Genomic DNA, 57,500 nt, shown 5'->3' on the forward strand with positions numbered 1-57,500 from the left:
GGTTTGACGTCCCGGTGGACGACGCCCGCGGCATGCGCGGCGGCCAGCGCGTCTGCCACGTCGGCGGCGACGGCGACGGCCGCCTCGGGCGCGAGCCGGCGTTCACGTTCGAGCCGGGAGCGCAGGTCGGTGCCGCGTACGAGATCCATCACCAGGGCGAGGTCGGTGCCGTCCACCACGAGGTCGCGGATGCCGACGATGTGCGGGTGGTCGAGCGAGAGCAGCGCCGTACGCTCCTGCACGAAGCGGCCCACGAGGTCCTGGTCGGAGGCCAGATCCTCGCGCAGCAGCTTGATGGCGACCGGGCCGTCGGGCCCCTCGCCGAGCCACACCGTGCCCGCGGATCCCCGCCCGAGCACCTGGTGGGCGGTGTAGCGGCTGCCGATCTTCCTGGCCAAGGCTTGCTCCGACTCCTCCGACGGTCCGTCGCGTTGGCGACAAAGCTACGCGGGTCGGGGGCCGTTCGGGGTACGGGTGGCCGGTGAGTAGGCGTTCCGTACCAGAAATCACCCTCTGGAAGTCGATAAATCCCTACAGTCGGCATCCGGGTGGGTGCGAGAGGGTGAGCGAGTGCGCGCTCGGGGGTGAGCGAGCGCGCTCGAGGGTGAGCGAGATACCCGGAAGGTGCGCGGGTCAGCCGTTGGAGCCGCCGCCACCGGAGTCACCGGTGACGGAGGAGATCTTGTCCCAGGCGGAGTTCGCCCAACTCGACGTCGCGTCCCACAGGTTGCGGGTGCTGTTCACCCAGTCGGGCAGCGGCGTGGTGTACCAGACGATCACGAAGATCACGACGATCACCAGGATGACCACCAGGCAGCCCTTCAGGCAGCCGAGGCCGGGGATCTTGACCGGGTTGGCGCTGCGGCGGCGCGGCTCGCGCGGTTCGCGTGCCTCGCGCGGCCGTTCGGGCGCGGGCGGCGCGTAGCGCTGGGGCTGCGGCTCGTAGCGCTGCGGCGCCTGCTGGCGCTGCTGCGGTTGCCGGCCCTGCTGCGGCTGCTGGGGCGGCGGCGCCTGGTAGCGCGGTTCCTGCTGCCGCCGGCCCTGCTGCGGTTGCTGCTGCGGCTGTTGTTGTTGCTGCTGCTGCGGGTAGCCGTAACCCTGCTGCCCGTACGGCTGTTGGCGGCCGTACTGCTGCTGCTGAGGGGGCTGCGGGGCCGGTGGCTGGCGGTGCGGGCGGTGCCGGAGCGGGTCCTGCTCCGGCGGCAGATACCGCACCTCCGTCTGGTCGTTGCGGTGCCTGGCCGCGCTGAGCTGCGACTCCCACGGGTGCGGCCCCTGCGCCTGCGGCGGCCCCTCCCCCGGCACCGGCGGCAGCAGCCGCGTGCCGTCGGGGGCCTGCGCCGCGCCCGAATTCAGCACGCCGGTGGTGGCGTTGGGGTCGTAGGCGGGCGCGCCGCCCTGCCCCGACGGCAGCACCTCGGTCGGATCGGCGTCCCCGACGGCGGGACGCTGCGCGCTGCCGGGCACCAGCGTCGGCGTCTCGTCAGGGGCCAGCAGCCCGGCCACGCCGAGCGCCGCCTCGGCCTGCGCCGGGCTCGCGTGCACGCCGATGCCGGCCGCGACCACCCGCAGCGCGCGGGCCAGGCTCTCCGCGCTCGGCCGCTGGTCGGGCTCCTTGCGCAGGCAGCGCTCGATCACCGTCCACAGCGGCTCCGGCACGGTGGTGGGGCGGCGCGGCTCCTGGTTGAGATGGGCCTGCAGCACCTCGATGGCGCTGTCGCCGCGGAAGGGCGGGCGGCCGGTGACCAGTTCGTACATCAGGATGCCGGCGCCGTAGACGTCTACGGCCGAGGTCTGCGGCCGGCCCTGCGCGGACTCCGGCGCCACGTAGGCGGGCGTGCCGACGAATTCATGGGTACGGGTCAGGCCCGGCGAGTCCGCCAGCCGCGCGATGCCGAAGTCGGTCAGCATCGGGTGCATCCGCTCGTTGCCGTCCTCGTCGGTGAGGGTGGCGATCAGCACGTTGGCGGGCTTGAGGTCGCGGTGCACGACGCCGTCGGCGTGGCTGGCGGCGAGCGCGTCGGCGATGGCGGCGGTGAGCAGGGCGGCGCCGACCGGGGAGAAGGGGCCGTTGTCGCGGAGGTAGCGGTGCAGGTCGGGGCCGTCGATCAGGTCCATGACGAGCGCGAGCAGGTCGCCCTCGACCACCAGGTCCCGGACCCGGACGATGTGCGGGTGCCGCAGCCGTACCAGGACCGAGCGCTCCCGCAGGAAGCGCATCACCACGTCGGGGTCGCCGGCCAGCTCTTCCTTCAGCACCTTGACGGCGACGGCGGTGCCCTGCTCGTCGCGCACCTGGCCGCGCCAGACGGTGCCCGTGGCGCCGCGTCCCAGCGGTTCGTCCAGGAGGTACTTGCTGCCTACCGGCCGCACGTCATGCGCTCCCTGCTCCGTAGTGGCTCTCGGTCATTCGTTCCCCGCGTCCGAGGGGCCAAGCGTAGTGCCGCCGGGCCGGGGCGGGACGCGACGCGGCTCGGGCGGCCGGCCGCGCGCACCGGATTCCCGGGTAGGACGCCTGGGAGGTGCGGGTGGTTGCCTGCGGGTGGGCCGGCGGCCGGCTCGGCCGGTGGTCGGGCGGACAGTCGGGCTGGTGGTCGGGCGGACGGTCGGGCCGGTGTCGGGGACGGTCGGGGGATCGGTTCCGGCCGCTCGGTGGTCTGTTTACGGCCCGTTCGAGCAGCGTTTCGGACGAGTTTCGGTCTGTTTGGAACTCTTTACGGCAGATTACGCCAATGGCGGCGGAGGAACGTTCACCCAAGATCACCGGAGACGGGTCCGGCCACGGGCTGTCAGTGGCGGGTGGGATGATGCATGCGTACGGTCTGGGGGGCAACTGGGGCCGTGCGGCTCGGGATTGCGCGAGCTCGTTCGACGTGCCGCGCGTGCTCGGTGTAGGTGTTGCCCGGTGTGCTTGGTGTACGTGTTTGTAGGTGTCGACGCGCCCGCGCGCGGTAGGGGTAGGGACTCCCGCCGCCTGCCCGGGCCCGGGCAGAAGGGACCGCGGACGAGATGCAGATCCGGCTGACCGTCCTCGGGCCGCGCAGCGGCCGGGCGGCACGCGGTTTCGACGTGCTCATCACGGCGCCCGCGGGCACCGCGCTCGGGGCGGTGGCCGGCGCGCTGGCCTCCGCAGCGGGTTCCGGGCAGCCCGGCGGCAGGTCGTCCGCCGCGTCCGTGGTGCTCTACGCGGGGCCGCAGCGCCTCGCGCCGACCGCCGTGCTCGGGGTGCCGCCGCTGGTCGACGGGGCCCTGGTGTCGTTGCAGGGGCCGCCCGACCAGCACGGGGACCACGGGCAGTACGGCACGTACGGGCAGTACGGGCTGCCGACCGCGGAGGTCGCCAGGCTCCGGGTGGTCGGCGGCCCCGACGCGGGCGGGGTGCATCTGCTGCCGGGCGGGCAGGCCAGGATCGGCCGCTCGTCCGAGGCGGATGTGCCGCTCGACGATCCGGATGTGTCGCGGCTGCACTGCGAGGTCGCCGTCGGCGCGGACGGCGAGGTCACGGTGATGGATCTCGGCTCCACGAACGGTACGAGTGTGGCGGGGCGGCCGGTCGGGCCCCGGCCCGCGCCGCTGCCGCCGGGGGCGCTGCTGCGCATCGGAGAGTCGACGCTCCGCCTGGACGGGGCCCACGCACCGGCGCCCGCGCCGCTGCCGTCGGTCCCCGATTCGGACGGCCACCTGCGCGTCGCCCTCCGCGAGGAGCAGCCCCCGGCGTCCCCGACCGCGCCGCTCCCCCGCCCGCGCGGAGCGGACCCGTACGACCAGCACGCAACCCCCGAGGCGTCCCCGGCCCCCTACGACCAGCACGCCCCGACCCCGACGATCCCGCCCCAGCCCCACACTGGCCCCCGCGATCTGCCCCCCACGCACGGCGGGACGACGGCGCTAGGCGAGCCCCAGCCACGCCCGACGAACCACCCCGCAACGAAACACCCGCAGCCCGGCACCTACGCCGAGCCCGGCGAGGCGGGCCCCACGGACACGGCCCGGCCCCCCGCCAACGCCCACTCCCGCCCGGGCAACGCCCCGGAGCGCGAACCCGGGGACCACTCCCCGGCCGAAGCAGGCTCCCCCGAGCGGACCCCCGGCGCCCCAACCGGTCCCAGCCAAGCTCACCCCCAGCCCCCAACCGGGCCGCCCGCCGAACCGGGCCACGCCGCCTCCGGCGACTACGCCCAGCCAGGCACGGCAGACCGAACTGGCACCGAAGGCAGCCAGTACGCCTTGCCGGCGAGCGGGCCCACGCAGCCAGGCCACGCGGCCGGTACGGACGCCACCCACGGCGGTAACGCGGGCAGTTACGCCCAGCCGGCGGGCGGGCAGCGGCACCCCGGCGACCCGAGCGGGTATGAGCAGGCGCGCGGGGGCGCGGTGAGCCCCCAGGGTGGCGGGCAGGGCGCCGCGAGTGGGCATCCGCAGCCGGGGGCGGGCAGCGGCGATGGCGATCCGGGGCAGCCGCGCGGGGAAGCGCGGGAGAGTGCGCGGCGGGCTACTGGGGAGCGGCGGGGGCTGGGGAAAGCGGCGGGTGGGGATGTCGAGCGGGGTGGGCTTGTCGGGTCGATAGGGGCCTGGGCGCGGCGGCGGCTGAGTGGGGGCGGCGGTGTCGGCGGGGGCGGGAGCTCGCAGGGCGGGGGCGTGGGGGACGTCGGGGAGGCGGAGTCGTTGCGGGAGCGGTGGCCCGATCCCGCCGCCGTGCTGCTGACCGCGCTCGGGCCCGGCCGGCGGCTGTGGGAGCGCGGGCCGGGGCACCCGGACGTGCTGACCGTGCGGCTCGGCACCGCCGACCTGCCCTCGCGGGACGGTTCGCGGCTGCTGGACGCCGTGCCGTTCACCGTCGATCTGCGCGCCCCCGGCACCTCCGCGCTCACTCTCGCGGGCCCGCGCCCGCGGCTGGCCGGCCTTGCCCGCGCCGTGCTGGCGCAGCTCGCCGCGCTGCACTCCCCCGCCACCCTGGAGGTCGTGCTGCTCAGCGCGGACCGCGCCCGCGCGGCGGACCGCCGCGCCGAGGAGTGGTCCTGGCTGAACTGGCTGCCGCATCTGCGCCCCGGCCACGGCCAGGACTGCCGGCTGCTGCTGGCGTTCGACCGCGATCAGGCGGAGGCCCGTACCGCCGAGCTCGTACGGCGCCTGGAGGCCGGTCCGCTCGGCGCGGGCTGGGCCACGGCGCCGGCCGAAGCGGTGGCCGCTGCGGCGGCCGGCCACGAGGGGCCGTTCACCGTCCTGGTGGCCGACGGCGACCCCGGCTCGGCCGGGCTGCGCGAGACGGTGGCCAGGATCGCGCTGGCCGGGCCGTCGGTCGGCGTGCACGTGCTGTGTCTGGCCGAGGCGGGCGAGCGGCCGGTGATAGAGGACGGGGTGACGGCCTGGCTGTCCGGTGACGTGGCGACGACGCTGCGGATCGAGTCCGCGCGCGGCACGTCAGACGCGGGCGCGGGCGTGGAAGCGCCCGACGACATCGTGCTGGACGCCGTCTCCGCCGCGTGGGCCGAGCACTTCGCCCGCGCGCTCGCCCCGCTGCGGGAGGCCGACGCAGAGTCGTCCGGCGCGCGGTGGCGGCACGCGCTGCCGGGCAGCGTCCGGCTGCTCGAAGAGTTGGATCTCGCGCTCGCGACGCCCGCGAAGGTCGCCGCGCGCTGGGCGGACGCGCCGGCGGCGGCCCCGTCGGCCACCGTCGTGCTGGGCACGGGAGCGGCCGGCCGGGTCGTGGTCGACCTGGTGACGGAGGGCCCGCACACGCTGATCGGCGGCGCGGCGGGCGCCGGCAAGACGGAGCTGCTGCGGTCGGTCGCGGCGGCGCTCGCGGCCGGCGAACGCCCCGACCGGCTGGCCCTGGTGCTGGTGGACGGCGCCGGGCAGGAGCGCGGCGAGGGGCTGCTGACGTCGGCGGACCTGCCGCACGTCGAGACGCACCTGGTGGCCTCCGACCCGGTGCGGATGCGGGAGTTCGCGCAGGGCCTCACCGCCGAGCTGAAGCGGCGTGACGAGGTGCTGGGCGGGCAGCCGTTCGGCGCGTGGCACGCGCTGCGGGCGGCGGCGCCGGCCGCGCCCGTGGTTCCGGCCGCGTCGTCCGCTCCGACGGTGCCGGCGCAGGGCGGCCCCGGCGGGCGTACGGCCCGGGCGGCGGCCCCCGGCACGGCCACCGCCGAGAGCGGCCAGGACCAGGACCCGGCGCTGCCCCGGCTGGTCGTGGTGGTCGACGACTTCGACGAGCTCGTCGCGCCCGGGCTCGGCAGCTCTGGCCGGCCGGCCGCCGGCAGCGTCGTACGGGCGCTGGAAGCGGTGGCCCGGGAGGGCGAACGGCTCGGCGTCCACCTGGTGGCCACCACGGGCCGGCCCGAGCGGACGGCCGGGACGGAGCTGGACGAGCGGGCGGCGCTGCGGATCGCGCTGCGGATGGCCGATCCGGAGTCGGCGGCGCTCGTCGTGCACGTGGAGGACCCGGCGGGGCTTGACGACGCGGTGCCCGGACGGGGCTACGTGCGGCGGCCCGGCGGCGGGGTGACCGCCTTCCAGGCCGGCCGGGTGAGCGGCCGGATCCCCCGGACGGCGACGCTGCGGCCCACGGTGGTGGCGGTGGAGTGGGAGCGGATGGGAGATCCGCCGGCCCGCCGCCAGGTCCGCGAGCTCGGCAACGGCCCGACGGACCTGGCCCTGCTGGCCAGCGCGCTGCAACGGGCGGCGGCCCCGCCGGCGGCGGCGCTCGACGTCTCCGACCCGCCCCGCCCCTGAGCGCTCGGGCACCGTGTCCCGTCTCCCGATTCGGTCACACCAGCCGGTCGGGGAGCGGGGCCAGCGTGTAGTTGTTCCAGACGTACGCGTCCATCTGGTGCTGGTCGCCGGAGAGGTTGACGACCCGGTCGACCTTGCCCTCGGCGTTGAAGTGCCAGACCAGGGCCCAGGTGGTGTTGACCTTGCCCTCTCCCTGCGTGGTCCAGCCGCGGTGGATGTCCACGACGTACTCCTCGTTCGCCTCCAGGAACAGCGGCTCGGCCTGGAAGCCGGCCTTGCCGAGCTGGGCGAAGAAGGCCGCGACCTCCTCCACGCCGTGTTTGGTCCCCGACAGCGCGTGGTGGCCGGGGATGGTCCACTCGACGTCGTCGGTCAGTACCGCCCGCATGCCGTCCAGGTCGTAGCCGGCATAGGCAGCGAAGAACCTGTCGATGGCGTCGGTCTTCGAGGTCTTGTCACTCATGGTGTCCGCTTCTTTCCGTGGTCTCTTACCGGGGTAGTGGGTCAGGGGTCAGGGGGTCAGGGGGTCACCTCTGCTTGGGGAACGCGGCGCTGAGCGCGGCGCTGCGGGTGAGGACGGCGACGCCGACCAGGGCGAGCGCGGACAGGCCCTGGAGGACGGCGTACCAGGCCGGGCAGAGGCCCGGGATCAGGTCGACGCCGATCAGGGTGATCGGTGAGACGGCGGTCAGGGTGCGCAGCCGGTCGAAGTCCCGCGCCGAGCCCTGCGAGGCGCGGGCGGCCATCCGGCGCAGCAGCGGGGCCGCCGCCAGCAGGATCGCGCCGCGGACCCACATGAACGGGGTCGCGGTGTGGCCGGCCAGCGCTGTCACGGCCACCGTCGCGAGCGCGATGGCGCTGACGGCGCCGAACAGCCGGATGTATGTGTCCACCGTCTCGAATGCCTCGGTCCGCGCGGAGTCGTCGAGCGGGGTGGTGCGGGCGGTGCGGGTGCCGGCCGTGGTGTTCGCCATGGTGTTCTCCTCCGTCGTCGTGGTGGAAAAAACGCTACGGAGCGCCTGGTCAGCGCGACATGGGTCTGGCCTCAGGGCCGGGTGGGGCTGGACCCACCGCCGGACGGGGCCCGGCTCCGTATCCGCCGTCCCGCGGGGTGGGTACGTTCGCGGTCACCGGCCGGGACAAGTCCGCCGGCTGCATAATGATCACCAGGGTGAGGGGGACGGCGTGATGAAAACGGCTTCGGGGGGCATTCCGCTTCGCTGCTGCCGGGCGATCGGCGCCGGCCTGTACCGGTCCCTGGTGCTGACCGCGCTCACCTGCCTGATGCCGCTGGTCGCCGTCCCGGTCGGGTACTGGGGCGCCACGCTGGCGTACTCCTGGTCCGACGGATCGACCGCCCCGGCGGCCCTCCGGGTGCTGGCGGCGATCGGCGAGACCCTGATGGTGGTCCTGTGGGTCGCGGTGGGCCTGTGGAGCGTGCATCCGTTCACCAGCAGGGCGCTGGCCGGGGCCGCGCGGCGCCGGGCGGCGGCGTGGCTCGGGCTGCGGATCGAGGTCGCCTACCGCCCGGTCCCGCCGGTCACCAGGATGGCCACCGGCCAGTGGTGGGACGGCCACGAGTTCCACGGGTCCGAGCGGGAGGCGCGGCGCCGGGCCAAGGTGCAGGCCAGGTTCCACGACCCGCAGCTGCACTGGGACGGGCTGTGGTGCCTGGCGGCCTCGGTCACGGTGCTGCCGGTCGCGGCCGCGCCCCTGCTGGCGCTGGGCTGCGGCGGCTACCTGGCGCTGACGCCCGGCCGCACCGGCTACGGCGTCGCGCTGCTGGTGGCCGGCCTGGCCGCCGCGCCCTTCGGCTGGCGGATCCTCGCGCCGTTCGCCCGCCGTCTCCTCGGCCCGGTGCCCAGTACCCGGCTCGGACGGCGGGTGGCCGAGCTGGAGTCGATCAGGGCCGACCTGACCCACACCCAGGCCGCCGAACTGGAGCGCATCGAACGCGGCCTGCACGACGGGGCGCAGGCCCGGCTGGTGGCCATGGGCATGTCCATGGGCGCTGCGGAGCAGCTCGTGGACACCGACCCCGAGGCCGCCAAGGCGATCATCGCCCAGGCCAGGGCCTCGTCCGCGACCGCGCTGGCCGAACTGCGCTCGCTGGTGCGCGGCATCAATCCGCCCGTACTCACCGAACGCGGCCTGGTCGACGCCATACGGGCGCTGGCCCTGGACTCCTCGGTGGAGGTCGATGTGGTCGCCCGGGTGCCGGCGCGGGCGGAACGCCCGGTGGAGGCGGCCGTGTACTTCGCCGTCGCCGAACTGCTGGCGAACGTGGCCAAGCACTCCCGCGCGCGGCGGGCCGACGTCGTACTGGACTACGCGGCGGGCACCCTGACCGCCACCGTGGGCGACGACGGGGTCGGCGGGGCGAGCACCCCTTCCGGCTCAGGACTGAGCGGCCTGGAGCGCCGCATGACAGCGTTCGGCGGCCGGCTGGAGATCTCCAGCCCCGCCGGCGGACCCACTCGGATCACTGTGGCGGTGCCGTGCGAATTGTCATAGCAGAGGACCTCTTCCTGCTCAGGGACGGGCTGGTGCGCCTGGTCGAGGCGTTCGGCCACACCGTCGTCGCGGCCGTCGAGTCGGGACCGGCCGCGCTGGAGGCGATGACCAGCCTCAAGCCGGACGTGGCCGTCGTGGACGTCCGGCTGCCGCCGACGTTCTCCGACGAGGGGCTCCAGGCCGCGCTGGCCGCCCGCCGGGCCGTGCCCGGGCTGCCGGTGCTGATCCTCTCCCAGCACGTGGAGCAGCTCTACGCGCGCGAACTGCTCGCCGACGGGCAGGGCGGCATCGGCTACCAGCTCAAGGACCGGGTGCTGGACGCCGGCCAGTTCATGGACGCGCTCCAGCGGGTCGCCGGCGGCGGCACCGCCCTCGACCCCACCGTCATCGCCAAGCTGCTGGGCCGGCCGAAGCGGGCCGACCCGCTGGCCACCCTCACCGAGCGGGAGCGCTCGGTCCTGGAGCTGATGGCCGAGGGGCTCTCCAACGGGGCCGTCGCGAGCCGGCTCTTCCTCAGCGAAGGCTCCGTCAGCAAGTACACCACCACTATCTTCGCCAAGCTCGGCCTCGCCGAGGACACCGACACCAACCGCCGGGTCCGGGCCGTGCTGACCTATCTCGGCGCCGACGGCCCCGGCGACTGACGCACCCCGGCCGTCGCGGCATATCGGTCACGGTGCGCGCCGGGTGCCAAAAAGTATGAATACGCGACGTGTGGGGACGTTCTAGACTGACGCCCCCACAGCCGCACCGAACGGACACGCCCTCCATGACCGTCACCCCCACCGAAGTCCCGGCGAGCGGGGCCGGGTTGCCCGCGCCCACTGAGCTTGCCGAGGTCAAGGGCTGGTTCTTCGCCATCGACCAGGTGATGTTCGACTGGTTCCTGAGCCGGCAGCAGCGGCTCGGGGAGGCCGGTGACCTGCTGGAAGTCGGCGCCTACATGGGGAAGAGCGCGATCTTCCTCGGCAGCTACCTGCGGGAGGGCGACACCTTCACGGTGTGCGACCTGTTCGACACCCCGGCACAGGACGACGCGAACTCCGCGGAGATGCGGTACTCGTATGCCTCGCTGACCCGTCACTCGTTCGAGGCCAATTACCTGTCCTTCCACGACGAGTTGCCGCGGGTGCTCCAGGGGCTGTCGTCGATGGTGCGGGGCGAGGTCGCGCCGGGCAGCTGCCGGTTCGCACATGTCGACGCCTCGCATCTGTACGAGCACGTGCGGGCCGACATCGAGGGGGCCGCCGAACTGCTGCACCCGCAGGGCGTCGTCGCGCTGGACGACTACCGCTCCGAGCACACACCGGGGGTGGCCGCGGCGACCTGGGAGGCGGTCGTCAACCACGGACTGAAGCCGGTCTGCGTCAGCGGCACCAAGTTCTACGGCACCTGGGGTGACGCCGACCCGCTCCGCGAGGAGCTGATCGCGTTCCTCGACGGGCGGACGGACGTCTGGCACGAGGTGCAGTCGGTGGCCGGCCATCCGCTGGTGCGGGTGAAGGGGATGGACGCGGTGCTGCCGCCGCAGCCGCCGTCCCGGCACCGGAAGCCGCCGGAGCCGGAGCCGCAACCCGCGCCCGAACCGGTCGCGACGCCCGCCGCGCAGCCGGAGGGCCGGCACAAGGCGCCGGGCCGCACCGGGATCAGCCTGCTGCTGGTCAACGTGCTGCCGCCGTTCATCACCAAGGCGGTGATCCGATTCCGGAACGCCCGGCGGCGGCGCAACCCGCCCCAGCACCGGGTCGAGGCCCCGTAGCCGCCGGCAGCGGCGCCACCTGCGGGGAAGCCGGCGCCGCGGGGCGTAACCCGCGGCGCGGCCAGACGTTCCAGGGGATATACGGGCACAGTTCGGAAATGCCGCGGCCGACTGCCGCCCGTACGGCCCCCGTTCCCGTGTCGAACCTGGATGTGCTGTGCCCCGCTTCAGCGTCATCGTGCCCGTGTACAAGGTGCAGGCGTATCTGCACGACTGCCTGGAATCCGTACTGGCCCAGTCCTTCGGCGACTTCGAGCTGATCGTCGTCGACGACCGCTCGCCGGACGGCTGCGGCGAGATCGCCGACGCCTTCGCGGCCGCGGACCGCCGGGTCAGCGTGCTGCACCTGCCGGAGAACGTCGGCCTCGGCCGGGCCCGCAACGCCGGTCTGGCGCAGGCCGGCGGCGACTACGTGCTGTTCCTTGACGGCGACGACACCTTCGCGCCCGGCGCGCTGCTCGCGGTGGCCGGCCGGCTCGCCGAGACCGCGGAGCCGGACGTGCTGATCTTCGACTACGACCGGACGTTCTGGAGCGGCGAGGCCAAGCGCAACCAGCTCGCCGCGCTGCTGGCCGACGACCGGCCGGCGGACGGCCGACCGGCGGACGGCGGACCGGCGGGCCGACCGGCCGTGTTCACCCTCGACCAGCGGCCGGAGCTGCTCCAACTGCTCATGGTGGCCTGGAACAAGGCCTACCGCCGCGACTTCGTGGACAAGCTGGGGCTGGCCTTCCCCGCGGGCTACTACGAGGACACCCCGTGGACGTATCCGGCGCTGATGTCGGCCGGCACGATCGCGCTGCTGGACCGGGTGTGCGTGCACTACCGGCAGCGCCGCACCGGCAGCATCCTGCGCACCACCAGCCGGCGGCACTTCGACATCTTCCGGCAGTACGACCTGGTGTTCGCGTTCCTCGACAGCCACCCGGAGCTGGAGCACTGGCGCCCGGCGCTCTTCCGCCGGATGGCGGACCACCTGACCGCGGTCTTCAACCACCCCGACCGGCTGCCGCGTTCGTCGCGGCCCGACTACTTCAGGCGCTGCCGGGAGCAGTACCGCAGGCTGCGGCCGAGGGGCGCGGGCGGGCTGCCCGGCGGGCGGCGCGGGGTGCGGTACGTGTTGGTGTCGCTGGGCGCCCGGCGGACGTTCACGGCGCTGGGCGCGGCGCACCGGCTGCGGCTGCGCGGCACCGAGCGGGCCGGGGCCGGCTACCGGGGGCTGCGGGCCGCCGCGCTGCAGGTGCACTACCGGCTCCAGCGGCGCCGCCCGCTCGACCCGGACCTGGCGGTCTTCTCCGCGTACTGGAACCGGGGTTACTCCTGCAACCCGGCGGCGATCGAGGAGCGGCTGCGGGAGCTGGCGCCGCACATGCGGACCGCCTGGGTGACCACGGACGACCACGCGCACACCCTGCCGGCCGGTGTGGCCCGGCTGGAGCCGGGCTCGGCCGGGTACTGGACGGCGCTGGCCCGCGCCTCCTACCTGGTCAGCAACGTCAACCTGCCCCGCGGGTACGTCAAACGGGCCGGCCAGGTCAACGTCCAGACCCACCACGGCACTCCGCTCAAGCACATGGGCATCGACCTGCGCGACCACCCGGCCGCCGCCCGCAACACCGACTTCGCGCGGCTGCTGACGCACGCCGACCGCTGGGACTTCAGCCTGTCGGCGAGCCGGCACTCCACCCTGGTGTGGGAGCGGGCCTACCCGGCGGCGTTCACCTCGCTGGAGTACGGGCAGCCGCGCACCGACGTCTTCCACCGGACGTCCGCGGACCAGGTGTCGGCGATCCGCGACCGGCTCGGGGTGCCGCGCACCGGCACGGTGCTGCTCTACGCGCCGACCCACCGCGACTACCGGCGCGGCTTCCGGCCGATGCTGGACCTGCTGCGGCTGGCCGGCGAACTCGGCCCGGACGTCACGCTGCTGGTGCGCACGCACTACCTCTACCCGCCGGTCGGCCATCCCGCGCACCCGCGGATCGTGGACGTGACCGGGCACCGGTCGGTGGAGGAACTGTGCCTGGCCTCCGACGGGTTGATCACCGACTACTCGTCGCTGATGTTCGACTACGCGGGCCTGGACCGGCCGATCGTGGTGCACGCCGAGGACTGGGAGACCTACCGGGCCTCTCGGGGCACGTACTTCGACATCACCACCCGGCCGCCGGGCCTGGTCGCCCGCAGCCAGGAGGAGTTGACCGACATCCTGGCCACCGGGTCCTGGTGCGGGCCGCGTTCGGCGGAGCTGCGGGCCGCGTTCCGCAAGCGGTTCTGCGCGTACGACGACGGGCACGCGGCCGAGCGGGTGGTGCGCCGGATCTTCCTGCGCGAGGACGGCGGCCTGCCCGCCGTCGTCCCGCTCGACGCGCGCCGCCCGGCCCCCGCCCCGACGCTGCTCCGCCGGGCGCCGGCCGGGCAGCAGACGGCGCCGGGGCCGGCGACGTCGCGGTAGCGGGCGGGGCCGCGGGTTCCCGCCGGGCGGCCCCTCAACCCCCGTCCCCGTCAGGCCCGTTCACGCCGACGGCAGCGCCGCCGCCTGCTCCGGGGACGGTGCGGGGGCCGGCGCCGGGCGGCGGTCGGTGAGCGGGCGGTATGGCAGCAGCCCCGGCTCGCCGAGGAAGACCCGGCGCACCACCCGCTCGGCGGCCAGCCCGTCGTCGTAGGAGCAGAACCGGGCGCGGAACGCCGTCCGCAGCTCGGCGGCCTCCGGGCCGTGCCACGCGCCGCCGGTGAACGCCTCGGCCACCCCGGCCTCGTCGTGCGCGATCACCCCGGGGGTCTCGCCGGGCCGCCCGGACAGCAGGTCGAAGTAGACGCCGCGGGCGGCCCGGTAGGCCTCCCAGTCGGCGGCGTGCACCACGATCGGCCGGTCCAGGTTGGCGTAGTCGAACATCAGCGAGGAGAAGTCGCAGAGCAACGCGTCGGAGGCCAGGGCCAGTTCCTCCACCGACGGGTGCTTGGAGACGTCCTTGACGGTGCCGGCCGCGTGCAGCGCCTCCAGCACCGGGTTGTCGCCGTAGAAGTAGTGCGCCCGCACCAGCAGGGTGTATCCGGGGCCGAGCCGCCGCGCCAGCCGCTCCAGGTCCAGCGGCAGCACGAACTCGCGCTGGTAGTCGCGGTGGGTGGGCGCGTAGAGGATCGCGGTGGTGCCGGCCGGCAGGCCGAGCCGCTCGCGGGCCCTGCGCACCTCGTCGGGCCCGGCGGTGTAGAAGACGTCGTTGCGCGGGTAGCCGCTGGGCAGGGTCTGGTAGCCGCTGGGGTAGACCCGCTCCCAGACCTCGGCGGAGTGCTGGTTGGCGGCGAGCGAGTAGTCCCACTGGTCGGCGTGGCCGAGCAGCCGGGCGAAGCTCATGCCCTTGCCGACCGCGGGCCGGGCGCGCAGGTCCATGCCCATGTGCTTGAGCGGGGTGCCGTGGTGGGTCTGGAGGTAGACCTGCTCGGGGCGCTTGGCGACGTTGCCGGTGAAGTTGGCGTTGTTCACCAGGTACTTGGCGCGGGCCAGCACGTCCCAGTAACGCCGGGAGTTGACCACCACGTGGTCGACGCCGGCCGGCACCCGCTCGCGGTCCTTCTTGTTGACCACCCACACCCCGTGCAGCTGCGGGGCGTATTCGCGCGCCTTGTAGTAGACGGCGGCCGGGTTGCAGGACACCCCGCGGTTCCAGTAGGCCGCGTAGAGCACCAGGTGGGGGTCGACGGGGCGGCGCAGCCGCAGCTGGTAGTAGCGCTGGAAGGCGCCGCGGGCCAGCGCGTGCCTGCGCGCCCTGGCCTTCTTGGCCAGGCCCCTGCGCCAGTCCTGGCTGCCGAGCAGCGCGCGGAAGCGGCCGTACGAGCCGGTGCCGGCCGCGCGCAGCCAGCGTCCCTCGCGGCCCTCGGGCTCGGTCCAGCCGGCCGGGCGGTGGCCGGTGAGCAGCCGGCCGGCCCTGCGGACGAACTCCGGCCGCGCGTCCGGGTTCAGCCGGTCCTCGCAGACGGTCATCAGCAGGGCGGCCATCTGCCCGTACAGCGCGGCCTGTTGGGCCTTCCTGGTCTTCTCGGGGACCGCGGAGGCGGCGCCGGCCAGCTCGAACAGGGCCTCGTACCGGTCGAGTACGGCCAGGTGGTGCGGGCCGCGCACGCTGTCCACGTTGCCGCTGCCCGGGCGCCGCTTGCGCCACGTCACGCACACCCGGTCCAGGCAGGCGACGCGTTCGGCGGTGAGCAGCGCGGTGTCGGCGGCGGCCAGGTCGGCGTAGGGGGCGTCGCCGAACCGGAAGCCGGCCGCCGTGCCGCCGGGTCCCGCGTCCCCGGGCCGGGCGCCGCCGCCGTCAGGCCCGCCGTTCCAGAACTCCCGCCGGAAGACCCGGTTCCACACCGCGGCCCGGCCGCCCAGGCACTGCGGCCGGTCGGCCGCGGTGAACACCTCGTCCCCCGCCGCCGCTTCGGCGAGGAAGTCGCCGAAGTCGTCGTTCTGCAGGTTGTCCCAGACGGTGAGCCGCTGGTGGCCGAACAGCAGCACGTCGGGGTCGCCGGTGCGGCCGAGCCGGGCGTCGATCGCGGCCAGCGCGCCGGGCCGCAGCAGGTCGTCGGCGTCGAGGAAGAACAGGTAGTCGCCGCCGGCCATGGCCGCCCCCGCGTCCCTGGCAGGTCCCGTGCCGCCGGTGCGCTCCAGCCTGACCGGCACCAACCGGGTGTCGGCGGCGGCGAACTCCCCGATGATCGCGCCGCACGCGTCGGGCGAGGCGTCGTCCACCGCGATCACCTCGAAGTCCCCGTAGGACTGCGCGAGCACGGACTCCAGGCAGGACCGCAGGAAGCCCTGTGCTCGGTGGACGGGGACGATGAGGCTGAAGCGGGGCATGGCCATCCTGGTACACATCGGTGGTTTCCGGCGGGGGATGACCTCTGAGCGTAATCGCCCCGGTACTCCCTGTCGAAAAAGCGGGCCGTTTCGCCCGTTCGGCTCACATACGGTGACCGCCGCGGCCGGGCGGAGTTGAGCACTCGGCATGGTCTGCCTGCCGCCGCCGTCCCGAAAGGAGCGTTGTCCGTCATGACGCCCCGTCTGACCGTCGTCGTCCCCGTCTACAACGTCGAGCAGTATCTGGAGGAGTGCCTGCGGTCGATCGCCGCGCAGACCTTTCCCGAGCTGGATGTGGTGATGGTCGACGACGGGTCGACGGACGGAGGTCCGGCCCTCGCGCAGGCGTTCGCCGACCGCGACCCGCGCTTCCGGCTGGTCAGGCAGGACAACGGCGGCCTCGGCCACGCCCGCAACACCGGCGCCCGGCACGCCGATCCGGACTCCTCCTACCTGACCTTCGTCGACAGCGACGACGTGCTGCCGCCGCGGGCCTACGAGCACCTGGTCGGGCTGCTCGACCGGTCCGGCTCGGACTTCGCCACCGGCAACGTCTACCGGCTGACCGCGCAGGGCCGCAGCCAGGCCTGGCAGCACCGCGGGATGACGAGGACGGTCTCCCGCACCCACATCACCCGCGACCTCGGGCTGCTGTCGGACCGGGTCGCGTGGAACAAGGTCTTCCGCCGCGACTTCTGGGACAAGCACCGACTCGCCTTCCCCGAGGGCGTGTTGTACGAGGACACGCCGGTGACGATCCCGGCGCACTTCCTGGCCGACGCGGTGGACGTGACCCACCACCACGTCTACTACTGGCGGATCAGGGAGGGCTCGATCACCCGGCGGCGCACCGACGTCAAGGGCGTACGGGACCGGATCGCCGCGGTGGACGGGGTGTCCCGGTTCCTCGCCGACCCGGCCAACACCCGCTGGAGCGGCCACAAGCGGGACTACGACCGCTCGGTGCTCACCGACGACCTGCTGTACTTCATCGAGGCGCTGCCGATGGCAGGACCCGAGTACCACCGGGTGTTCCTGGCCGGGGTGCAGGACTACCTCAGCCGGGTCGACCCGACGCTGTACCCGCAGCTGCCGGTCGAGCTGCGGATGCGCTGGCAGCTGATCAGGGACGGCCGGATGGACGACCTGCTGACCCTACTCGGCCACGAACGGCACGGCGGCCGTACGGTGTTCGACCTCGCCGGGCCGCCGCTGCGCAAGCGGGCGGTGGTGGCCGGGCCGGACGGCCGCCCGGTGCCGATGCCGCGGGCCGCCGCCGCGGTCGGTCCCAAGGACCTGCCGGTCACCGCCCGGCTGCGCGATGTGCGCTGGCAGGACGGCAAGTTGGTGCTCAAGGGCTACGCGTACATCCGCAACGTCGACGCGCGCAGCCGCCGTTCGTCGCTGAAGTCGGCGGTGGCGATGTCCGGCCGCCGCAAACTGCTGCTGCCGGTACGGACGGTGGCCGCGCCCGAGGTGACCGACACCGGGCAGCAGGAGCGGCACTGCTACGACTGGTCCGGGTTCGAGATCACCGTCGATCCCGACCGGCTGCGCAAGGACGGCGGTTGGAAGTCCGGCCAGTGGCGGATCGGCATCGTGGTGGCCGGCGGCTCGATCGTCCGCCCCGCCGCGATCCGCGCGGACGACGCGGGCGCCGGCTCCTCCCCCGTCCCGTACCGGCTGGACGACGACACCCGCCTGGTGCCCTGGTACAAGGACGGCCGGCTCCAGCTCTCGGTGGAACGGGTCACCCGCCGGCTGACCGGCCACTCGCCCGCCTCCGGCGCGGAGGCCGGTGCGGCCGGCCGCCCGGCGGCCGACGGCACGCGGGGCGGCGACGGCACCACCACCCCAGCCGGCAGCACCCCGACCGCCGACACGCCAGGCTCGCCGCACGGCACCACCACCCCGGCCGGCAGCACCCCGACCGCCGACACGCCAGGCTCGCCGCACGGCACCACCACCCCAGCCGGCAGCACCCCGACCGGCGACGGCGACGACCGCGCCGCCACGCCGCTCGCCGCGTCACGCAGCGCCGCAGGCGCCGTCGTGCTCGAACTCGCGCTGCGCGACCGCACGCTGCCTGACTCGCTGCGGCTGGTGCAGCAGTCCACCGGCGCCGTCTTCGACCATCCGCTGGTCGCCGCGGCCGGCGGGCGGGGGGCGGACGGCTGGATGCGGGCCACCGCCACCGTGGGGCTCGGCGAACTGGCCGGGGCGCGGCCCGCGATGGACGGCGTGCCCAAGGAGGTCGCGCCGGAGACCACCGCGAGCTGGACCGCCGAGGTGGTCTTCGCCGACGGCGGCACCGCCCGGATCGCGCTCGACCGCGAACTGCCCGCGGGACGCTACCCGTTGGCCCCCGACGAGCGGCTGGCCGGCACCCCGCGCGAACTGGCCGTCGACGCCACCGCCGCCGGCAACCTCGTGCTGCGCGACCGCATCCCGCACGCCACCGCCGACACCGTCGCCCGCACCCCGGGCGGCCGGCTGCGGATCGAGGGCGACTTCCCGTCCGACCCGGCGGTGGCGGGAGCGGACCGGCCGCGGCTGATGCTGCGGCACGGCACGTACGGCGCCGAGCGGCCCGGCGAGCTCACCGTGGACGGAGGGCGCTTCACCGCCGACATGGACGTCACCGGCCTGCCGCACGCCGGCCGGTGGTACCTGCACCTGCGGGCCGGCGGCCGGGACACCCCGGTCAGGATCGCGCTCGGCGCGATGGCCGGCCTGCCGCTGGACCTGTCGGCGGGGCCCGGCGGCGAGGCCGCCGACGCCGGCCGCCCGCTGAGCCTGGACCGCCGCTTCCACGACCACCTGTTCGTTGCCGCCGGCTCCACCGTGCCCGCCGCCGACCGCGGCCCGTACCGGCAACGGCTGCTGCGCGAGCGCCGCTACCCGGTGCTGCTGCGCAGGCCGCTCACCGACACCGTCCTGTACAGCAGCTTCGACGGCCGCGGCTGTGGCGACTCGCCGCGCGCGGTGCACGACGAACTGGTGCGGCGCGGGGTCGTGCTGAACCACCTGTGGGTGGTGCGGGACGAGACGGCGGACGTGCCGGCCACCGCCAGGTCCGTCCGGTACGGCAGCGACGCCTGGTACGAGGCGCTGGCCCGCTCCCGGCACGTGGTGACCAACACCCACCTGCCGGCCTGGTTCCAGCGGCGGTCCGGCCAGCACGTCGTGCAGACCTGGCACGGCACCCCGGTCAAGCGGATCGGCCTGGACCTGGCCGGCACGCTGTGCGCCGACCTCACCCACATGTGGCCGCAGCCGAGGCGCGGCGCGCAGTGGAGCGTTCTGCTGTCGCCGAACGCGCAGAGCACCGCGGCGCTGCGCCGCGCCCTGCACTTCGACGGCGAGACCGCCGAGACCGGGCTGCCGCGCACCGACCTGCTGTGCGGCGAGGACCGCGACAAGATCGCCGAGGAGGTACGGGCCAGGCTCGGCATCCCGGCCGGGCGGACCGTCGCGCTGTACGTGCCGACCGTGCGCGACGACCAGGCGTACGACGCCGAGCACCACCGCCTGCACCTGCCCGTCGACCTGGCCGCGCTGGAGACGGCGCTGGGCGGCACCCACGTCCTGCTGGTGCGGGCGCACCCGCTGGTCGCCGACACCGTGCCGGCCGGCGGCTTCGTGCGTGACGTGTCGGGCCACCCCGACCTGGCCGAGTTGCTGCTCGCCGCCGACGTGCTGGTCACCGACTACTCCTCGGTGCTGGTGGACTACGCGGTCACCGGCCGCCCGATCCTGCTGCACACCCCTGACCTGGCCCACTACCGCGACACGCTGCGCGGCTTCGCCTTCGACTACGAGGCGCAGGCGCCGGGACCGCTGCTGCACGGCACGGACGAGCTGATCGAGGCGCTGCGCGACCCGGCCGCGGCCGCCGCGCCCCGGGCCGCGGCCTACGACGCCTTCCGCGCGGCCTTCTGCCATCTGGACGACGGAGGGGCCGCCGCCCGCGTGGCGGACCTGCTGCTGCGCGGCCCCCGCGTGTGATGGCAGCAGCGGTTCCGGGCGGCGCGCTCACCCGGCGCCGCAGGACCGGCACCACACGCAGGGTCCGCGGCACCCGGGGCGTCCCGCGTCCCGGGCGCCGCGGGACGTCAGGAAAGGGTCTGCATCGCCGTGCACTTGACCGTGGTCACCTCGCTCACCGCGCTCGCCCTGCTGGGCTGCATCCTGGAGCTGCTGCGGCGCCACCAGCTCAAGGAGAAGTACGCGGCGCTGTGGCTGGCGGTGGGTTCCGCGGTGGTGCCGCTCGGTCTCTTCCCGCAGATGCTGGACTCGGTGGCAGGGCGGATCGGCATCGCCTCGGGAGTCAGCCTGGTGCTGTTCGCGGGCATCGTGCTGCTGCTCGTGGTCTGCATCCACCTGAGCTGGGAGTCCAGCCGGCTGGAGGAGGAGACCCGCACCCTGGCGGAGGAGATCGCGCTGATCAGGGCGGCGATGGAGGAGCAGGCGCAGAGCGCCCCGGACGCGGGCAGGCAGCCGGTGGTCACGACGAGCGGCGGCCCGCGGTGAGCGCCGCCGACCGCCCCGCGGAACTCGGGCCGCCCGGCGGCCCGCCCGGCTCTCCCGGCCCTCCCGCGCTTCCCGTCACGGGCACCCCCGCCGACCTGGGCGCCGAGCCGCCGCCGCTGCGCACCGATCTGGGCATCGGCCTGAGCACCAGCCTGAACGCCAGCCTCAGCAAGAGCCTGGACAAGCGCCCGCGTCCGGCCGCGGGCGTCGGCAGCCGCCGGGTGCTCGTCATCCTGCCGGCCTGGAACGAGGCGGACGGCCTGGCCGCCGTCCTGTCCGAGGTGCGGGCGGTGCTGCCGGGCGCGGACCTGCTGGTGGTCGACGACGGCTCCACCGACCGCACGGCGGCCACCGCCAAGACGGCCGGCGCCCTGGTCGCCCGGCTGCCGTACAACCTGGGCGTCGGCGGGGCGATGCGGACCGGCTTCCGCTACGCGCTCGACCACGGTTACGACGCGGCCGTCCAGGTGGACGCCGACGGGCAGCACGACCCCCGGTACGTTCCGGCGATGCTGGACGCCCTGGACGGCGCCGACCTGGTGGTGGGCGCGCGGTTCGCCGGCGAGGGCGAGTACCTGGTCCGCGGGCCGCGCCGCTGGTCGATGCGGCTGCTGTCGATGGTGCTGAGCCCGATGGCGGGCACCCGGCTGACCGACACGACCTCCGGTTTCCGGGCCTGCGACCGGGAGCTGATCGCGTTCTTCGCCCGCTGGTACCCGGCGGAGTACCTGGGCGACACGGTGGAGAGCATGGTCGGCGCGCTGCGCCGCGGCTACCGGGTGCGGCAGGTGCCGGTGGCGATGCGCCCCCGCACCACCGGCATGCCGAGCCAGTCGTCGCTGCGCGCGATGGTGTACCTGGCCCGCACCGCGCTGGTGCTGCTGCTGGCCCTGACCCGCCGGGTGCCGGCGCCGCCGAGGTCCGAGGTGCTGGCGGGAGTGCCGCGGTGAGCGCCCGGTTCGACGTGATGATGCCGTACTACGGCGACGTGCCGCTGATGAAGGCGGCGGTCGCCAGCGTCCGCGCGCAGGACGGCGACGACTGGCGGCTGACCGTCGTCGACGACGGCCGCGAGACCGGCGTGCCCGAGTGGTTCGCGGCGCTCGGCGACCCGCGGGTGCGGTACCTGCGCAACCCGCGCAACCTCGGCGTCACCGGGAACTTCAACCGCTGCGTGGAGCTGGCCGAAGCCCCGTACACCGTCCTGATGGGCAGCGACGACCTGATGCTGCCCGGCTACCTGCGCACCGTGCGGCGGGCGCTGGCCCGGGCGCCGCGGGCCACGATGGTGCAGCCCGGGGTGCAGGTCATCGACGGCTCGGGACGGCCCACCGGGACGCTGGTGGACGCGGCCAAGAAACGGGTCTACGCGCCGAGCCCGAACGCGGCGCTGCTGCACGGCGAGGACCTGGCGGTCAGCCTGCTGCGCGGCAACTGGCTGTACTTCCCCTCCCTGTGCTGGCGCACCGACGACCTGCGCCGGCATCCGTTCCGCGCCGACCTGGGCGTGATCCAGGACCTGGCCGTCGTGCTCGAACTGCTGCTGGCGGGCGGCACGCTGGCCACCGAGCCCGAGGTGTGCTTCCAGTACCGCAGGCACGCGGTCAGCGAGTCGTCGGCGCAGGCGCTTTCGGGGGCCCGTTTCGACGAGGCCCGCCGCTTCTTCCTGGACGCCGCCGCCCGGCTGGCCGCCCACGGCTGGCCGCGCGCGGCCCGCGCCGCCCGGCACCACTGGTCGTCCCGGCTGCACGCCCTGACCCTGCTCCCCACCGCCGCCGCCCACGCCCGCCCGCTGCGCCCGGCCGCGGCGTCACTGCTGCGGCACGCGTTCGCCCCGCGCCGGGTCCCGGAGGGCGGGTGAGCGGGCAGCGCTACATGCCGCGCGGGACGGGCCTGGTCGGCGTCGGCATGGTGGTGAACGCGGGCGCCGCCTACGGTCACCTGGCGGCGGCGGGCCGCAGCCTCAGCACGGTCGGGATGTCCGGCCTCTCGCTGCTGTGGACGATCGCGTTCTCCGCCGGGATCGGCCTGTTCTTCCCGCTGGAGCAGGAACTGACCCGCGCGGTGGCGGCCCGCGTGGCCACCGGCGAGCCCACGTCCCCTCTGCTGCGCCGCGGCTTGGCGGTGGCCGCCGCCCTGCTGGCGGCCGCGCTGGCCCTGATCGCCCTGGCCCACACCCCCCTCGCCCGCTCCGCCTTCAACAACGACCCCGCCCTCGTCTGGGCCCTCGCCGGCGCCCTGACCGCCCTGGCCGCCACCCACGCCACCCGCGGCCTCCTGGCCGGCCACGGCCTCTTCCCCGCCTACGCCACCCAACTCACCCTGGACGGCCTCCTCCGCCTGACCCTGTCAGCCGCCCTCCTAGTGACCGGCTCCCATTCCCCCACGGCCTTCGCCCTGATCCTGACAGCGGCCCCCCTGACCGCCACGCTGGCGGTCCTCCCCCAGGCCCTGCGCGCCACCGCCCGTGAGCCACGGGCGAAGAGCGCGCTACCGGCCGGGGCCGCCAATCCCCCCCAGCGAGGGTCGGCCGCCGACGATGCCGGACCCCCACCCACCCTGGGCGCCGATCACCCCCCAGCGGCCGTGAGCCGCCACTCGGCCTGGGAAGGGACGGGCCGGGGTGCCCCCGCAGGATTTCCGACAGACCGGGGTGCAGCCGACGACGAAACCCGCGCGGAGGAAATCCGAGGAGGTGCCACGGACCGGCACCGACCCCACTCACCAGAAGACCAGCACCCAAGGACGCACCCGCACGGGCGGGGCGGTGGGAAAAACGGCAGGCCCGGCGCCGAGCCGGAAAACGAACGGATCCGCCCACCGGGCCGGCGGGATAGGCCGGAAGGCCCCACCCCCCACCCCCGCCCGCCAGGGCGAGACGAGATCCGCCGCGGGCTGACCCCCCTGATCTGCGGGGCGCTGCTCGCGCAGGCCCTCGCCAACGCCCCCGTGCTGGGCGCCAAAGCCCTGACCCCGCACGACGCCGCCCTGATCACCGCCCTGCTGTGCGCCCTCACCCTCGTCCGCATCCCGCAGTTCCTCGTCGGCGCCCTGCAAGCCGCGCTGCTGCGCGATCTCGCCGACCGCGCCGCCCGCGGCGACCGCGCGGGCCTGGCCCGGGGCATCGGCTCCAGCGCCGGGGGCCTGCTGACGCTCGGCGTGCTGTGCACCGTGCCCGCCGCCCTCGCCGGCCCGACCGTCACCGAGCGGCTGCTCGCCGCCCCGCCGGTGCTCGGCCACGCCGACTTCGCGCTGCTGGGCCTCGGCACCACCGGCTACCTGCTGGCGTATCTGCTCGGCAACGGCACGCTGGCCACCGGCGGCCAGCGCCGGCAACTCCTGGCCTGGGCGGTGGGCACGGCCGTCACCGCCGGGGTGATGCTGCTGCCGGGCCCGGCCAGGCTGCGGGTGGAGTACGCGTACGCGGCGGGCTCCTGGACGGCGGCGGCGCTGCTGGCGACGAGGCTGGCGTACACGCTGCGCCGCGCGCCCGGAGCGGAAAGCAGGGACGCCGGGGCCGCCACGACGGCGGCAGGCCGGAACCCCGCCGCGACCCCCGGGAACGACACCGCGGCGCCAGGCGGGAACCGTGCCAGGCTCCCCGGGAACGCCACCGCGGTAGCGGGCCGGAACCACGCCGGGACCCCCGGCGACGCCCCTGCGGAAGCAGACCCGCACCCCGACGCGCCCGCCGCCGAAACCAGGGGCGCCGACAGCGCCGGCGCCGCGACGAATCCGACCCCCCGCCCCACGAAAGGCGACGTCTCGATGCCCGACGACACCACCTCCGCCGGCTACACCGCGCGGCTGCTCGCCCCGGGCGGCTCCACGCTGCGCCGGATGCTGCCCACCCAGGCGCCCTACCGGTGGAACCTGCGCCGGCTGCGGCTCGGCCGGGTGCTCGATGTCGGCTGCGGGGTGGGCCGCAACCTGCGCAACTGCGAACCGGGCAGCGTCGGTGTGGACCACAACGCGCACTCGGTGGCCGCCGCGCGGGATCTCGGGCTGACCGCGTACACCCCCGACGAGCTCGGCGGGGCGGCCGGCTGCGCGCCGGGCTCGTTCGACAGCCTGCTGTGCGCGCACGTCCTGGAGCACCTGGACGAGGACACCGGCGCCGGGCTGCTGGCGACCTACCTGCCGTATCTGCGCCCAGGCGGCCGGGCGGTGTTCATCACCCCGCAGGAGGCGGGCTTCCGCAGCGACGCCACCCACGTCCGTTTCGTCGGCTTCGCCGAACTCGCCGCGCAGGCCCGGGCGGCCGGTCTGACGGTGCGCCGTACGTACTCCTTCCCGCTGCCCCGCGCCGCGGGAAAGCTGTTCCGCTACAACGAGTTCGTCGTGGTGACGACCGCACCGGCCGCGCACCCGGCGGAGATGGCCTCGGCCACAGAGGAGCTCTGAACGACAGCGTGAAAGCCCTCGTCCTCGCCGGCGGCTCCGGCACCCGGCTGCGCCCGATCACCCACACCTCGGCGAAGCAACTCGTCCCGGTGGCCAACAAACCCGTGCTGTTCTTCGGCCTGGAGGCCATCGCCGAGTGCGGCATCCAGGACGTCGGGATCATCGTCGGCGAGACCGCCGCCGAGATCATGGCGGCGGTCGGCGACGGCTCCGCGCACGGCCTGCGGGTGACGTACATCCAGCAGGAGCAGCCACTCGGCCTCGCCCACGCGGTGCTGATCGCCCGGGACTTCCTCGGCGACGACGACTTCGTGATGTACCTCGGCGACAACTTCATCGTCGGCGGCATCGGCGGCCAGGTCGCGGACTTCACCGCCAGCCGGCCGGCCGCGCAGATCCTGCTCACCCACGTACCGAACCCGTGCGACTTCGGGGTGGCCGAACTGGACGAGGCGGGGCGGGTGATCGCCCTTGAGGAGAAGCCGGCCAAGCCCAAGAGCGACTTCGCGCTGGTCGGCGTCTACCTCTTCAGCGCCGCCGTGCACGAGGCGGTGCGGGCCGTCCAGCCGTCCTGGCGCGGCGAGTTGGAGATCACCGACGCGATCCAGTGGCTGATCGACCAGGGCCAGGACGTCCGGTCCACGGTGATCGACGGCTACTGGAAGGACACCGGCAACGTCACCGACATGCTGGAGGTGAACCGCTCGGTGCTGGAGACCGTCGAGCCGGTGGTGCTCGGCGAGGTCGACACCGACAGCGAACTGGTCGGCCGGGTCAGCGTCGGCGAGGGCGCCCGGATCAGCGGCTCCCGGATCGTCGGCCCGGTGATGATCGGCGACGGCACCGAGGTGACCGGCAGCTACGTCGGCCCGTCCACCTCGATCGGCGACGACTGCGTGATCCGGGACAGCGAGATCGAGTTCTCCATCGTGCTGCCGCACTCCTCCATCCTGGGCGTCCGCCGGATCGAGGCGTCCCTGATCGGCCGCCGCGTCGAGGTGACCCCCTGCCTCCGGGTGCCCGCCACCCACCGACTCGTACTCGGCGACCACAGCAAGGTGCAGATCTCGTCGTGACCACTCGCATCCTGGTAACCGGCGGTGCCGGTTTCATCGGCTCGCACTACGTGCGCACGCTGCTCGAAGACAGCCCCCAGGCCCCGGCGCGGCCGGTCGAGTTGACGGTGCTCGACGCCCTCACCTACGCGGGCGACCCGAGCAACCTCGACCCGGTGCGCGACGATCCGCGGTTCAGCTTCGTGCACGGGGACATCAGGGACGCCGCCGCGGTGGACCGGCTGCTGGCCGGGCGGCCGCACGACCAGATCGTGCACTTCGCGGCCGAGACGCATGTGGACCGCTCGATCACCGGCGCCGCCGACTTCGTCACCACCAACGTGGTCGGCACGCAGGTGCTGCTGGACGCGGCGCTTCGGCACGGCGTCGGCACCTTCGTGCATATCTCCACCGACGAGGTGTACGGCTCGATCCCGCTGGGGTCCTGGCCGGAGACCGACCCGCTCGACCCCAACTCGCCCTATTCGGCGGCGAAGGCGTCAAGTGACCTGCTGGCGCTGGCCTACCACCGCACGCACGGCCTCGACGTGCGGATCACCCGCTGCTCCAACAACTACGGCCCGCGGCAGTTCCCGGAGAAGCTGGTGCCGCTGTTCGTCACCAACCTGCTCGACGGGCTGCATGTGCCGCTGTACGGCGACGGGCACCAGGTACGGGACTGGCTGCACGTGTCGGACCATGTGCGGGGTGTGGAGCTGGTGCGGCGCGGCGGGCGGCCCGGCGAGGTCTACAACATCGGCGGCGGCACGGAGTTGACCAACCGCGAGCTGACCGGGCTGCTGCTGGAGGCGTGCGGCGCGGGCTGGGACATGGTGGACCACGTGGCCGACCGCAAGGGCCACGACCAGCGGTACTCGGTGGACTGGGGCAAGATCCGCGACGAGCTGGGCTACACCCCGGTCAGCGACTTCGGGGCCGGCCTGGCCGGCACGGTGGCCTGGTACCGGGACCACCGCGAGTGGTGGGAACCGCTGAAGTCCCGTGCCGGGCTGGTGGTTCCGCGATGACGTGGCTGGTCACCGGGGCCGCCGGGATACTGGCCCACGATGTGCTGCTGCGGCTCGCCGAGGCCGGCGAGCCGGCCGTCGGGGTGGACCGGCGGGCGCTCGACATCACCGACGCCGACGCCGTTCAGGCGGTGATGTCCGACCACCGCCCGTCGGTGGTGGTCAACTGCGCCGCGTGGAACGCCGTTGACGACGCCGAGACCGCCGAGGGATCGGCCGCCGCGCTGCGGGTCAACGGCGACGGGCCGCGCCATCTGGCCGCGGCCTGCGCGAAGTCCGGCGCCCGGCTGCTGCACGTCTCCACCGACTACGTGTTCGGCGGCGACGCCACCGTCCCGTACGCCGAGTCCGCCGATCCGGCGCCGCGCACCGCGTACGGCCGCAGCAAGCTGGCCGGCGAGCAGGCGGTGCTGGACCTGCTGCCGTCGGACGGCTTCGTGGTGCGCACCGGGTGGCTGTACGGGGCCGGCGGCCCGAACTTCGTCGCGACGATGATCAGGCTGGAGGGCGAGCGCGACACCGTGGACGTGGTGGACGACCAGCACGGGCAGCCCACCTGGACCGCCGACCTGGCCGACCGGCTGGTCGGGCTGGGCGCGGGACGGCCGCCGGCCGGGGTCTACCACGGCACCAGCGGCGGTATGGCGACCTGGTTCGAGCTGGCCCGCGAGGTGTTCGCGCTGCTCGGCGCGGACCCGGAGCGGGTACGGCCGGTGGACAGCGCGGCGATGCGCCGGCCCGCGCCCCGGCCGGCGTACAGCGTGCTCGGGCACGACGGCTGGGCGCGGGCCGGGCTGCCGCCGATCAGGGACTGGCGTCAGGCGCTGGCCGCGGCCTTCCCCGCGCTGCGCAGCCGCTCGTAGTAGGCGGCGCACTCGCGGTGGTCGGGCAGCAGCCCGGCGCGCTCGGCCTCGGCGAGGGTGGGGGCGGCGGCGTCCTTGGGCGAGAGCAGCGGCGGGCAGTCGGCGGGCCAGCCGATGCCGAGCGCCGGGTCGAGCGGGTGGATGCCGTGCTCGCGGTCCGGGGCGTAGCCCTGCGAGCACAGGTAGACCACGGTGGCGTCGTCGGTCAGCGCGAGGAAGGCGTGGCCGAGCCCTTCGGCGAGGTAGACCGCCCGGTGGTCGCGGTCGTCCAGGGCCACCGCCTCGTGCCGGCCGAACGTGGGCGAGCCGGTGCGCAGGTCCACCACCACGTCCATCACGGCGCCGCGCACGCAGGTGACGTACTTCGCCTGGCCGGGCGGCACGTCGGCGTAGTGCACCCCGCGCAGGGTGCCGCGCCGGGACACCGAGCAGTTGGCCTGCGCGAGGTCCAGGCCCTGGCCGGTGACGTCGCGGAAGCCGCCGGCGGCGAACCACTCGTGGAAGCTGCCCCGGTCGTCGGGGAAGACCCGGGGTTCGTGGACCCAGGCACCGGCGATGCTCATCTCGCGCACTAGTGGCTCCCTCTGGGGGGTGGGGGGTGCCCGTCGTGGTGGCCGGGCGGCCCGCGGTGGTGGACGGCGGGCCGCCCGTGGACCCGTCCAACGGGGCGCCGTGGGCGCGGGTCACTCCGCCGGGAGCTGCGTGCGGCCGTCCGGGTGATCATGGGGCGGAATACGGGGGTACGGGCGAAACCTCCGCTCCGGTGCCGCGTTGAGATCCAGTGACCACCATCAGCCGGTTCACCGGCGACCGCCGCAAGGACCCGCCGGCCACCGCGCTCGGCCGCGCCGCCGGGCGGCTGCCCGAGTGGGCCAGGCTGCCGCTGGCGGTGGGGCTGGCCTGCGAGTTCGTGCTGCTGCTGTGGTGGCTGGCCTTCTACCCGGGGCTGATGAGTTTCGACTCGGTCACCTACGTCTGGCAGGTGACCACCGACAACTGGCAGTCGGACCACTCCGTCCTCTACGACACGGCGGTCTGGCTCTCGCTCCAGCTGACCGGCGGGCTGGCCGCCCTGACCTTCCTCCAGACCGTGGCCATGTCGGCGGCCCTGGCCTACACCGCGACTGGGCTGCGCGCGCTGGGCGCCCGGGGGCGCTGGGCCGCCGCCGCGGCGCTGGCCTGCGTGATCGTGCCGTCCACCGGCACGTTCTCGATCTTCGTCTGGAAGGACAGCGCGTACGCGATCTCGGCGGTCTTCGCCTTCGGCGCGATCACCCATCTGACGGCCCGCGCGGACTGGGCCCGGCGGGTGGCCCGGAAGGCGCCGCGGAAGGCGGCCACGGCGAAGCCGGAAGCGGGGCCGGGCGCGGGGCCGGGCGCGGGATCGGGCGGCGGGCCGGTCGGCGTCGGGGCGCATCCGTGGCGTCCGGACGCGCACTGGTGGGTGCTGGCCGCCGGAATGCTCGGGCTCTCGCTGTTCCGCAACAACGGCTATCCCGCCGTGGTCGCGGCCGGCCTGGTGCTGGTGATCGCGATGCCCCGGCAGTGGCGGCGGATCGGCATCGTCACGCTCGGCCCGACCGCGCTCGCGCTGGCGCTGAACTTCGGCGTCTACCCGGCGGCGGGGATCAAGGAGCCCTCGACGAGCTCGTACTACGCCTTCAACTACGCGGACATCTCGGTGGCGTACAACCGGGCGCCCGGCGACTTCCGGCGCTCGGACCTGACGGTGATGGCGCAGGTGGCGCCACTGTCGCACTGGTCGAGGGCCGGCGCGAACTGCCAGTGGGTGGACCCGGTGCTGGCACCGCCGTTCAACCGGCCCGCGGCCGAGCGGCTGAACGACAAACTGCTCACCGTATGGCGGCACACCTTCACCAAACGGCCCGACCTGATCATCTCCGGCCACCTGTGCCGCTCGCGGATCGCCTGGGCGCTGCCGCACCGCGACAGCGACATCTACGTACAGCCGCCGGTGATCCCGGCGGACGCCTTCGGCCAGGCGGCGCCCGGCGGGCGGATGGAGCACAGCCGCTACCTGCCGGAACTGCGCCTGGACCCGCCCTCGGCGCGGCTGCACAGGGCCGGGGTGTGGGCGTACACCGCGGCCCGCGCGCCGGAGCTGCTGTGGCCGCTGTGGACCGGCTCGCTGTGGTGCTGGGCCACGTATCTGATGGTGTTCAGGGTCGTCAGGCGGCGCCGGCTGCGGGCGGCGGTCGCGCTGGCCGCCATCACCGTCGGGCTGCAACTGGCGGTGATCGCCGCGAACCCGTCCGGCCTGTTCCGCTACATGGCGGCCCTGGTGCTGCTCGGCGTGCTGATGCTGCCGCTGCTGGGAGCGGCCGGACGCGAGTCCCGGCGGCCCACCGAGCGGGCCACCCCGAAACGGGTGGCCGCTGAGCCTGCCCCGGCCGTCCCCGAGCGGGTCGCCCTCGACGAGCCGCCGCCGGCGCCCGCGTGACCGCCGGCGCCACCGCCCCGCTGGCCGGGCGCCGCGCCCGGGCCGCGGTCGGCACCCGCGCCACGCCGTTCCTGCTGGCCGGTACCGCCTTCTGGCTGATCGTGGCGGTCGTCGCCTGGCACACGCCGATCGCCTCGGACTTCGGGCAGCACGCGGCGGCCGTGCAGCGGGTGCGGGACGACTGGCGGCACCCGTCGAACCCGCTGCTGAAGACGCCGGGCGACGGCAGCCCGTACTACTCGCCGTACATCGTGGCGCTCGGCCTGATCGCCCGGCTGACCGGCGCGGCCGGCCGGCAGGTGGTGCGCGCCTGCGGCCCGGTGAACCTGGCGGTGCTTGTCGCCGGAGTGGGGGCCTACGCGCGGACGCTGAGCGGCCGGCGGATGGCCCCGGTCTACGCGCTGCTGGCGTTCACGCTGCTGTGGGGCACCCGCGGCAAGGAGTGGAGCGGCTTCAGCGGAGTGTGGTCGCTGACCCGGGGCGCCTCGTACCCGAGCACCTTCGCGGTGGGCCTCGCGCTGCTGCTGTGGGCGTGGACGGACCGGGTGGCGCGCGGGCAGCGGGCCCGGCCGGCGGCCTGCGCGGGGCTCGGCGCGCTCTTCGGGGTGCTGCTGCTGATCCACCCGATCACCGCGCTCGCGGCGGCCGTCGGGGTCGTCGCGGTGCTGGCGGCCCGGCAGCGCGACTGGTCGCGGCCGGTGGCCGCCGCCTGGGCGCTGGGCGTGGCGGCGGCATTCGCGGTGGCGCTTTCCTGGCCGTACTTCGACGTGTTCACGCTGGCCGGCGACAGCACCGTGGACGAGGTGCACCGACGCCTCTACCTGCACCCGTGGCAGTGGTACGGCCTCGCGACCGTCGGCCTGCCCGCCCTGGCCCTGCGGGCGCGCGTGGGACGTGAGGGCCGCCGTGCTGTGGCCGGCCCTCCCACGTCGGCCTCGCGGCCCACGACCCGCCGCACGGACCGGCACGGCATCACGGGCATACACGCACTCACCCAGCAGGCGGCCCCCGGACGTGAGGGCCGCCGTGCTGCGGCCGGCCCTCCCACGTCGGCCTCGCGGCCCGCAACCCGCCGCACGGACCGGCACGGCATCACGGGCATGCACGCACTCACCCAGCAGGCGGCCCTCGGACGTGAGGGCCGCCGTGCTGCGGCCGGCCCTCCCACGTCGGCCTCGCGGCCCGCAACCCGCCGCACGGACCGGCACGGCGTCGCGAGCATGCACGCACTCGCCCAGCGGGCGGGCCCCGGACGTACGGACCGCCGCAGCGTCAGCGGCCCGCTCCGGCCCGGGAATCACGCGGCTCACCGGCAGGCGCTGCGCGACCCGTTGCTGCTGATGTTCGCCGCGGACTGCCTGATCGCCGGCTACGGCTGGGTCAGCGGGCACTACACGTACGGCCGGGTCTTCGCGCTGCTGCTGGTGCCGCCGCAGTTCGCGCTCGCCGTGGAGTTGGCGGCGGCGCCGCCGTGGACCCGGCTGCGGGCGCTGCTCGCGCCGCTGGCCGCGCTCGCGCTGTGCTTCGGGCTGGTCGCGCAGATCGGCGCGGTGGTGCCGCGGCGGCTGCTGCCGGTCGCGGTCGGGCATCCGTCCCGCTGGGCCGACTACGGCTGGGCGGCCGACCGGATCCCGGCGGGCGGGGTGCTGCTGACCGACGGCTACCGGGCCGGCCATGTGCTGCCCGCCTACGGGGTCTACCTGGTCGCCCCGGCCTGGCCCGACCCCTCGACGCCCGCCGCCGACCGGGCCCGGCGGTTCGCCGACGTGGCCGCGTACCTGTCACCGGGCACCTCGGCGGCCGGCCGCGCCGCGATCGTCCGGCGGTACGGCGTCGGCTGGCTGCTGCTGACGCCCGGTCAGCGGGTGCCGTACGACGGGCGCCTGGTGGCGACCGGCCCGCGGACCGGTGAGCGGCTGATCCGGCTGAGCGGGTGACCCGGCTCAGGGGGTGACCCGGACGGACTGGACCGTCAGGGCCGCCGGCACTGCATCGCCCCGCGCACCGGCGAACGTCTGCGCCGGCTGAGCGGGCGGCACGGACTGCCGGACCGGAACCGTCAGGGCCGCCGGGCCATCAGCCTGACGACGCCGACCGGTCCGGCCAGCACACCCACGGCCGATGAGACGACCGGACGGGCCGGAACCGTCAGGGCCGACGAGGCCGACGCGGCCGACGGGCCGATCGGGCGGCCCCGGCGACGATGCCGGGGCCGCAGTGCACTGCTCGGCGGCAGGCCGTGCGCCCTCGTCGGCGGTGGGGGGAGCGCGCCGCGCCGGGCGCGCTCCCTCGTGTGCGGGCCGCAGGCCGCGGCTCAGCGGTGCGTGCGCAGCAGCGTGCGGAACGTCCGCATCGCCACCGACAAGCTGGCGAGGTCGAACTCCTCCGCGCCCTGGATCTCCTCCAGGGTGGTGCGGGCCCGGCCGATCAGCCCGGAGTTCTGTGCCTCCCACGCCTCGAAGCGCTGCTCAGGCGTGGCGTCCTCGGGGCCGGCCGCCAGCACGTCGGCGGTCAGCGCCGCGTGCGCCGAGAACAGGTCCTCGCGGATCGCGGCGCGGGCCATCGACTGCCAGCGGTCGGCCCGCGGCAGCAGCACGATCCGGTCGAGCAGCTGGGTGATCCGCAGCCGGTCGGCGAGGTCGAAGTAGACCTCGGCGACGGCCAGCGGCTCCTTGCCGCTGCGGTGCGAGACCTCCACGATGTCCAGCGTCGGGAAGACCGAGGAGAACCCGGCGACCCGGTTGGCGGTCTCCTCCGGCACCCCGGCACCGGTCAGCTCGTCGTGCAGCTGCTGGTACCAGTCCTGGTCCGCGCCGCGCAGCAGCTTGGGCAGCTCGGCCCAGACCGCGCCGACCCCGGCGCTGAAGTCGTCGATGGTCTCGGCGATCTGCAGCGGCTGCGGCCGGTTGTTGAGCAGCCAGCGGGTGGCCCGTTCCACCAGCCGCCGCGAGTGCAGCCGGATCCGGGTCTGCACGTCGGCGGCCACCGTGTTGTCCAGCGACTCGACCTCGTCCCAGATCCGGCCGAGGCCGAAGATCGACCGGGCCGCGGTGTGGGCGCGGACGATCTCCTCGGTGGTGGCGCCGATCTCCTCCCGGAAGCGGTGCAGGAAGGTGGTGCCGCCGGAGTTGACGGTGTCGTTGACCAGCACGGTGGTGACGATCTCGCGGTGCAGCGCGTGGGCGTCGATCTGCTGCTCGAAGCGCTCGCGCAGCGGCACGGGGAAGTACGCGTGCAGCAGCGACCGCAGGTAGGGGTCGTCGGGCAGCTCGGTGTGGATCAGCTCGTCGGCGACGGTGATCTTGGCGTAGGCCAGCACCACCGCGAGCTCCGGCTCGGTCAGGCCCTGGCCGGCCGCCAGCCGCTCGCGGACCTGCCGGTCGGTGGGCAGGAACTCCAGCTTGCGGTTCAGCCGGCCGTCCTTCTCCAGGCGCCGGATGAACCGGTGGTGGGCGGGCAGCAGGCTGGGGGCCTGCGCCATGGAGTTGGCCAGCGCCACGTTCTGCGCGTAGTTGTTGCGCAGCACCAGGTCGCCGACCTCGTGGGTCATCTCGGCGAGCAGGCTGTTGCGCTGCTTGACCGTCAGGTCGCCGGCCGACACCACGCTGTTGAGCAGCACCTTGATGTTGACCTCGTGGTCGGAGGCGTCGACGCCGGCGCTGTTGTCGATCGCGTCGTTGCTGATCCGGCCGCCGCCCCTGGCGAACTCGATCCGGCCGAGCTGGGTGAAGCCCAGGTTGCCGCCCTCGCCGACCACCTTCACCCGCAGGTCGGCGCCGTCGATCCTGATCGGGTCGTTGGCCTTGTCGCCGACGTCGGTGTGGCTCTCGGTGGACGCCTTGACGTACGTGCCGATGCCGCCGTTCCACAGCAGGTCCACCGGGGCCTGGAGGATCGCCTTCATCAGCTCGGCGGGGGTGATCTTCGCGGCGTTGGACTCGATGCCGAGCGCCGCCCTGATCTGCGCGTTGAGCGGGATCGCCTTGGCGGTGCGGGGGAAGACCCCGCCACCGGAGGAGATCAGCTTGGTGTCGTAGTCGGCCCAGCTGCTGCGCGGCAGCTCGAACAGCCGGCGCCGCTCAGCGTAGGAGACGGCCGCGTCCGGCTTGGGGTCGAGGAAGATGTGCCGGTGGTCGAACGCGGCGACCAGCCGGATGTGCTCGGACAGCAGCATGCCGTTGCCGAACACGTCACCGGACATGTCGCCGATGCCGACGACGGTGAAGTCCTCTTCCTGGGTGTTGTGGCCCATCTCGCGGAAGTGCCGCTTGACCGACTCCCAGGCGCCGGAGGAGGTGATCGCCATCTTCTTGTGGTCGTAGCCGACCGAGCCGCCGGACGCGAAGGCGTCGCCGAGCCAGAAGCCGTAGGAGACGGCGACCTCGTTGGCGATGTCGGAGAAGGACGCGGTGCCCTTGTCGGCGGCCACCACCAGGTAGGTGTCGTCCTCGTCGTGCCGCACCACGTCACGCGGCGGCACCACCTCGCCGCCCACCAGGTTGTCGGTGATGTCCAGCAGCCCGGAGATGAACGTCTTGTACGAGGAGATGCCCTCGGCCAGCCAGGCGTCCCGGTCGGCGGCCGGGTCGGGCAGCCGCTTGCCGACGAAGCCGCCCTTGGCGCCGACCGGCACGATCACGGTGTTCTTCACCATCTGCGCCTTGACCAGGCCCAGCACCTCGGTACGGAAGTCCTCCCGGCGGTCGGACCAGCGCAGGCCGCCGCGGGCGACCTTGCCGAACCGCAGGTGGACGCCCTCGACCCGCGGCGAGTACACCCAGATCTCGAACGCCGGCCGGGGCGCGGGCAGATCGGGGATGGCCCGCGGGTCGAACTTCATCGACAGGTACGCGTGCGGCTCGCCGTCGTCGGCGTGCTGGAAGTAGTTGGTGCGCAGCGTGGCCTTGATCAGGGTGAGGAACGACCGCAGGATGCGGTCCTCGTCCAGGCTGGCGACCTGGTCGAGGGCGCCCTCCAGCTCTTCGAGCAGGCCGTCGGTCAACTCGCTGCCGGCCCGCTGGTGGTCGGGCGAGAACCGGGCCTGGAAGAGGTTGATCAGCAGCCGGGTGGTGTGGACGTTGGTGCAGAGGGTGTCCTCCATGTAGTCCTGGCTGAAGGTGGAGCCGGCCTGCCGCAGGTACTTGGCGTACGCGCGCAGCACCATCGCCTGCCGCCAGTCCAGACCGGCGCGCAGCACCAGGGAGTTGAAGCCGTCGTTCTCCGCGCGGTCGGTCCAGGTGGCGGCGAACGCCTGCTGGAAGCGCTCGCGGGCGTCCTCGCCCAGATCGCCCAGCGCCGGATCGAGGCGCAGCCCGAAGTCGTAGACCCAGGTGCGGGTGTTGTCGTTGCGGCGCAGCTCGTACGGGCGCTCGTCGACCACCTCGACGCCGAGCTTCTGCAGCACCGGCAGCACCGCGGAGAGCGAGACCGGGGCGCCGGTGCGGTAGATCTTGAAGCGCCGCTCGTCCTCGGCGGCGCCCACCGGCTCGTACAGGCTCAGCCGGAAGTCGTCGGCGCCCAGGTCCTCGATGTGCTGGAGGTCGGCGACCGCGATCCTCGCGTCGAAGTCGGCCCGGTAGCCGTCGGGGAACGCCTGCGCGTAGCGGCGGTTGAGCTCGGCGGCGCGCTCCTCGCCGTACTCGGCGTTCAGCGCCTCGGCGAAGCCGTCGGCCCAGGACCGCATCGCGGCCGACAGCCGGTTCTCGATCCGCTCGACGTCGGCCTCGTCCAGGTCGGGCAGCGCGGTGCCGGGGTCGACCCGGATCACGAAGTGCAGCCGGGAGAGCACCGATTCGGTGTTCCAGGCGGTGAAGTCGACGCTGTGGCCGCCCAGTTCCTCCTGGAGGATGTTGGTCAGCCGCACCCGCACCGCCGTGGTGTAGCGGTCCCTGGGGAGGTAGACCAGCGCGGAGAAGTAGCGCCCGTACTCGTCCTGCCGCAGGAACAGCCGCAGTTGGCGGCGCTCCTGGAGGTACAGCACGTTGGTGACGATCTCCCGCAGCTCGTCGGGCGGGGTCTGGAACAGCTCGTCGCGCGGGTAGGTCTCCAGGATCTGCAGCAGGTCGCGGCCGTCGTGGCTGTCGGCGGAGTAGCCGGCGCCTTCGAGCACCTCCTCGACCTTGCGGCGGATGACCGGCACCCGGCGGATCGACTCGGTGTAGGCGGCCGACGAGAACAGGCCGAGGAAGCGGCGCTCGCCGATCACGTTGCCCTCGGCGTCGAACTTCTTGACGCCCACGTAGTCCAGGTACGAGGGGCGGTGCACGGTGGAGCGGCTGTTGGCCTTGGTGAGGATCAGCAGGCTCTGCTCGCGGGCCTTGGCGCGGGCGTCGGCCGGCAGCCGGCTGAACGACGGGGAGCCCGGGTGCCCCGGGTGGCCGGGATGGGTGTCGTCGGCGCGCGGGTGCTTGGGGTCGGAGCGCAGGATGCCGAGGCCGGTACCGGGGACGGCGACCAGCACGTCCTGCTCGGTGCCGTCCTCCTCCTGCTCGGTGGCCAGCTCGTACTCGCGGTAGCCGAGGAAGGTGAAGTGGTCGTCGCAGAGCCAGCGCATCAACTCCCAGGCCTCGCCGGTCTCCTGCTCGGGCAGCGGCGGCGGGTTCTGCGACAGCTCGTCGGCGATCCGCAGCGCGGCCTGCCGCATCTTCGTCCAGTCCTCGACGGACTCGCGGACGTCGGACAGCACCTTGCGCAGGTCGGCGGTGATCTCCTTGAGGTCGCCCGGGTCGGTCTCCCGGTCGATCTCCACATGGATCCAGGACTCCACCAGCACGTCGTGCGGCAGCTGCTCGCCCTCGGTGGAGACGCCGGCGCCGATCACCTCCTGGAGGTTGCCGGTGACATCACGGCGGACCAGGAACTGGGGGTGGAAGACCACGTGGATGGCACGGTCGGCCTGGGTGAGCGCGCTGGTGACCGAGTCCACCAGGAACGGCATGTCGTCGGTGACCACCTCGACGACGGTGTGCCTGCACTGCCAGCCGTTCTCCTCCACGGTGGGGGTGTGCACCTGGACGTTGGCGGTGCCCTGCGGGCGTACCTCCGCGAGCCGGTGGTGGGAGAGCGCGGCGCCGTAGACGTCGACCGGGTCGCGGTCGATCAGGTCCTGCGGTGCGCTGTGCAGGTAGTAAAGGCGCAGGAACGTGGTCAGTGCCGCCTGGTCGAGGCTCTGGCCGGACTGTCCCCCCGCCGTGCTGTGCTCACCGACCCGGGCTGCCCGTTCCAGCAGCTCGGCCTTGTCGTCGTCCAGCTTGGTCTGCATGTCCTCTGACTCCTGTCGCGCGCCATTGCGTGACGTCGGGTGTGGGCACGACGCTCCGCGACGCGGGGTTTCCGCTACGGAACGACGCTATGCCTGAAGAAGGGTCCACCGTGTCCATGAACACGAATCCGCCCCTGATGTGTGGATCAACGTTGATCACGCCTGCAAGGCTATCCCCCGGTCCAGGGGCCGTGTCAGGAGACGTCTTCGTACAAAAACACGAGACACCTTGGACTGATTGGACATGGCCTCAGGTGGACATGGGGGCGGCGTGACGGGGCTTCACCAGGGGCGCGTGTGGGAGCGGCCGTAGGGCCGCGCCGGACGGCGGTCAGGCCCCGGCGGCTATCCGCTCAGCGGCTACGACGGCCTCGGCGAGGGTGTCGACGACGGGCACGCCGGCCGCTTCGAGGGCCGTGCGGCTGTGCGAACCGCCGGTGTACAGCACGGCGTGGGCGCCGGCCTGCGCAGCGGCGGCAGCGTCGTCGAGCGCGTCGCCGATCATCACCACGTGGCGCGGATCGACGCCGCCGTCCTCGGCGGCTGCCAGTGCTTCCAGGTGGCGGGCGAGCTGGGCGGCCTTGCCCTCGGTCGACGCGTCGATGCGGCCGTCGACGCGCAGGAAGTGCCCGGTGATGCCGTGCGATTCCACCATCGGCAGCAGCTGCGCGTGCGGGGCGAGCGAGCACAGCGACTGGGTGGTGCCGGCCGCGACCCGGGCGGCCAGCAGCTCGGCGGCGCCCTCGGCCAGCGCGCACTTCTCGGCCAGCGCCCAGTAGTGCCGGTGGAACGACTCGTCCATCACCAGCCACTCGGCGTCGGTGGGCAGCCGGCCCATCAGCCGCTCGTAGAAGCGCGGCACCGGGATGCAGTACAGCTCGCGGTAGCGCTCCAGCGTGATGGGCGGCATGCCGAACTCGGCGAACGAGGCGTTCGTCGCCCCGACCACCGCGTCGATGTCGTGGAAGAGGGTGCCGTTCCAGTCCCACACGAGATGCGTGCTCACACCAGGAACCGTACCCGGGGGGTACGACACGGCCGAGGGCGGGCCGGGGCCGTCAGCCGATCAGGTTGGGGATCTCCTGGGTGGCGTACCAGAGCAACTCGTGGTCCTCCGCGCCGTCCACGACGAACTGCGCGTCGTCGTCGCCCGCGTCGGCCGCGCCCAGCGCACCGGCCGCCGCCGTCACATCGGGCTCGGCCTCGTCGGCGTCCACGTGCACGGCCGCCGCCTTCGACAGCGGCACCGCCTTGTCGAGCCTGACCTCGCCGAGCGCGGACGGGTCGAGGCTGCGGTCGGGGTCGTAGCGCACCTCTGTGTCGGCCACGTCCACCGCGAGGACGACCCGGCGGCGCGCCACGTCCGGGTGCAGCGCGAGCAGCCGCAGCGCCGCCTGGGCGGCGCGGTTGAGCGCGGCGTACTCCAACTCCTCGATGTCGTCGGAGACATACCACTCGCGCAGGCTGGGCGTCACGGCGAAGGCGTCCAGCGGAACGGGTCCCAGCTCACCGGCTTTGTATGCCTCGGCCAGCCCGGGCAGGGTCGTGGGAATGTAGACGCGCATGGCGTGAAGCATACGGCCGGCACCAGCCTGATAGGTGAATCCCGCGCGGTCCGCGGACGACGCCCCGGCGGCTTGCCCGCGAGCCGCGGAGCCCCGTAGAACCGGCCTACCAGCCGGTAATGATCTTCGGGGAGCCCGCCATGACCGCCGTACCAGCAGTGCCCGCAGTTCCCGCAGTGCCGACCGTTCCCGCCGCGCCCTCGCCCGCGACCGGTATCGCCGCAGGTGCCGCGGCCGGCCCCGCGGCCGGTCCCGCCACCCGTCCGGCCCCTGGGCGTACCGCCCCCGCCGCGCCCGTCAGACGCCGCTCCGGCGCCGGCACCGCGCCGCCCGGACGCAGGGACGGCCGGCGGCCCGCCGCACGTCCCAGGGCCGCCGCACGCCCGCTGCCGCCGCACCTGTGGTTCGCCGGCCGGCTGCTCGACGTGCTGACCGGGCGGCAGCCGGTCACCGCGCTCGCCGGGCGGGTCAGGAACGAGGCGTACCAGGAACTGTGGGAGCTGCACGCGGCCCGCGACGACTGGCGGCAGCGGGTCCGCGGCCGTACGCCCTACGTGCGCAGCTGCCGGTGCTTCCGCACCGACGGCGGGGCCCTTGAGGTGACCGCGGTGGTGGCCCTCGACCAGGGCGTCGTGCGGGCGCTGGCCTTCCGGCTCGAAGCCGGCGGCCCGCAGTCCGCGGCGGGTTACGGCGCCGCGCGCTGGCACTGCACGGCGGTGGCGGCGTGCTGAGCGGGCGGCGGGCGGATGCGCGGTCCTGGCGGCGGGGGCCCGGGGTGCGCGCCCCGCGGCGGGCCGGGGGTGCGAAACGGCCGGGGGCCGGGCCCGTGGAAGGCCCGGCCCCCGGCCGGTGAGACGTCGGCGGCAGCCGACAGGTGACGCTACTTCTTGCGCCGGCGCCCGCCCTTGGCGGCCTTGCGCCGCTCCGCGCGGGTCTGGCCGACCCCGTCCTCCGGGGCGTCGTCCGCGGTGTCCAGCGCGGCACCGGCGAAGTCGCCCTCGACCACACCGCCCTCGCCGTCGACCGACGGCGCCGAGAAGTGCAGCCGGTCGGCCCGCTTCGGGGCGTCCAGGCCCTTGGCGCGAATCTGCGGGGCCGCGTCCTTGACCAGCGACGGCACCGCGTCCTGCACCGCCGCGTCGGCCACCGGGACCTCCTCGACCTGCTGCTCGACCTGGACCTCCAGGTTGAACAGGTAGCCGACGGACTCCTCCTTGATGCCGTCCATCATCGCCGTGAACATGTCGAAGCCCTCGCGCTGGTACTCCACCAGCGGGTCGCGCTGCGCCATGGCGCGCAGCCCGATGCCCTCCTGGAGGTAGTCCATCTCGTAGAGGTGCTCGCGCCACTTGCGGTCGAGGACGGAGAGCACCACGCGCCGCTCCAGCTCGCGCATGATGTCCTCGGTGAGCTGCGTCTCGCGGGCCGCGTACTGCTCGTGGATGTCGTCCTTGACGGACTCCCCGATGAACTCCGCGGTGACGCCGGCGCGGTCGCCCGCCGCCTCCTCCAGCTCCTCGACGGTGACCTCGGCCGGGTAGAGCTGCTTGAAGGCGCCCCACAGCCGGTCCAGGTCCCAGTCCTCGGCGAAGCCCTCCTTGGTCTCCGCGTCGATGTACGCGTCGATCGTGTCGTCCATGAAGTGCTGCACCTGGTCGCGCAGGTCCTCGCCCTCCAGGACCCTGCGGCGCTCGCCGTAGATGACCTCGCGCTGCCGGTTGAGCACCTCGTCGTACTTCAGCACGTTCTTGCGGATCTCGAAGTTCTGCTGCTCGACCTGCGACTGGGCGGAGGCGATCGCCCTGGTCACCATCTTGTTCTCGATCGGCACATCGTCCGGCACGTTGGCCATGGACATCACGCGCTCGACCATCTGCGCCTTGAACAGCCGCATCAGGTCGTCGCCGAGGGAGAGGTAGAACCGGGACTCGCCGGGGTCGCCCTGGCGTCCGGAACGGCCGCGCAGCTGGTTGTCGATCCGCCGCGACTCGTGCCGCTCGGTGCCCAGCACGTAGAGCCCGCCGAGGTCCTTGACCTCCTCGAACTCCTCCTTGACCGCGGTCTCCGCGCGCTCCAGCGCGTCCGGCAGCGCCGCCGCCCACTCCTCGACGTGCTCGGCCGGGTCCAGGCCGCGCTGCCGCAGCTCGGCCTCGGCGAGGTCGTCGGGGTTGCCGCCGAGCTTGATGTCGGTACCGCGGCCGGCCATGTTGGTGGCGACGGTGACCGCGCCCCTGCGGCCGGCCTGGGCGACGATCGTCGCCTCCCGGTCGTGCTGCTTGGCGTTCAGCACCTCGTGCGGCACACCGCGCTTGGCGAGCTGCGCGGACAGGTACTCGGACTTCTCCACCGAGACGGTGCCGACCAGGACCGGCTGGCCCTTCTCGTGCTTCTCGACGATGTCCTCGACCACGGCGGCGAACTTCGCCTCTTCCGTGCGGTAGATCAGGTCGGGCCGGTCGGCGCGCTGCATCGGGCGGTTGGTCGGGATCGGCACCACGCCGAGCTTGTAGATCTGGTGGAACTCGGCGGCCTCGGTCATCGCCGTACCGGTCATGCCGCACAGCTTGTCGTACAGGCGGAAGAAGTTCTGCAGGGTGATCGTGGCGAGGGTCTGGTTCTCATCCTTGATGTCCACCCCCTCCTTCGCCTCGATGGCCTGGTGCATGCCCTCGTTGTAGCGGCGGCCGGCGAGGATACGGCCGGTGTGCTCGTCGACGATCATGACTTCGCCGTCCATGACGACGTAGTCCTTGTCGTTCTTGTAGAGCTCCTTGGCCTTGATCGCGTTGTTCAGGTAGCCGACGAGCGGGGTGTTCACCGACTCGTAGAGGTTGTCGATGCCGAGCCAGTCCTCGACCTTGGTGACGCCGGACTCGTGGATGGCGACGGTGCGCTTCTTCTCGTCCACGTCGTAGTCGGCGGTCTCCTCCTTGCCCAGGCCGCCGGCCTCGCCGCGGTTGAGCCGCTTCACCAGCCGGGCGAAGTCGCTGTACCACTTGGTGGCCTGGTCCGCGGGTCCGGAGATGATCAGCGGGGTACGGGCCTCGTCCACCAGGATCGAGTCGACCTCGTCGACGATCGCGAAGTTGTGGCCGCGCTGCACCAGCTCGTCCTTCGACCACGCCATGTTGTCGCGCAGGTAGTCGAAGCCGAACTCGTTGTTGGTGCCGTAGGTGATGTCGCAGCCGTACATCTCGCGGCGTTCCGCGGGCGTCATGTTCGACAGGATGCAGCCGACCTCCAGGCCGAGGAACTTGTGCACCCGGCCCATCCACTCCGAGTCGCGCTCGGCGAGGTAGTCGTTGACCGTGATCAGGTGGACGCCCTTGCCCGAGATCGCGTTCAGGTACGCCGGCAGCGTGCCGACCAGGGTCTTGCCCTCGCCGGTGCGCATCTCGGCGACGTAACCCAGGTGGAGGGCGGCGCCGCCCATCAGCTGCACGTCGTAGTGCCGCTGGCCCAGTACGCGCTTGGCGGCCTCACGGACGGTGGCGAAAGCCTCGGGGAGCAGGTCGTCGAGGGTCTCGCCGTCGGCGTACCGCTGCTTGTACTCGTCGGTGAGGGCCCGCAGCTCGGCATCGGAGAGGTCGACGAAGTCCTCTTCGATGGAATTGACCTGGTCCGCGATGCGGTGCAGCTTGCGCAGGATCTTGCCTTCACCTGCACGCATGATCTTGCCGAAGACGGACACGTAGGCTGGCTCCTTGCCGGTCGGGCCTGGCGCGGTTCCCGCGCGGGGCACAGCGGGGTTTCCTGTCTGCTTCGGCCCTGCTGCAACGGCCATCGTAAGCGAGGAGACACGCGGGCCGGGAGGCCCGGCAGCGGCAAAACGGTTTTCCGGGCCGGATGGGGCTCGGCGATACTCGGCGGCACGCCCTCCCGACCGCTCCAGAAAGGTGCGTCAACGCCGTGGAACCGATCACTTTGAGCACCGAACGCCTGCTGCTGCGCCCGCTGCGGGCCACGGACACCGACGCGGTGCTGGCCGCCTGCCAGGACCCGGAGATCCCGCGCTGGACGCCGGTCCCCTCGCCGTACACCCTCGCGCACGCGGTGGCCTTCATCGACCGGAACCCGGAGGGGTGGCGGAACAACACCGAGTACAACTTCGGCGTCTTCACCAGGGAGTCCGCGGGTGGTGACGGTGTACTCGTGGGGTCGATGGGGCTGGTCAACCTCGGGCACCTCGGCGCTCCCGGGCGGCAGGCGGAGCTCGGGTACTGGACGGCCAAGGAGCACCGCGGCAAGGGCTACACGGCGGAGGCCGGGCGCGAGGTGTGCCGGTGGGCGTTCGAGCGGCTCGGCGTGCAGCGGATGGAGTGGATCGCGGACGCCGGCAACGAGGGCTCGCGCGGGGTCGCGCGGAAGATCGGCTTCGTGATGGAGGGCACCCAGCGGGCCAAGATCGTGCACCGGGGCGCCCGCAAGGACGCGTGGACGGGCGCGCTGCTGCCCGCCGACTTCGGGCTGGAGTCGCTGACGCCGTACGAGCCGTACGCGGGGTAGCGGGGGGCGGGCGGCGTCCGGCTGACGGCGGCCGGGGCGGCGCGGTCCGGGCGGCCGGGGCGGGCGGCCGGGGCGGCACCTTTTGGGCGGCCCGGGCGGCGTCACCGCTGGTCGGCGGGAGTTGTCAGTGGCTGGTCCTACGCTGGCGGCCATGACTGCGCTGCCGCCGCCCCAGCTCTCCCTGTCCGCCGACGAGGCCCGCAGGATCGCCCTGCGCGCTCAGGGACTGCTCGGCGCCCCCGACCGGCGGGCCGGTACCAGGGGCGTGCTGCGCTCGCTCGGCGCGGTGCAGCTGGACACGATCTCGGTGCTGGCCCGCTCGCACGAGCTGATCCCCTACGCCCGGCTCGGCGCGGTCGGCAGGCCGGCGGTGGAGGAGGCGTACTGGAGCGATCACCACGCCTTCGAGTACTGGTCGCACGCGGCCTGCATCCTGCCGATCGAGGAGTGGCCGCACTTCGCCTTCCGCCGCCGGGCCCGGCGGGCCCGCGGCCACCGCTGGCACGTGCTCCAGGACGCCGAGCGCAGCTGCGCCGCCGTACTCGACCGGCTCAAGGCCGAGGGCCCGCTCACCTCCACCCAGCTCGGCGGCGCCAAGAACGGCGGCCCGTGGTGGGACTGGTCGGAGACCAAGATCGCGGTGGAGTGGCTGCTGGACACCGGCGAGGTGGTCTGCACCCGGCGCAGCGGCTGGAAGCGGATCTACGACCTGCCCGAGCGCGCGGTCCCCGACGAGCTGCGGCACGACGACCTCAGCGACGCCGAGTGCATGCGGCGGCTGGTCGCGCAGGCCGGGGCGGCGATGGGGGTGGCCACCCGGGCCGACCTCGCGGACTACCACCGGCTGAAGAACGAGCAGGTCAGCGCGGTGATCGAGGGCACAGGACTGGTACCGGTCGAGGTGCGCGGCTGGAACCGCCCGGCCTGGGCGGACCCCGCGGCGCTGGCGAGCGAGCCGCGCGGCCGGCACCGTACGACGCTGCTGTCACCGTTCGACTCCCTGGTCTGGGACCGGCCGCGCACCGAGCGGATCTTCGGCTTCACCCACCGGCTGGAGGCGTACACGCCCAAGCCGAAGCGGATCCACGGCTACTTCGCGATGCCGCTGCTGGCCGGCGGCCGGCTGGTGGGCCGGGTGGACCCGGGCCGCGAGGGCCAGACCCTGGTGGCTCGGCAGGTGTCGCTCGACGGACCGAAGGCGGTGGCGCCGGCGGCGGAGGCGATCAGCGCGGCGGCCGGCTGGGGCGGCTGCACCTCAGCCCGGGTCGAACGCGTACTGCCCGAATCCCTGCGCGAGCCGCTGGCCGACGCGGTGAACCGGGCCCACGACCTGCGGTAGCCGGCCGGCGCGGCGGCGGCCGGTCGCGCTAGCGGATCTCCAGGATCTTCTCGCGCATCGCGTAGACCACGGCCTCCATCCTGGAGTGCAGCTGCAGCTTCTCCAGGATGTTGCGCACGTGGTTCTTCACGGTGTTCTCGCTGATGAAGAGCTGCTTGGCGATGTCCCGGTTGTTCAGCCCGGTGGCCACCAGCTTGAGCACCTCGAGCTCCCGGTCGGTGAGCTTGGGCGCCGGCACCAGCCGCCGTTCGTCGTCGGTGCGCTGGATCATCGACTTGAACTCGGTGAGCAGCTTGGACGCCATCGACGGGCTGATCTGCGACTGGCCGTCGGCGACCGCCCTGATCGCGGTGGCCACCTCGTCGGTGGAGATCTCCTTGAGCAGATAGCCGGTCGCGCCGGCCTTGATCGCCTCGTAGAGGTCGGCTTCCTCGTCGCTTATCGTCAGCATGATGATCTTGGCGCTGGGGGCCACCTCCTTGATCGAGGTGCACGCCTCGATGCCGCCGCGGCGCGGCATCCGCACGTCCATCAGCACGATGTCGGGCAGCAGGTCGGCCGCCTTGTCCACGGCCTCCGCGCCGTCCCCGGCCTCGCCGATGACCTGGATGTCCTCCTCCTGCGCGAGCACGATCTCCAGGCCGCGCCTGAACAGCGCGTGGTCGTCGACCACCAGCACCCTGATCGGCTCGGCCCGCGCCGGGCCCGGCGGCCGGTCATAGGGGTCGTGACTGCTTCCGGCGGCGGCCCCACGCTCAAAGTCCGGCATCAGACCCTCCCCCTCAGACCAGCTCGACCACTGGTCCAGCATTTCACGTCCCGGCACGGTGCCGCCCCCGGAACGGGTCCGGGGGCGGCCACCGCCGTCATACCACCGGGCGGCTCAGCGACTCAGCGGCGCAGCACCCCGCCGGCGCCGGCCGGCGCCTCGACGGTGGCCTCGTCGGCGTTGAGGTGGATGACGCCGTAGTCGTAGCCGTGCCGCCGGTAGATCACGCTCGGCTGCTTGGTCTCGATGTCCACGAAGAGATAGAAGTCGTGACCGACGAGTTCCATCTCGTACAGGGCCTGGTCAAGGCCCATCGGCACGGCCGCGTGCGTCTTCTCGCGCACCACGAGCGGGCCGTCGCCCTGCACCTCCATCGTTCCGATCCTGGTGGTCGGCACATGCCCGTCGCTCGCCGGGTCGCCGACCAGCTCGCCGTCGTCGGTGAGCGTCGCCGCGTCCGGCACGGCCGCGCCCACCTCGGCGGCCGGCGTGCGGCCGTTCCCGCGGCGAGTGTGCCGCTTGCTCGCCGCCTTGCGCAGCCGCGCCTCGAGCTTCGTCACCGCGATGTCCAGCGCGGCGTACGGGTCCCCGGCTGCGGCTTCCGCGCGGACCACCGGTCCGCGGGTGTTCAGCGTGATCTCCACCCGGTCGGCGTGGTCCGCCTGGCGGGGGTTGAGCTCCTTGGACACCTCGACGTCGAGGCTGATCACCTTGCCGTCGAGCTTCTGGATCTTGTCCAGCTTCTCGGCCACGTGCTTCCGGAACCGCTCAGGCACCTCGGTCTTGCGGCCCTTGACGACGATGTCCACGCAGAACTCCGTTCCGGACCGTCCCGGGAATCCGGAGGCGATCCCTTTCCTGATGGCCGGCCCGGGCAGGTACCCCGTCCGGCGCTGCGTCGGCTGCTGCCCCGCCTCCCGGCACTCTCCGGGAGCCGCAAGGCCGCGGCTTTCACCTCCTCCTGCCCCACTGGGAAGATCAACACCCCATGGCGTCGCATCCCTCTACCCCGAACATAGTCCCGTAGTGTGCGGGTCGGCATCCCCAGCGCGGACCTCCCCCCTTTCAGGTGAGTCCCTGCCGCCGCGACCAGCGACGACACCCGATCGAGCTAATTCACCGGCTCCGCGCCCGCCACCACCGCGGCACCTGTCACCCTCCCTCCCGCAGCCCGCACCGCACGAGCCGCCACTGTCAGTGACGCCCCTGTCGTCATCAGGTCGTCCACCAGCACCACCGGAGCCGCCGACAGCAGCCCGGCCCGGCCGCCGACCGCCCGTACCGCGCCCGTCAGGTTCGCCAGCCGCGCCGCCGCGTCCAGCAGCGCCTGGTCGGCGACCGGCCGCCGCTGCCGCAGGACGGCCACCGTCCTGGCCCGTACCCCCTGCCGCCTCAGCTCCCGGGCCGCCGCCAGGGCCATCCGTGCGGTGGCGTCGTGCCCCCGCCTGGCGACCGCCGACCGGGCCGAGGGCACTGGTACCAGCAGCGCCGCCGGAGCCGCCGCACCGGCCGACAGGGCCGCCCCGGCGAGCGCCCTGCCCAGCGGTCCGGCCAGTCCCAGCGCACCCCGCTCCTTGTGCGCCAGGACCACCGCCCGCACCTCGTCCCCGTACCGCCCGGCCGCGTAGACCGGCGGCAGCCCGTCGGGCTCCGCTGCCGGACGGACCCGCCGCACCGAGCCCGCCCCGCCGAGCAGCCCCCGGCACCTCTCACACAACTCCGTCCGCGGACATCCGCAGCCCGCGCACTCCACCGGCAGAACCAGCCCGGTGAACTCCTGCCACCAGCCCCGCATGACTCAAGAATGCGGTCCGGCGGGAGCCCGCCGCCAGTCACCCGTTCGAGTCTGTGGATAACTCCCGGGGCGGGCCGCGGGCCCGGTCACGAGCCAGGCCAGGGCCCGGTCGCAGGCGTGGTCGCAGGCCCGGTCGGCGGCCCGGTCGGCGGCCCGGTCGTCCCGCCGGGTGCGCTCAGCCGGGATAGACCGGATTCGAGCCCTTCGGCGTCAGCTGCTTCCAGTTCGCGTCCGCCGGCGCCAGCCGGTACACCGCCCCGTTGAAGGACGCGAGCAGCGGCGCGTTCTGGTCCTCCGAAGCGGCCACCGACAACGCCGAGCTGATCGCCTCCAGCGGCGGTGCCGCCGAGCCGTCGGTGCTCACGTACTGGATCTGCTGCACCCCGGACTCCGCGCCCAGCACCACCAGCCGGCTCGGTCCCGCCCAGGACACCGAGTTGACGTTCTCCTCCGCCGGGGTCAGCACCGTCAGCCCGGTGACCGTGAACTGCGGGTCGCTCACCGTCCCGCCGCGGTCGATCACGCCCAGTTCCAGCTTGTTGGTGCCGTTCTCGTTGACGACCAGGGCGATCCGCACGCCGTCCGCGGCGACCCGTACCGACTCCACCCGCCCCTGCAGCCCGGTCACCGGCACCTCGACGGCCTTGCCCGTGCCGCCTCGCAGGATCAGCAGCTTGGACACCGCGGTCGACCGGTCGGCCACCCACAGGTCGCCGAGGCCGTCCCAGCTCGGCGCCGTCAGCCCGTTCTTCCCGTCGTGCGCGCTGCTGGTGTACACCGGGGCGCCCAGCGCGCGGTCGTCCCGCAACGAGCCGACGACCAGCTGCAGGCGGTTGGCCAGCACCCCCGCGGCCATGCCCTCGTCCCGCCGCACCGCGACCGAGCTGAGATGGGCCTTGTCATCGCCCAGCGGGCCGGGCACCGCGGTCGCGATGGTCGATTCACTGCCCAGCCGCATCAGCTGGCCCTGCTGTCCGATGAAGTACTGCTCCACGGAGTCGGCCGACTCCGGCGGCCCCGGCGGCGGGGCGTCCCGGCCGGCCAGCACGCACGCCGTGGAACCGTCGGCCCGCTGCACCTCGGCGGATTCCAGCTTCGCCGACGCCTGCGCCTGCACGGTGGCGAACAGCTGACCGGCCAGCCGGACGCACTGCGGGTGGCTGATGTGGTCGCCCTTGCTGTCCAGCCGCACCCTCAGATGCTGGGAGTCGTCCAGCGTCACCCCGTGGTCGGCGCCCTTGGAGTAGAGCTTCGTACCGGCGGGGACCGGCGAGGACACCACCGGCGCCAGGAAGTCCGTCGGCCCGTCGAACAGTGCGGAGACGGTGGTCTGCAGCGGGTCCGCGTCGGTCTCCTGCCGCAGGTACATGGGGTCGGCGACCAGGGGCTGCCGGGTGGCGCCCTGCCGCTGCGCGTCGATACCGAGGCTGGCGTAGTAGTACATGTTGACCGAGTGGTACATCCGCTGGAAGTCGGACTCGGACAGGACCAGGCCGGGGGCGAGAGCGTCGATCCGCCACTTGTTGTCGACCTTGGTCAGGTGGAAGGACGTCTGGAACGACTTGTCCGGCTGCGGATTCGGGCTGTAGGCGTGCTTGGCGTCAACCGTGGCGGCCTCGGTGCCGTACAGCGTGAACTGCGCCTTGTTCTTGTCGCTCCCCGTGTCGTCCTGGCTGGGGAGGCCGCCGCTGGACAGCACGGTGATCGTGCTCGCCCCGTGCCAGCTGGCGTCGGCCTTCTTGGTGAGGTACTGCCGGGCGGTGGCGAAGTCCGCCTCGCTGCTGGTCGTCGCCTCCATGAAGCCGCCGACGATGTCCGACGGGCTCTCGTTCGCGTGCGGAGCCTTCGCCCCGACCCGCACCTGCGCGTCGGAGTCGGCACTGTGGCTGTCGTCCACCTTGCGCACCTCGCCGCTGCTGGGCATCGACGCGCAGCCGGCGAGCAGCAGACCCGCGCACACCGGCAGCGCCGCGCCGCGCAGCAGCCGCCCCCTGGATCGAACGGCACGCATCAGACGTCGTCCTCCCGCACGGTCTTCGTCCGCCCCACGACCCTGGACCCGTTGCCGGGCAGCGCCGCCGGGTCGGCGGACGGCGGCCGCGGCGGGGCGGTCGGCAGCTGCGGTATCTGCGCGGACCGGTCCCGTGCCGGGTCCCCGCCCGGGCTCCGGCCGCCGCTGGACGGCGACCCGTCCCGTGCGCCGGCCCGCGGCACCGGCACCGTGAGCTGGCCGGGGGTGGTGCTCCTGGCCGGCAGTCCGGAGGAGTTCAGCCCTCGGTTGCGGCGCGAATCCTCCGGCTCCAGCGGGATCGGGGATCCGCGCAGACTGTCGCCCGCGGTGCGCGGCAGCGTCATCCGGAACTGCGACCCGCCGCCGGGCTCGCCCCACGCCTGGAGCCAGCCGCCGTGCAGCCGGGCGTCCTCCACGGCGATCGACAGGCCCAGGCCCGTGCCGCCGGTGGTACGCGCCCGCGCCGGGTCGGCCCGCCAGAACCGGTTGAACACCCGGGTCGCCTCGCCCGGCTTCAGCCCGACGCCGTAGTCGCGCACCGCGACCGCGACCGCGCCGTCGGCCGTCGCCAGCCGGATCACCACGTCCCGGCCCTCACCGTGCTCGATCGCGTTGACCACCAGGTTGCGCAGCACGCGCTCCACCCGCCGCGGGTCCGCCTCGGCTATCACCGGCTGCGCGTCGCCGCGGATCGCCACCCGGCTGCCCTTGGCCTCGGCCAGCGGCTCGGCGGCGTCCACCACCTGGCGCACCACCTCGCGGAGGTCTATCGGCTCGGCGGACAGATCCGCCGCGCCCGCGTCGAACCTGCTGATCTCCAGCAGGTCCGACAGCAGCGACTCGAACCGGTCGAGCTGGTTCTGCAGCAGCTCCGCGGACCTGGCCGTCACCGGATCGAAGTCGCCGCGCGCGTCATGGATGAGGTCCGCTGCCATCCGCACCGTCGTCAGCGGGGTGCGCAGCTCGTGCGAGACGTCGGAGACGAAGCGCCGCTGCATCCGCGACAGGTCCTCCAGCTGCTGGATCTTGACCTGGAGGTTCTGCGCCATCTTGTTGAAGGACTCGCCGAGTCTGGCGATGTCGTCCTCGCCGCTGACCTGCATCCGCTCCTGGAGCCTGCCCGCGGCCAGCCGCTCCGCGATCCCGGCCGCCATCCGCACCGGCGTGACCACCTGCCGGGTCACCAGCCAGGCGATCGCGCCGAGCAGCACCACCACGAACAGCCCGGCGGTCGCAAGGGTGCCCTTGACCAGTCCGAGTGTCTTCTCCTCCTGGTCGAACGGGAAGAGGTAGTACAGCTGGTACGGGTGCCCGTCGATGTCCGTCACGCGCTTGCCGACCGCGAGCGCGGGCCGCGGCTTGCTGCCGTCACTGGTTTTGACCAGCGTGTACTGCTTGAGCGCGCCGGTGTGCGTCTCCAGGGCGTCGCGCAGCGACTGCGGGATGCTCGCCTCCGCCACCACGCTGCCCGAGCTGCGGGTCCCGCGCGGGGGGTTGACGTCGGTCTCACCGAAGGACGGCTGGGTGCTGTTGGCCTCGGGACTGAGGGTGACGATCCAGTAGACGCCCTTGCCGCCGCTCGCCAGCTGCTCGACCAGGCTGTTCAGCCAGCTCCCCGGGTCCTGCGCGCCGCGCTGCGCGCCGGAGCCCGACGCCTCCTGCGACTTGTACTTCACCGCCTGGCTGGTGGCGATGGAGAAACCGCCGGTCGCCTGGTTCTCCGCGGCCTTCTCCTTGGCGTCGAGCAGTCCGTTGCGCACCTGCCCGATGACCACGAACCCGAGCAGCATCACCACGCCGACCGACATCAGCAGCGTGAACGCGACCACCCGCAGTTGGATGTTGCGCCGCCACAGCCGCACCCCCGGCTGGAGCGGACGCCGAGCCCAGCGCACGCACGAGCGGGTCACCGGCAGCAGGCCCCGCAAGGGGCCCACAAGCCGGCTCTCCAACCGTTCACGCTCGTACGACGCGCACATCTCAGCCCGGTCCCGCCTTGTAACCGACACCGCGGACGGTCACCACGATCTCCGGACGCTCCGGGTCCTGCTCGACCTTGGACCGCAGCCGCTGCACATGGACGTTCACCAGCCGGGTGTCGGCCGCGTGCCGGTAGCCCCAGACCTGCTCCAGCAGCACCTCACGGGTGAACACCTGCCACGGCTTGCGGGCCAGCGCCACCAGCAGGTCGAACTCGAGCGGCGTCAGCGCTATCGGCTGCCCGTCCCGCTTGACCGAGTGCCCGGCCACGTCGATCACCAGGTCACCGATGGCCAGCTGCTCAGGCGTCGGCTCCTCGGCCCTGCGCAGCCGCGCCCTGACCCGCGCCACCAGCTCCTTCGGCTTGAAGGGCTTGATGACGTAGTCGTCCGCTCCCGACTCCAGACCGACCACCACGTCGACGGTGTCGCTCTTCGCCGTGAGCATGACGATCGGTACGCCGGACTCGGCCCTGATCTGCCGGCAGACGTCGATACCGTCCCGTCCGGGCAGCATCAGGTCGAGCAGCACCAGATCGGGCTTGGCCTCCCGGAAAGCGGCCAGCGCCTTGTCACCGTCGGCGCAGAACGACGGCTCGAAACCTTCTCCGCGCAGCACGATGCCGAGCATCTCTGACAGCGCTGTGTCGTCATCGACGACGAGGACACGTCCCTTCATACCGACCATCATCCCATTTACGTATCGGTTCCCGTGACCTTCGGTGATGGAGGTCACGGGCCAGGGCCAATGTCCACGGTTGTCCGTGGTTGTCCAGCCGAATCCGTGGCCGTTGATATCAGCTGATATCAGCCGCGGACGTCACGCTGTCGCGGGGCCGCGACCCTAGATCATGTGGCCAGTATGGCCCGGTTGGCTCCCCAGCCGCACCCCAACCCGTCGAGCGGCGTCCCCCGGGGCCGCTCAGGGCCCCGGCCCCGGGCCCCGGGGAGCGCGGCGGCCGGGCTGTTGCACCACCACTACCGCACGGCGATGCCGTGCGGACATCCCGCCCCTATCATCCTGGCCATGACATACGGGGGGCTGTATCTGTCGGCGCGCGTTCGCCCTGTGGTGCCCGTCCACCAGGTCCATCACGGTGGTGGCGGCTCGGGGGGCCACTCAGCCTTCGCGATTCTGGTCGTTGTCCTGGCCGTGGCGGGGGGCTTCGCGCTGGCCGTGTTCGCGGCCCGCCGCGAGAGGCGAAGGGCCGCGGAACGGTCCGCGAATGCGCCGGACGACGTGTGACCCCATCCGGAAGGCGCGTGACCCCGTCGGTGGTCGCGCTGGTGGCCTCAGCCCTTGACGTCCCCGGGCCCCGCCGCGCATACGGCCGACAGGGCCGCGGCCGTCACCGGGGAGACGACGCCGTTCTCCGTCACGATCGCGGTGATCAGCTCCGGCGGCGTGACGTCGAACGCCGGGTTGTAGGCCTGCGTCCCCAGCGGGGTGGGCGCCAGATCGGTCACCTCGCTGCCAGCCCGGTGCTCCACCTCGATCGAGGCGCCGTCCGGGGTGGACAGGTCCACCGTCGTCGTCGGCGCCACCACGATGAACGGCACGTTGTGATAGCGCGCGATCACCGCCAGTGGATAGCTGCCGACCTTGTTCGCCGTCGAGCCGTCCGCCGCGATCCGGTCCGCGCCGACCAGCACCGCGTCCACCTCGCCCGCGGTGAACAGCGAACCGGCCGCACTGTCGGCAAGCAGCGTGTACGGCATCTCCGCCCGCGCCGCCTCGTACGCCGTCAGCCGCGACCCCTGGAGCAGCGGCCTGGTCTCGTCGACCCACAGCCGCCGCAGCTCACCGGCCCGGTGCACGGCCAGGACGACACCGAGGGCGGTGCCCTCGCCACCCGACACCAGGGCGCCGGTATTGCAGTGCGTCAGGATCCGGTACCCGCCGCCGGTCACCAGCTCGGCGAGCAGCTGCGACCCGTATCCGGCCATCGCCGTACTGGCCGCCGCGTCCTGTGCGTGCAGCGAACGGGCCTGGGCCAGCGCGGCGGCCGGGCCCTGGTGCGGCGGCGCGTCACGGAAAGCCGTCAACGCGCGGCGCACCCCGTACTCCAGATTGACGGCCGTGGGACGCGCATGCGCCAGCAGCTCGGCTGCGTCGTTCACGTCGTAGCCGCGGGCCGCAGCGAGCGCCACCCCGTACGCGCCGGCGATGCCGAGCAGGGGTGCGCCCCGGAGCGAGAGGGAACGTATCGCCTGAACGAGCGCCTGGACGTCCGTACAGACGATCTCGACCTCCTCCTGCGGCAACCGGGTCTGGTCGAGCAGCACCAGGACAGGGCCCTCGGGCGGCTCCTCCCATCGCAACGCGGGAATGGTGCCGTGCTCAGCTTGCGCGAAGTGATCACCCATTCCTCCAGTCTGCCCTGCCAGGCCACCTTCAGGGCAGCCCATGGCACGATGGCGGCCAGTACAGCACCGAGCACTCGAAGGGGCAGCCACCGATGACGAACACTCCGGGCTGGGCCTCGCCCGGATCCTCCGACTCACCTGAGCCGGACGACGGCGACAGCCCCACTCCACCTGATGCATCCAGTACGCCGGAGGCGGCTGAGGGGTCCGAGGCAGCTGATTCCGCCTCTGAGGCGTCTGAGCCGTCTGAGACGCCTCGGACGCCTGAATCCGCGCCTGAGGCGCCTGACGAGCCCGAGGCGTCCGACGGGTCCAAGGCGTCTGAATCCGCGGCCGGAACGAGTGGCTGGTCGCAGCACCAGCCGCCGCCTGGCCACTGGGATCCGACGTCACCTTCGTCGCCGTCCGGCCCGGCCGGTCCGGTGGCCGGTGCGCCGCATCCCGGGACGCCGGCGGGGCCGGCCGGCGACGACAGCAAGCACTCGGACCCCGATTCGCCGGAATCCCGGCCGTCGCCGTCCCCCGGCGCTCACGGCTCCCCGGAATCCCGTCCGCGCGACGCCGCGCCCTGGGCGCACGACTCGCACCACGGCAAGGGGACGGGCGAGGGTTCGGGGTCCCATGGCGCCACGGGTTCCCACGGGCCCACGGCGGGGTCCCACGGCCCGACCGCAGGGTCGTCGCACGGGCCGACCGCGACTCCGCCGTCCGGGCAGTACCAGGGTGGCAACGCCTACGGGCAGTGGGCGCCCCCGCCGCCCAGGCAGCCGCACGAGGGCGGTCCGCGATGGGGCCCGACGGCGCAGCCCACCGGTTGGCAGCACGGCGGCCCGCAGCACCCGGGTCCCGGCGGCTGGGGCAGTCCCCCGGCGCCCAAGCCGGGCGTGATCCCGCTCCGGCCGCTCGGCGTCGGCGAGATCCTGGACGGCGCCATCGCGACCACACGCCTGTACTGGCGGGCGATCCTCGGCGTCACATTCGTGGTCGCCCTGGTCACCAAGGGCATCGAGATCGTCGTCCAGGGCAAGTTCATCGACGACACCCGGCTGAAGAACCTCCAGGACGAGTCCAACCCGAGCGTCAGCGACATCCTGCACGCCATCAGCGGCTCGCTGGCCGGTTTCGCGCTGGTCATGCTGGTCGCCTTGGTGGGCGTGCTCGTCACCACCGCGATTCTCACCACGGTCATCGGCCGCGCGGTGCTCGGCCAGCCCATCACCGCAGGCGAGGCATGGCGCAGGGCGCGTCCCCAGCTGCCGAGGCTTCTCGGTCTGACCTTCCTGGTTCCGCTCATCGTCGCCTTGATCATGGCCGTGTGCCTGCTCCCCGGAGTGCTGGTCGCACTGGCCGGCTCGGAGAGCGGCGGCGGGGCCCTCGCCACCATCGGGCTGCTGGCCGGCCTGGTCATCGCGATCCGGCTCTGGGTCCAACTGAGCCTGGCCGCACCCGCGCTGATGCTGGAAAAGCAGGACATCGTGTCCGCGATGAAGCGCTCCGCCAAGCTGGTGAACGGCTCCTGGTGGCGGGTCCTCGGCATGCAACTGCTGGCGGGGATCCTGGTCTATCTGGTGTCCACCATCATCCAGTTGCCGTTCGCGCTGATCGGCGCCGGAGTGACGGGCGATTCCTTCGGCAACCTCTTGTCGGCGGACAGCAACGTCAGTTGGACGTACCTCATCATCTCGGGAATCGGCGGCGTGATCGCTGCCACGATCACCCTGCCGATCACCTCGGGCGTTCTCACCCTGCTGTACATGGACCAGCGCATCCGGCGTGAGTCCCTGGACATCGACCTGGCCCGAGCGGCCGGCGTCTGAACGCAGAAATGCCATGGCCCCCGAACCTCACGGTTCGGGGGCCATGGCATTTATCAAAGTTTGTTCGGCGGCGTCCTACTCTCCCACAGGGTCCCCCCTGCAGTACCATCGGCGCTTTGAGGCTTAGCTTCCGGGTTCGGAATGTAACCGGGCGTTTCCCTCACGCTATGACCACCGAAACACAATGAAACAACAGCGGTACAACACGCTGGTTGCCTCAGAACTACACAGTGGACGCGTACAACTATGGACAAGCCCTCGGCCTATTAGTACCGGTCAGCTCCACCCCTCACAGGGCTTCCACATCCGGCCTATCAACCCAGTCGTCTACTGGGAGCCTTACCCCCTCAAGGGGGTGGGAGTCCTCATCTCGAAGCAGGCTTCCCGCTTAGATGCTTTCAGCGGTTATCCCTCCCGAACGTAGCCAACCAGCCATGCCCTTGGCAGGACAACTGGCACACCAGAGGTTCGTCCGTCCCGGTCCTCTCGTACTAGGGACAGCCCTTCTCAAGACTCCTACGCGCGCAGCGGATAGGGACCGAACTGTCTCACGACGTTCTAAACCCAGCTCGCGTACCGCTTTAATGGGCGAACAGCCCAACCCTTGGGACCGACTCCAGCCCCAGGATGCGACGAGCCGACATCGAGGTGCCAAACCATCCCGTCGATATGGACTCTTGGGGAAGATCAGCCTGTTATCCCCGGGGTACCTTTTATCCGTTGAGCGACGGCGCTTCCACAAGCCACCGCCGGATCACTAGTCCCTACTTTCGTACCTGCTCGACCCGTCAGTCTCACAGTCAAGCTCCCTTGTGCACTTACACTCAACACCTGATTGCCAACCAGGCTGAGGGAACCTTTGGGCGCCTCCGTTACTCTTTAGGAGGCAACCGCCCCAGTTAAACTACCCACCAGACACTGTCCCTGATCCGGATCACGGACCGAGGTTAGACATCCAGCACGACCAGAGTGGTATTTCAACGACGACTCCCCGATGGCTGGCGCCACCGGCTCACAGTCTCCCACCTATCCTACACAAGCCGAACCGAACACCAATATCAAGCTATAGTAAAGGTCCCGGGGTCTTTCCGTCCTGCTGCGCGAAACGAGCATCTTTACTCGTAGTGCAATTTCACCGGGCCTATGGTTGAGACAGTCGAGAAGTCGTTACGCCATTCGTGCAGGTCGGAACTTACCCGACAAGGAATTTCGCTACCTTAGGATGGTTATAGTTACCACCGCCGTTTACTGGCGCTTAAGTTCTCAGCTTCGCCATGACGAATCATGACTAACCGGTCCCCTTAACGTTCCAGCACCGGGCAGGCGTCAGTCCGTATACATCGCCTTACGGCTTCGCACGGACCTGTGTTTTTAGTAAACAGTCGCTTCTCGCTGGTCTCTGCGGCCACCCCCAGCTCAAGGAGCAAGTCCTCTCACCAGTGATGGCCCCCCTTCTCCCGAAGTTACGGGGGCATTTTGCCGAGTTCCTTAACCATAGTTCACCCGAACGCCTCGGTATTCTCTACCTGACCACCTGAGTCGGTTTAGGGTACGGGCCGCCATAAAACTCGCTAGAGGCTTTTCTCGACAGCATAGGATCATCCACTTCACCACAATCGGCTCGGCATCAGGTCTCAGACTATGTGCGCGACGGATTTACCTACCGCACGTCCTACACCCTTACCCCGGGACAACCACCGCCCGGGCTGGACTACCTTCCTGCGTCACCCCATCGCTTACCTACTACTCCCTCGGGTCAGCGGCTCCACCACTCCCACCTCGTCCGAAGACTCAGCAGGCGGCTTCACGGCTTTAGCATCAGAAGATTCAGCATTGGGCGTTTCATAGCGGGTACCGGAATATCAACCGGTTGTCCATCGACTACGCCTGTCGGCCTCG

35 protein-coding genes, 2 rRNA genes and 1 pseudogene (2 of these 38 cut by a window edge) are annotated in these 57,500 nt (G+C 73.0%); 19 read left to right on the forward strand and 19 right to left on the reverse strand.

Going from position 1 to position 57,500, the window contains the following annotated elements:
- On the reverse strand, positions 1 to 398 hold the 5' portion of the coding sequence (locus ACQPW6_RS12765; protein WP_433889707.1) for a protein kinase domain-containing protein. Its footprint begins 1,795 nt before the window's first position; 398 of the gene's 2,193 nt are visible here — the first part of the coding sequence; its start codon is at positions 396 to 398; its stop codon lies beyond the left edge, outside the window.
- A 235-nt stretch (positions 399 to 633) separates the two neighbouring features.
- Positions 634 to 2,373, reverse strand: a complete 1,740-nt coding sequence (locus ACQPW6_RS12770; protein WP_433889708.1) for a serine/threonine-protein kinase — start codon at positions 2,371 to 2,373, stop codon at positions 634 to 636.
- Between the two features lie 636 nt (positions 2,374 to 3,009).
- Between ACQPW6_RS12770 and ACQPW6_RS12775 the strand changes: the two genes are divergently transcribed.
- Positions 3,010 to 6,732, forward strand: coding sequence for an FtsK/SpoIIIE domain-containing protein (locus ACQPW6_RS12775; RefSeq protein WP_433889709.1), 3,723 nt, complete (start codon positions 3,010 to 3,012; stop codon positions 6,730 to 6,732).
- Between the two features lie 34 nt (positions 6,733 to 6,766).
- Here the strand turns inward: ACQPW6_RS12775 and ACQPW6_RS12780 are convergent, their stop codons facing one another.
- A complete protein-coding gene (locus ACQPW6_RS12780; protein ID WP_433889710.1) occupies positions 6,767 to 7,195 on the reverse strand; it encodes a nuclear transport factor 2 family protein in 429 nt (142 codons plus the stop codon).
- Positions 7,196 to 7,259: 64 nt separating this feature from the next.
- The gene (locus ACQPW6_RS12785) at positions 7,260 to 7,706 is read right to left on the reverse strand and encodes a hypothetical protein (RefSeq protein ID WP_433889711.1); all 447 of its coding nucleotides are present in this window, start codon (positions 7,704 to 7,706) and stop codon (positions 7,260 to 7,262) included.
- 214 nt (positions 7,707 to 7,920) lie between these two features.
- On the opposite strand from ACQPW6_RS12785, the gene ACQPW6_RS12790 reads away from it, so the two are divergent.
- From ACQPW6_RS12790 to ACQPW6_RS12805, 4 genes are all read left to right on the forward strand, one after another.
- Complete coding sequence (locus ACQPW6_RS12790) at positions 7,921 to 9,246, forward strand: sensor histidine kinase (RefSeq protein WP_433889712.1); 1,326 nt, start codon at positions 7,921 to 7,923, stop codon at positions 9,244 to 9,246.
- Entirely contained in the window at positions 9,231 to 9,890 is a 660-nt protein-coding gene (locus tag ACQPW6_RS12795; RefSeq protein WP_433889713.1) for a response regulator transcription factor, read from the forward strand. The genes ACQPW6_RS12790 and ACQPW6_RS12795 overlap by 16 nt, the downstream gene beginning before the upstream one ends.
- 125 nt (positions 9,891 to 10,015) lie before the next feature.
- Positions 10,016 to 11,005, forward strand: coding sequence for a class I SAM-dependent methyltransferase (locus ACQPW6_RS12800; RefSeq protein WP_433889714.1), 990 nt, complete (start codon positions 10,016 to 10,018; stop codon positions 11,003 to 11,005).
- Between the two features lie 157 nt (positions 11,006 to 11,162).
- The gene (locus ACQPW6_RS12805) at positions 11,163 to 13,460 is read left to right on the forward strand and encodes a bifunctional glycosyltransferase/CDP-glycerol:glycerophosphate glycerophosphotransferase (RefSeq protein ID WP_433889715.1); all 2,298 of its coding nucleotides are present in this window, start codon (positions 11,163 to 11,165) and stop codon (positions 13,458 to 13,460) included.
- A 60-nt stretch (positions 13,461 to 13,520) separates the two neighbouring features.
- Here ACQPW6_RS12805 and ACQPW6_RS12810 read toward each other — a convergent pair whose 3' ends face one another.
- Complete coding sequence (locus ACQPW6_RS12810; RefSeq protein WP_433889716.1) at positions 13,521 to 15,848, reverse strand: bifunctional glycosyltransferase/CDP-glycerol:glycerophosphate glycerophosphotransferase; 2,328 nt, start codon at positions 15,846 to 15,848, stop codon at positions 13,521 to 13,523.
- Positions 15,849 to 16,040: 192 nt separating this feature from the next.
- Here ACQPW6_RS12810 and ACQPW6_RS12815 point away from each other — a divergent pair, with 192 nt between their 5' ends.
- The 8 genes from ACQPW6_RS12815 to rfbD all read left to right on the forward strand — a co-directional run bounded on the left by ACQPW6_RS12815 (position 16,041) and on the right by rfbD (position 27,731).
- The gene (locus tag ACQPW6_RS12815) at positions 16,041 to 19,856 is read left to right on the forward strand and encodes a CDP-glycerol glycerophosphotransferase family protein (RefSeq protein WP_433889717.1); all 3,816 of its coding nucleotides are present in this window, start codon (positions 16,041 to 16,043) and stop codon (positions 19,854 to 19,856) included.
- Positions 19,857 to 19,985: 129 nt separating this feature from the next.
- A complete protein-coding gene (locus tag ACQPW6_RS12820) occupies positions 19,986 to 20,381 on the forward strand; it encodes a DUF2304 domain-containing protein (RefSeq protein ID WP_433889718.1) in 396 nt (131 codons plus the stop codon).
- Positions 20,378 to 21,331 (forward strand): glycosyltransferase family 2 protein, encoded by a 954-nt coding sequence (locus ACQPW6_RS12825; RefSeq protein ID WP_433889719.1) that lies wholly within the window; start codon positions 20,378 to 20,380, stop codon positions 21,329 to 21,331. The genes ACQPW6_RS12820 and ACQPW6_RS12825 overlap by 4 nt, the downstream gene beginning before the upstream one ends.
- Positions 21,328 to 22,242, forward strand: a complete 915-nt coding sequence (locus tag ACQPW6_RS12830; protein WP_433889720.1) for a glycosyltransferase family 2 protein — start codon at positions 21,328 to 21,330, stop codon at positions 22,240 to 22,242. Before ACQPW6_RS12825 ends, ACQPW6_RS12830 begins: the two co-directional genes overlap by 4 nt.
- Positions 22,239 to 24,785: a methyltransferase domain-containing protein gene (locus tag ACQPW6_RS12835; protein ID WP_433889721.1), complete on the forward strand. Its 2,547-nt coding sequence runs from the start codon at positions 22,239 to 22,241 to the stop codon at positions 24,783 to 24,785. Before ACQPW6_RS12830 ends, ACQPW6_RS12835 begins: the two co-directional genes overlap by 4 nt.
- 8 nt (positions 24,786 to 24,793) lie before the next feature.
- The gene (locus ACQPW6_RS12840; RefSeq protein WP_433889722.1) at positions 24,794 to 25,861 is read left to right on the forward strand and encodes a glucose-1-phosphate thymidylyltransferase; all 1,068 of its coding nucleotides are present in this window, start codon (positions 24,794 to 24,796) and stop codon (positions 25,859 to 25,861) included.
- The gene (rfbB, locus tag ACQPW6_RS12845; protein ID WP_433889723.1) at positions 25,858 to 26,868 is read left to right on the forward strand and encodes a dTDP-glucose 4,6-dehydratase; all 1,011 of its coding nucleotides are present in this window, start codon (positions 25,858 to 25,860) and stop codon (positions 26,866 to 26,868) included. Before ACQPW6_RS12840 ends, rfbB begins: the two co-directional genes overlap by 4 nt.
- Entirely contained in the window at positions 26,865 to 27,731 is an 867-nt protein-coding gene (gene rfbD / locus ACQPW6_RS12850; protein WP_433889724.1) for a dTDP-4-dehydrorhamnose reductase, read from the forward strand. The genes rfbB and rfbD overlap by 4 nt, the downstream gene beginning before the upstream one ends.
- On the opposite strand, the gene rfbC is transcribed toward rfbD, so the two are convergent.
- A complete protein-coding gene (gene rfbC / locus ACQPW6_RS12855) occupies positions 27,686 to 28,294 on the reverse strand; it encodes a dTDP-4-dehydrorhamnose 3,5-epimerase (protein WP_433894518.1) in 609 nt (202 codons plus the stop codon). The genes rfbD and rfbC overlap by 46 nt on opposite strands.
- 218 nt (positions 28,295 to 28,512) lie before the next feature.
- On the opposite strand from rfbC, the gene ACQPW6_RS12860 reads away from it, so the two are divergent.
- Positions 28,513 to 30,192, forward strand: coding sequence for a DUF6020 family protein (locus ACQPW6_RS12860; RefSeq protein WP_433889725.1), 1,680 nt, complete (start codon positions 28,513 to 28,515; stop codon positions 30,190 to 30,192).
- The gene (locus ACQPW6_RS12865; protein ID WP_433889726.1) at positions 30,189 to 32,129 is read left to right on the forward strand and encodes a hypothetical protein; all 1,941 of its coding nucleotides are present in this window, start codon (positions 30,189 to 30,191) and stop codon (positions 32,127 to 32,129) included. Before ACQPW6_RS12860 ends, ACQPW6_RS12865 begins: the two co-directional genes overlap by 4 nt.
- 377 nt (positions 32,130 to 32,506) lie before the next feature.
- On the opposite strand, the gene ACQPW6_RS12870 is transcribed toward ACQPW6_RS12865, so the two are convergent.
- From ACQPW6_RS12870 to ACQPW6_RS12880, 3 genes are all read right to left on the reverse strand, one after another.
- Positions 32,507 to 37,453, reverse strand: coding sequence for an NAD-glutamate dehydrogenase (locus tag ACQPW6_RS12870; RefSeq protein ID WP_433889727.1), 4,947 nt, complete (start codon positions 37,451 to 37,453; stop codon positions 32,507 to 32,509).
- Between the two features lie 331 nt (positions 37,454 to 37,784).
- On the reverse strand, positions 37,785 to 38,459 hold the full coding sequence (locus ACQPW6_RS12875; RefSeq protein ID WP_433889728.1) for an HAD family hydrolase: 675 nt from the start codon (positions 38,457 to 38,459) through the stop codon (positions 37,785 to 37,787).
- Positions 38,460 to 38,511: 52 nt separating this feature from the next.
- The gene (locus ACQPW6_RS12880) at positions 38,512 to 39,018 is read right to left on the reverse strand and encodes a DUF6912 family protein (protein ID WP_433889729.1); all 507 of its coding nucleotides are present in this window, start codon (positions 39,016 to 39,018) and stop codon (positions 38,512 to 38,514) included.
- 140 nt (positions 39,019 to 39,158) lie between these two features.
- Here ACQPW6_RS12880 and ACQPW6_RS12885 point away from each other — a divergent pair, with 140 nt between their 5' ends.
- Complete coding sequence (locus tag ACQPW6_RS12885) at positions 39,159 to 39,749, forward strand: Rv3235 family protein (RefSeq protein ID WP_433889730.1); 591 nt, start codon at positions 39,159 to 39,161, stop codon at positions 39,747 to 39,749.
- A gap of 149 nt (positions 39,750 to 39,898) precedes the next feature.
- Here the strand turns inward: ACQPW6_RS12885 and secA are convergent, their stop codons facing one another.
- The gene (secA, locus tag ACQPW6_RS12890) at positions 39,899 to 42,709 is read right to left on the reverse strand and encodes a preprotein translocase subunit SecA (RefSeq protein ID WP_433889731.1); all 2,811 of its coding nucleotides are present in this window, start codon (positions 42,707 to 42,709) and stop codon (positions 39,899 to 39,901) included.
- A gap of 218 nt (positions 42,710 to 42,927) precedes the next feature.
- Between secA and ACQPW6_RS12895 the strand changes: the two genes are divergently transcribed.
- Positions 42,928 to 43,524, forward strand: a complete 597-nt coding sequence (locus ACQPW6_RS12895) for a GNAT family N-acetyltransferase (protein WP_433889732.1) — start codon at positions 42,928 to 42,930, stop codon at positions 43,522 to 43,524.
- Positions 43,525 to 43,675: 151 nt separating this feature from the next.
- A complete protein-coding gene (locus ACQPW6_RS12900; protein ID WP_433889733.1) occupies positions 43,676 to 44,863 on the forward strand; it encodes a winged helix-turn-helix domain-containing protein in 1,188 nt (395 codons plus the stop codon).
- A 28-nt stretch (positions 44,864 to 44,891) separates the two neighbouring features.
- Here the strand turns inward: ACQPW6_RS12900 and ACQPW6_RS12905 are convergent.
- The 7 genes and pseudogenes from ACQPW6_RS12905 to mtnA form a co-directional block, all read right to left on the reverse strand.
- Positions 44,892 to 45,569, reverse strand: a pseudogene (locus ACQPW6_RS12905) (response regulator); the annotation flags it as partial.
- Positions 45,570 to 45,754: 185 nt separating this feature from the next.
- Entirely contained in the window at positions 45,755 to 46,441 is a 687-nt protein-coding gene (gene hpf / locus ACQPW6_RS12910; protein WP_433889734.1) for a ribosome hibernation-promoting factor, HPF/YfiA family, read from the reverse strand.
- Between the two features lie 302 nt (positions 46,442 to 46,743).
- Positions 46,744 to 47,427: a ComF family protein gene (locus tag ACQPW6_RS12915; RefSeq protein ID WP_433889735.1), complete on the reverse strand. Its 684-nt coding sequence runs from the start codon at positions 47,425 to 47,427 to the stop codon at positions 46,744 to 46,746.
- 175 nt (positions 47,428 to 47,602) lie between these two features.
- Positions 47,603 to 49,438: an LpqB family beta-propeller domain-containing protein gene (locus ACQPW6_RS12920; RefSeq protein WP_433889736.1), complete on the reverse strand. Its 1,836-nt coding sequence runs from the start codon at positions 49,436 to 49,438 to the stop codon at positions 47,603 to 47,605.
- Positions 49,438 to 51,375, reverse strand: a complete 1,938-nt coding sequence (gene mtrB / locus ACQPW6_RS12925) for an MtrAB system histidine kinase MtrB (protein WP_433889737.1) — start codon at positions 51,373 to 51,375, stop codon at positions 49,438 to 49,440. The genes ACQPW6_RS12920 and mtrB overlap by 1 nt, the downstream gene beginning before the upstream one ends.
- A gap of 43 nt (positions 51,376 to 51,418) precedes the next feature.
- Positions 51,419 to 52,108, reverse strand: coding sequence for an MtrAB system response regulator MtrA (gene mtrA / locus ACQPW6_RS12930; protein WP_311300651.1), 690 nt, complete (start codon positions 52,106 to 52,108; stop codon positions 51,419 to 51,421).
- A 602-nt stretch (positions 52,109 to 52,710) separates the two neighbouring features.
- Positions 52,711 to 53,784, reverse strand: coding sequence for an S-methyl-5-thioribose-1-phosphate isomerase (gene mtnA, locus ACQPW6_RS12935; RefSeq protein ID WP_433889738.1), 1,074 nt, complete (start codon positions 53,782 to 53,784; stop codon positions 52,711 to 52,713).
- A gap of 884 nt (positions 53,785 to 54,668) precedes the next feature.
- Here mtnA and ACQPW6_RS12940 point away from each other — a divergent pair.
- Positions 54,669 to 55,601 carry a glycerophosphoryl diester phosphodiesterase membrane domain-containing protein gene (locus ACQPW6_RS12940; protein WP_433889739.1) on the forward strand — a complete coding sequence of 311 codons (933 nt, stop codon included), beginning with the start codon at positions 54,669 to 54,671 and terminating at the stop codon, positions 55,599 to 55,601.
- Between the two features lie 62 nt (positions 55,602 to 55,663).
- On the opposite strand, the gene rrf is transcribed toward ACQPW6_RS12940, so the two are convergent.
- Both rrf and ACQPW6_RS12950 read right to left on the reverse strand, forming a co-directional pair.
- Positions 55,664 to 55,780, reverse strand: a 5S ribosomal RNA gene (gene rrf / locus ACQPW6_RS12945).
- A gap of 67 nt (positions 55,781 to 55,847) precedes the next feature.
- A 23S ribosomal RNA gene (locus ACQPW6_RS12950) occupies positions 55,848 to 57,500 on the reverse strand; it runs 1,472 nt beyond the window's last position.

Origin of the sequence: Streptomyces sp. CA-111067, from assembly GCF_050956065.1 — a bacterium.
Lineage (GTDB): Bacteria > Actinomycetota > Actinomycetes > Streptomycetales > Streptomycetaceae > Actinacidiphila.

Coding starts and splice junctions, on each gene's coding strand:
- ACQPW6_RS12915 (WP_433889735.1), bottom strand. CDS start 47,427: ATGCGGGGCTGGTGGCAGGAGTTCACCGGGCTGGTTCTGCCGGTGGAG.
- rfbC (WP_433894518.1), bottom strand. CDS start 28,294: ATGAGCATCGCCGGTGCCTGGGTCCACGAACCCCGGGTCTTCCCCGAC.
- ACQPW6_RS12815 (WP_433889717.1), top strand. CDS start 16,041: ATGACGCCCCGTCTGACCGTCGTCGTCCCCGTCTACAACGTCGAGCAG.
- ACQPW6_RS12880 (WP_433889729.1), bottom strand. CDS start 39,018: ATGCGCGTCTACATTCCCACGACCCTGCCCGGGCTGGCCGAGGCATAC.
- ACQPW6_RS12870 (WP_433889727.1), bottom strand. CDS start 37,453: ATGCAGACCAAGCTGGACGACGACAAGGCCGAGCTGCTGGAACGGGCA.
- mtnA (WP_433889738.1), bottom strand. CDS start 53,784: ATGGGTGATCACTTCGCGCAAGCTGAGCACGGCACCATTCCCGCGTTG.
- ACQPW6_RS12885 (WP_433889730.1), top strand. CDS start 39,159: ATGACCGCCGTACCAGCAGTGCCCGCAGTTCCCGCAGTGCCGACCGTT.
- mtrA (WP_311300651.1), bottom strand. CDS start 52,108: ATGATGGTCGGTATGAAGGGACGTGTCCTCGTCGTCGATGACGACACA.
- ACQPW6_RS12790 (WP_433889712.1), top strand. CDS start 7,921: ATGAAAACGGCTTCGGGGGGCATTCCGCTTCGCTGCTGCCGGGCGATC.
- ACQPW6_RS12800 (WP_433889714.1), top strand. CDS start 10,016: ATGACCGTCACCCCCACCGAAGTCCCGGCGAGCGGGGCCGGGTTGCCC.
- rfbD (WP_433889724.1), top strand. CDS start 26,865: ATGACGTGGCTGGTCACCGGGGCCGCCGGGATACTGGCCCACGATGTG.
- ACQPW6_RS12780 (WP_433889710.1), bottom strand. CDS start 7,195: ATGAGTGACAAGACCTCGAAGACCGACGCCATCGACAGGTTCTTCGCT.
- ACQPW6_RS12775 (WP_433889709.1), top strand. CDS start 3,010: ATGCAGATCCGGCTGACCGTCCTCGGGCCGCGCAGCGGCCGGGCGGCA.
- ACQPW6_RS12810 (WP_433889716.1), bottom strand. CDS start 15,848: ATGCCCCGCTTCAGCCTCATCGTCCCCGTCCACCGAGCACAGGGCTTC.
- ACQPW6_RS12785 (WP_433889711.1), bottom strand. CDS start 7,706: ATGGCGAACACCACGGCCGGCACCCGCACCGCCCGCACCACCCCGCTC.
- ACQPW6_RS12900 (WP_433889733.1), top strand. CDS start 43,676: ATGACTGCGCTGCCGCCGCCCCAGCTCTCCCTGTCCGCCGACGAGGCC.
- ACQPW6_RS12920 (WP_433889736.1), bottom strand. CDS start 49,438: ATGCGTGCCGTTCGATCCAGGGGGCGGCTGCTGCGCGGCGCGGCGCTG.